The organism is Pseudomonas sp. BN607 (assembly GCF_029871175.1).
In the GTDB taxonomy this organism is placed as follows: domain Bacteria; phylum Pseudomonadota; class Gammaproteobacteria; order Pseudomonadales; family Pseudomonadaceae; genus Aquipseudomonas.
Genome location: NZ_SSOE01000055.1, coordinates 56,851 through 100,716, shown reverse-complemented (window position 1 = coordinate 100,716; position 43,866 = coordinate 56,851). Strand labels below are relative to the sequence as shown.

The 43,866-nt window shown below is 63.2% G+C and carries 38 protein-coding genes (1 of these 38 only partly in view); 19 read left to right on the top strand and 19 right to left on the bottom strand.

Annotation, left to right across the window (positions count from 1 at the left end):
* Nucleotides 1-199, top strand: a 199-nt coding sequence (locus E8E68_RS13925; RefSeq protein WP_280342250.1) for a hypothetical protein, incomplete at its 5' end; no start/stop codon positions are given.
* Between the two features lie 103 nt (nucleotides 200-302).
* Here E8E68_RS13925 and E8E68_RS13920 read toward each other — a convergent pair.
* The 6 genes from E8E68_RS13920 to E8E68_RS13895 are packed head-to-tail and all read right to left on the bottom strand — an operon-like array spanning nucleotide 303 to nucleotide 7,114.
* Nucleotides 303-1,934: a BatD family protein gene (locus E8E68_RS13920; RefSeq protein WP_280342247.1), complete on the bottom strand. Its 1,632-nt coding sequence runs from the start codon at nucleotides 1,932-1,934 to the stop codon at nucleotides 303-305.
* A complete protein-coding gene (locus E8E68_RS13915; RefSeq protein ID WP_280342244.1) occupies nucleotides 1,931-3,649 on the bottom strand; it encodes a tetratricopeptide repeat protein in 1,719 nt (572 codons plus the stop codon). Before E8E68_RS13915 ends, E8E68_RS13920 begins: the two co-directional genes overlap by 4 nt.
* Entirely contained in the window at nucleotides 3,646-4,722 is a 1,077-nt protein-coding gene (locus E8E68_RS13910) for a VWA domain-containing protein (protein WP_110748439.1), read from the bottom strand. The genes E8E68_RS13915 and E8E68_RS13910 overlap by 4 nt, the downstream gene beginning before the upstream one ends.
* On the bottom strand, nucleotides 4,715-5,209 hold the full coding sequence (locus tag E8E68_RS13905) for a DUF4381 domain-containing protein (RefSeq protein ID WP_110748434.1): 495 nt from the start codon (nucleotides 5,207-5,209) through the stop codon (nucleotides 4,715-4,717). Before E8E68_RS13905 ends, E8E68_RS13910 begins: the two co-directional genes overlap by 8 nt.
* The gene (locus E8E68_RS13900) at nucleotides 5,206-6,150 is read right to left on the bottom strand and encodes a DUF58 domain-containing protein (RefSeq protein ID WP_110748449.1); all 945 of its coding nucleotides are present in this window, start codon (nucleotides 6,148-6,150) and stop codon (nucleotides 5,206-5,208) included. Before E8E68_RS13900 ends, E8E68_RS13905 begins: the two co-directional genes overlap by 4 nt.
* Nucleotides 6,151-6,154: 4 nt before the next feature.
* A complete protein-coding gene (locus E8E68_RS13895) occupies nucleotides 6,155-7,114 on the bottom strand; it encodes a MoxR family ATPase (protein WP_110748431.1) in 960 nt (319 codons plus the stop codon).
* A gap of 230 nt (nucleotides 7,115-7,344) precedes the next feature.
* On the opposite strand from E8E68_RS13895, the gene E8E68_RS13890 reads away from it, so the two are divergent.
* Nucleotides 7,345-8,640, top strand: a complete 1,296-nt coding sequence (locus tag E8E68_RS13890) for a DUF2235 domain-containing protein (RefSeq protein WP_280342237.1) — start codon at nucleotides 7,345-7,347, stop codon at nucleotides 8,638-8,640.
* Between the two features lie 3 nt (nucleotides 8,641-8,643).
* Nucleotides 8,644-9,237 (top strand): hypothetical protein, encoded by a 594-nt coding sequence (locus E8E68_RS13885; protein WP_280342234.1) that lies wholly within the window; start codon nucleotides 8,644-8,646, stop codon nucleotides 9,235-9,237.
* On the opposite strand, the gene E8E68_RS13880 is transcribed toward E8E68_RS13885, so the two are convergent.
* Complete coding sequence (locus E8E68_RS13880; protein ID WP_280342232.1) at nucleotides 9,234-11,378, bottom strand: HAD-IA family hydrolase; 2,145 nt, start codon at nucleotides 11,376-11,378, stop codon at nucleotides 9,234-9,236. The two genes, E8E68_RS13885 and E8E68_RS13880, sit on opposite strands and share 4 nt — an antisense overlap.
* Nucleotides 11,379-11,763: 385 nt before the next feature.
* Here E8E68_RS13880 and E8E68_RS13875 point away from each other — a divergent pair, with 385 nt between their 5' ends.
* Nucleotides 11,764-12,060 (top strand): DUF3144 domain-containing protein, encoded by a 297-nt coding sequence (locus tag E8E68_RS13875; RefSeq protein ID WP_110748479.1) that lies wholly within the window; start codon nucleotides 11,764-11,766, stop codon nucleotides 12,058-12,060.
* 25 nt (nucleotides 12,061-12,085) lie between these two features.
* Here E8E68_RS13875 and E8E68_RS13870 read toward each other — a convergent pair whose 3' ends face one another.
* Nucleotides 12,086-12,979 (bottom strand): LysR family transcriptional regulator, encoded by an 894-nt coding sequence (locus E8E68_RS13870; RefSeq protein WP_110748476.1) that lies wholly within the window; start codon nucleotides 12,977-12,979, stop codon nucleotides 12,086-12,088.
* A gap of 146 nt (nucleotides 12,980-13,125) precedes the next feature.
* On the opposite strand from E8E68_RS13870, the gene E8E68_RS13865 reads away from it, so the two are divergent.
* The 4 genes from E8E68_RS13865 (at nucleotide 13,126) to E8E68_RS13850 (ending at nucleotide 18,319) form a co-directional block, all read left to right on the top strand.
* Nucleotides 13,126-14,205, top strand: a complete 1,080-nt coding sequence (locus tag E8E68_RS13865; RefSeq protein WP_280342227.1) for a 4-oxalomesaconate tautomerase — start codon at nucleotides 13,126-13,128, stop codon at nucleotides 14,203-14,205.
* 73 nt (nucleotides 14,206-14,278) lie between these two features.
* Nucleotides 14,279-15,586, top strand: a complete 1,308-nt coding sequence (locus E8E68_RS13860; RefSeq protein WP_280342225.1) for a dicarboxylate/amino acid:cation symporter — start codon at nucleotides 14,279-14,281, stop codon at nucleotides 15,584-15,586.
* 111 nt (nucleotides 15,587-15,697) lie between these two features.
* A complete protein-coding gene (locus tag E8E68_RS13855) occupies nucleotides 15,698-17,002 on the top strand; it encodes a citrate:proton symporter (RefSeq protein ID WP_280342222.1) in 1,305 nt (434 codons plus the stop codon).
* A 63-nt stretch (nucleotides 17,003-17,065) separates the two neighbouring features.
* Nucleotides 17,066-18,319, top strand: coding sequence for an OprD family porin (locus tag E8E68_RS13850; RefSeq protein WP_280342220.1), 1,254 nt, complete (start codon nucleotides 17,066-17,068; stop codon nucleotides 18,317-18,319).
* A gap of 52 nt (nucleotides 18,320-18,371) precedes the next feature.
* Here E8E68_RS13850 and E8E68_RS13845 read toward each other — a convergent pair whose 3' ends face one another.
* From E8E68_RS13845 to lysA, 4 genes are all read right to left on the bottom strand, one after another.
* Complete coding sequence (locus E8E68_RS13845) at nucleotides 18,372-18,620, bottom strand: CsbD family protein (protein ID WP_110748459.1); 249 nt, start codon at nucleotides 18,618-18,620, stop codon at nucleotides 18,372-18,374.
* 193 nt (nucleotides 18,621-18,813) lie between these two features.
* Complete coding sequence (gene soxR, locus E8E68_RS13840; RefSeq protein ID WP_346648904.1) at nucleotides 18,814-19,248, bottom strand: redox-sensitive transcriptional activator SoxR; 435 nt, start codon at nucleotides 19,246-19,248, stop codon at nucleotides 18,814-18,816.
* A 156-nt stretch (nucleotides 19,249-19,404) separates the two neighbouring features.
* Nucleotides 19,405-20,142, bottom strand: a complete 738-nt coding sequence (locus E8E68_RS13835; RefSeq protein WP_280342215.1) for a GntR family transcriptional regulator — start codon at nucleotides 20,140-20,142, stop codon at nucleotides 19,405-19,407.
* Between the two features lie 109 nt (nucleotides 20,143-20,251).
* On the bottom strand, nucleotides 20,252-21,484 hold the full coding sequence (gene lysA / locus E8E68_RS13830; RefSeq protein ID WP_266030953.1) for a diaminopimelate decarboxylase: 1,233 nt from the start codon (nucleotides 21,482-21,484) through the stop codon (nucleotides 20,252-20,254).
* Nucleotides 21,485-21,607: 123 nt separating this feature from the next.
* On the opposite strand from lysA, the gene E8E68_RS13825 reads away from it, so the two are divergent.
* Nucleotides 21,608-22,513, top strand: a complete 906-nt coding sequence (locus E8E68_RS13825) for a LysR family transcriptional regulator (protein ID WP_014591822.1) — start codon at nucleotides 21,608-21,610, stop codon at nucleotides 22,511-22,513.
* 199 nt (nucleotides 22,514-22,712) lie between these two features.
* Here E8E68_RS13825 and E8E68_RS13820 read toward each other — a convergent pair whose 3' ends face one another.
* Nucleotides 22,713-23,066: a hypothetical protein gene (locus E8E68_RS13820; protein WP_280342212.1), complete on the bottom strand. Its 354-nt coding sequence runs from the start codon at nucleotides 23,064-23,066 to the stop codon at nucleotides 22,713-22,715.
* Between the two features lie 273 nt (nucleotides 23,067-23,339).
* Between E8E68_RS13820 and E8E68_RS13815 the strand changes: the two genes are divergently transcribed.
* Nucleotides 23,340-28,205 carry an NAD-glutamate dehydrogenase gene (locus E8E68_RS13815; protein ID WP_266030948.1) on the top strand — a complete coding sequence of 1,622 codons (4,866 nt, stop codon included), beginning with the start codon at nucleotides 23,340-23,342 and terminating at the stop codon, nucleotides 28,203-28,205.
* A gap of 168 nt (nucleotides 28,206-28,373) precedes the next feature.
* Here the strand turns inward: E8E68_RS13815 and E8E68_RS13810 are convergent, their stop codons facing one another.
* Nucleotides 28,374-29,192, bottom strand: coding sequence for a pyruvate, water dikinase regulatory protein (locus E8E68_RS13810; RefSeq protein ID WP_012271263.1), 819 nt, complete (start codon nucleotides 29,190-29,192; stop codon nucleotides 28,374-28,376).
* 192 nt (nucleotides 29,193-29,384) lie between these two features.
* On the opposite strand from E8E68_RS13810, the gene ppsA reads away from it, so the two are divergent.
* The 8 genes from ppsA to E8E68_RS13770 all read left to right on the top strand — a co-directional run bounded on the left by ppsA (nucleotide 29,385) and on the right by E8E68_RS13770 (nucleotide 37,601).
* Nucleotides 29,385-31,760, top strand: a complete 2,376-nt coding sequence (gene ppsA, locus E8E68_RS13805; RefSeq protein ID WP_110745839.1) for a phosphoenolpyruvate synthase — start codon at nucleotides 29,385-29,387, stop codon at nucleotides 31,758-31,760.
* A 102-nt stretch (nucleotides 31,761-31,862) separates the two neighbouring features.
* On the top strand, nucleotides 31,863-32,855 hold the full coding sequence (locus E8E68_RS13800; RefSeq protein ID WP_266030942.1) for an alpha/beta fold hydrolase: 993 nt from the start codon (nucleotides 31,863-31,865) through the stop codon (nucleotides 32,853-32,855).
* Between the two features lie 219 nt (nucleotides 32,856-33,074).
* Nucleotides 33,075-33,566 carry a ribonuclease E activity regulator RraA gene (gene rraA / locus E8E68_RS13795; protein ID WP_266030939.1) on the top strand — a complete coding sequence of 164 codons (492 nt, stop codon included), beginning with the start codon at nucleotides 33,075-33,077 and terminating at the stop codon, nucleotides 33,564-33,566.
* A 27-nt stretch (nucleotides 33,567-33,593) separates the two neighbouring features.
* Nucleotides 33,594-34,589, top strand: coding sequence for a zinc transporter ZntB (locus E8E68_RS13790; RefSeq protein WP_266030937.1), 996 nt, complete (start codon nucleotides 33,594-33,596; stop codon nucleotides 34,587-34,589).
* 87 nt (nucleotides 34,590-34,676) lie between these two features.
* A complete protein-coding gene (locus E8E68_RS13785; RefSeq protein ID WP_010953087.1) occupies nucleotides 34,677-34,949 on the top strand; it encodes a hypothetical protein in 273 nt (90 codons plus the stop codon).
* A gap of 2 nt (nucleotides 34,950-34,951) precedes the next feature.
* Nucleotides 34,952-35,776 carry a mechanosensitive ion channel domain-containing protein gene (locus E8E68_RS13780; protein ID WP_110745835.1) on the top strand — a complete coding sequence of 275 codons (825 nt, stop codon included), beginning with the start codon at nucleotides 34,952-34,954 and terminating at the stop codon, nucleotides 35,774-35,776.
* A gap of 112 nt (nucleotides 35,777-35,888) precedes the next feature.
* Nucleotides 35,889-36,455 (top strand): RNA polymerase sigma factor SigX, encoded by a 567-nt coding sequence (sigX, locus tag E8E68_RS13775; protein ID WP_003248665.1) that lies wholly within the window; start codon nucleotides 35,889-35,891, stop codon nucleotides 36,453-36,455.
* A 111-nt stretch (nucleotides 36,456-36,566) separates the two neighbouring features.
* Nucleotides 36,567-37,601, top strand: a complete 1,035-nt coding sequence (locus tag E8E68_RS13770) for an OmpA family protein (protein WP_110745834.1) — start codon at nucleotides 36,567-36,569, stop codon at nucleotides 37,599-37,601.
* Nucleotides 37,602-37,716: 115 nt separating this feature from the next.
* On the opposite strand, the gene cobA is transcribed toward E8E68_RS13770, so the two are convergent.
* The 5 genes from cobA to E8E68_RS13745 all read right to left on the bottom strand — a co-directional run bounded on the left by cobA (nucleotide 37,717) and on the right by E8E68_RS13745 (nucleotide 43,462).
* Nucleotides 37,717-38,490, bottom strand: a complete 774-nt coding sequence (gene cobA, locus E8E68_RS13765) for a uroporphyrinogen-III C-methyltransferase (protein ID WP_266030931.1) — start codon at nucleotides 38,488-38,490, stop codon at nucleotides 37,717-37,719.
* 27 nt (nucleotides 38,491-38,517) lie between these two features.
* Entirely contained in the window at nucleotides 38,518-40,188 is a 1,671-nt protein-coding gene (locus E8E68_RS13760; RefSeq protein WP_266030928.1) for a bifunctional protein-serine/threonine kinase/phosphatase, read from the bottom strand.
* A 9-nt stretch (nucleotides 40,189-40,197) separates the two neighbouring features.
* Nucleotides 40,198-41,409 (bottom strand): nitrate/nitrite transporter, encoded by a 1,212-nt coding sequence (locus tag E8E68_RS13755; protein WP_110745832.1) that lies wholly within the window; start codon nucleotides 41,407-41,409, stop codon nucleotides 40,198-40,200.
* Between the two features lie 251 nt (nucleotides 41,410-41,660).
* A complete protein-coding gene (locus tag E8E68_RS13750; RefSeq protein WP_110745831.1) occupies nucleotides 41,661-42,236 on the bottom strand; it encodes an ANTAR domain-containing protein in 576 nt (191 codons plus the stop codon).
* An 11-nt stretch (nucleotides 42,237-42,247) separates the two neighbouring features.
* Nucleotides 42,248-43,462, bottom strand: coding sequence for a CmpA/NrtA family ABC transporter substrate-binding protein (locus E8E68_RS13745; RefSeq protein ID WP_266030924.1), 1,215 nt, complete (start codon nucleotides 43,460-43,462; stop codon nucleotides 42,248-42,250).
* Nucleotides 43,463-43,599: 137 nt separating this feature from the next.
* Here E8E68_RS13745 and E8E68_RS13740 point away from each other — a divergent pair, with 137 nt between their 5' ends.
* On the top strand, nucleotides 43,600-43,866 hold the start of the coding sequence (locus E8E68_RS13740) for a quinone-dependent dihydroorotate dehydrogenase (protein ID WP_280342189.1). 756 nt of this gene lie beyond the right edge of the window; 267 of the gene's 1,023 nt are visible here — the first part of the coding sequence; its start codon is at nucleotides 43,600-43,602; its stop codon lies beyond the right edge, outside the window.

Below are 43,866 nucleotides of genomic sequence, written 5' to 3'. Positions count from 1 at the left end.
TGCATGCGTGGCGATGAGCCCTTTGATACGGCCAAGCTGTTCAGCGCTGAGCACCTCAAAAAAACTTGACCTCCAACAGAGTATCTACGTTTGTTTCGGGCCAATCACGCCTGTGATGGCGGCGCGCGACCGCCTTGTTTGTACCCTTCAATATCGAGTCATGCGCCAAGGCGTTCGCGCGCAAATCCGCCAGGAATAATTGGTCCGAAACAAACGTAGGAGCGAGCGCAGCTCGCGATGCGCCGCGCGGGCGGCGCTCGATCCCACAGGCGCTGAAACCCTTACGACGAACCCCCGTCGGCCTACTTGGGATAGAGCGGCGGCAAGCTGCCATTCTCACCCGTCGGCAGCAGCACCTGCTCAGCCGGCGGAATGGTACCAATCGCCCGCCATAAATCCTCCCCCTGCCAATACTGCCCACTCTCGCTGTACAACGCCCCGTTCAACCCATCCAGCGCATCCGACAACGGCACGAAGCGCGCCGCCATCTCGGCCAGGGTTTCCGGTTGCTGCCGGGCCCAGGCATCCAGCGCCTGGCGCGTAGCCTGGGGGTCGTTTGCCTGGCATGCCCGCTTGAGGTCGTCCAGCAAGGTGCGTGGGCTTGGCCCGTTCTGCGCGGCGCGCAGCACCGCCGGCCGCGAACGGGCGCGCCACCACAGGGCAAAGCCCAGCACGGTGGTCAGGGCGAACACCAGTGTGGCCAGTTGCCAGGGCCACAGCAGGGTGCTGGCGCTGCTGTTGTCACCCACCGGGGTGTCGGCGCTCAGCGCCGGGTTGTCCTGCACGTTCAGCGTGCGCGCCGGCAGGCTGCTGTGCTCCAGGTGGTCCTCGCGGGTGTTCCACCAGGCCACTTCCAGGGCCGGCAGGGCCAGGGTCCCGGCGTGGGTCGGTACCAGGGCTTCGCGCTCTTCGCGGTTGGCGGTCATGCCGCGTTCGTTGATTTCGTTGCGCAGCAGCGGCTGGTCGGGGTAGCGGCGCAGGCCGGTGATCTCAGTGGCCGGCAGTGGTGGCAACTGGGTGCTGGACAAGCCTTCTGCGCGCAGGGTGATATTGCGCGTCAGCGAGTCGCCAATCTGCACCGGCTGGCTGCCGGGGTCGGGGTTCCAATGTTCTTCCAGGGTCAGGCTGCGGGCTGGCAGCCACGGTACGCCGGCAGGCCAGGCTGCCGGAATTGGCCGCACGCTGAGGCGCAACGGCAGCGAACTGACCTGCACCTGGCGACCGGCGCGGGCCGTGCCGTTGGCCTGCGCGGCTTCGTCGTTGCTGGCCGCAGCGGTAGCGGTGAAGGTCAGCGGTGGGATTTCAAGGGTGCCGCTTTGCTGGGCGTAAACGGCATAGCGCGTTTCAATCACGCCGTGGCGTACGCCGTTGATTTCCTTCTCATAGGTGCGCGATTCGCCCAGTGGCTCGACTTTGGCGTTTTCCAGCTGCAGCGGGCTCAGGCTGCTGTCGTCATACAGCGCTACCGAGTGGTAGATGCGCAAGGTCAGCACGGCCTGGGCCTGGACGTAGACGTCGCTGCTGTCGAGGGCTGCCTCGATGAATACTTGAGAGGTGTCTTGCCGGCTGGCATCGGCCTGCAGCACTTGCAGTTCGATGGCCTGGCTGTGTGACTGGCCCAGTTGCAGTTCGGGAATACGCAGGCTGCCGCTGCGCCTTGGTAGCAGGGTGATGATCCAGCGAGTGCTGGCACGGGTTTCACCATCGAGGGTGTGCAGGCTGTTCAGCTGGCGCGTGCCGCGCACTTCGAAGTCTCCTTCCAGGGCCCGCAGGTCGGGTTTGCCGAACTGGGTGACGTCCTGGCTTTCCAGGGTCAGTTCCAGGCTTTCGCCGGCTTCCAGGCGGGTACGGTCGACGCTGGCCTGCAGGAGCGGTTCGGCGTGGGCCAGAACAGCCCATAGCAGGGTGAGGAGAAAGACGCCGAGGCGACTCATTGTGGGTTTTCCTGATGCAATTGCTGTTCATACCAGAATTTGCGCCGCAGCAGCTCCGCCGGGTTGTCGGGGATCTCCCGCAGCCATTGTTCCAGGGCCTGGCGCTGTTCTGCGTCGAGGCTGGTCGATACCGGGCGCTGTGGCGGCTGGATGACGCTGTCGTCCCCCCCGGCCTGGTTACCGGGCGTGGCCTGGCTGTTGCTGCTGCTTTCGCCAGGCTGTTCGGCGCTGGCTTGTTCTTCGTTGCCGGGTGTGCCTTGGGCAGGGCTGCTGGCCGAACTGCTGTTGCCTTCGGTTTCGCTACCGGGCGTGCCTTGGGCATCGTTGCCGGGCGGTTGCTCCTCGGCCTTGGCCTCACGCTGTTGCAGCATTTGCTGCACCAGGGCCTGGTTCTCCAGTGCCGCTTGCAGGTCGGGCTGGCGCTCCAGCGCTTGTTCGTAGGCGTCCAGAGCGGCTTCCAGTTCGCCGCTGTGGGCCAGGGCATTGCCTCGATTGTAGTGGGCTGCGGCCGTGTCGCCTTGGGAAAAGGCCTCGGCGGCACCGGCGTAGTCGCCAGCCTGGTACAGCGCCATGCCGCGCCACTGCGGGTCGTGGAAGTGCCGCGCCGCGCTGGCCGGGCGGTTTTGTTGCAGCAAGCGCTGGCCTTGCTGGTCGGGGCGTAGCCACAGGTCGTTGAACTCGAAGGCCTGGCTGGGCTGCGGCAGGGCCACAAGCAGCGGCAGGCAGAACAGCCAGCCGCGCCGTCCGCCACAGGCGGCCAGCAGCAACAGGGGAAGCAGCAGCCAGTAGCCTTGGTCGGCCCAGCTGTCCAGTTGCAGGGTTTGGCCGTCGTTGCGCCCGTGCCGCGGGTTGTCGAACAGGCCCAGGCCACGCAGGTCGAGGTCGTCAATGCGGGCATGCCGGTAGCGCCCGCCAGTGCCGCTGATGAAAGCTTTCAGGCTGGCGCTGTCCAGGCGAGGCAAGAGGATGCCGCCCTGGTCGTCTTTAAGGTATTCGCCATTGGCCTGGCGCACCGGGGCGCCTTCGCGGCTGCCGATGCCCAGCATCAACAGGCTTGGGCCCTGGCGGCCGAGGGCCTGGACGATGCCCTGGCGCTCGGCGGGGCTGAGCGCCGAGCCTATCAGGAGCAGGCGGCCTTGGCCGAGGCCGCTCTGGGCCAGAAGCGCCAGGCCTTTTTGCACGGCCAGATCGGCACGCTGGCCGGGCTTTGGCATGATCGACGGGTCGATGGCCTCGAGCAAGTTGCGGGTGGTGGCCAGGTCGTCAGACAGCGGCACCACCGTGTGCGCGGAGCCGGCATACACCACCAGCGCCGTCTGGCTGTCGCGGCGGTGTTCCAGCAGGTCGAGTATTTTGCGCCGGGCCTGTTCCAGGCGGTTGGGCGGGCTGTCCTCGGCAAGCATCTGCGGGGTCAGTTCCAGCAGGATCACCAGCGGGTCGGCCGGGCGCTGGCGGCTTTCTGCCACGCGCTGCCAGCTGGGCCCGAGCAGCGCCAGGATCACCAGAAGCCAGGCCAGGCCCAGCGCCACCCACGGCAGCTTGCTGGTGCTGCCGCTACCGCCGCCCAGCAGCACGCCATGGAACGCCGGTGGCAGGATCATCTGCCAGCGCCCGGCGCGTTTGCGCCGGTGCCACAGCTTGTACAGCAGCCAGCCGAGCAGGGGCACGGCGAGCAGCCACAGCGGGCGCAGCCATTGTGGCCACAGGTCGATCATCGCCGCCTCCTCAACCGCAGGCGCTTCAGGCGCTGGCGCCATTCCGGGTGCGGCTGCAGGAAGCGCGGTTTGCGCATCAGGCGCTGCAGCAGGTTGTCGGGCCATTGCACGGCCACCACCAGCAGCACGCTGAGCAGCAGCGCCAGGGCCAGTGGCCAGGCGTACAGGGCCCGGGCCGTGCGGGCCTGGGTTGGTTGCTGGGCCACCGGTTCGAGCTGGTCGAGGGTGTCGCCGATGGTGTCCAGTTCGGCGCCGTCATGGGCGCGGAAGTAGGCACCGTGGGTGATGTCGGCAATTTCCTTGAGCGCGGCTTCGTCCAGGTCCAGGCTTGGGTTGAGACCGAGCAGCCCGGGGGTGCCACTGGCTTCGGGGTTGGCCCCGATGCCGATGGTGTAGATGCGCACGCCTTCCTGGGCTGCCAGGCGGGCGGCGGTCAGCGGGTGGATCTGCCCGCCGTTGTTGGCGCCGTCAGTGATCAGTACCAGCACCCGGCTCTGTGCCGGGCGTTGGCGCAGGCGCTTGACGGCCAGGCCAATGGCGTCGCCGATAGCGGTGTTCTTGCCGGCGATGCCGATTTGCGCCTCGTCGAGGAACGTGCGCACGGTGCGCCGATCGAAGGTGAGCGGCGCCTGCAGGTAGGCCTGGCTGCCGAACAGGATCAGGCCTACGCGGTCGCCTTCACGGTCCTGCAGAAAGTCGCCAAGCAGCGCCTTGACCAAGTCCAGGCGGCTGATGTCCTCGTTCTGCCACTGCATGTCGGGGAAGTCCATCGACCCGGACACATCCACTGCCACCAGCAGGTCGCGGCCGCTGGCAGCGATCGGCACCGGTTCGCCCAGCCATTGGGGACGGGCAGCGGCGCACAGCAGCAACAGCCAGATGATCACGAACGGCGCCTGCTGGCGCCAGGTGGGCAGGTTGAGCCGCGCCCGGCGCCCGGCCAGGCCTTCCAGTTCGTTGAGGAAACCCACCTTGAGCACCGGCTCGCCGCTGTCGGCGGCGGGCAGCAGCAGGCGTGCCAGCCACGGCAGCGGCAGCAGGGCGAAGACCCACGGCCAGGCCAGTTCAAACATGCTTGCGGATCCAGGTTTCGACGGCTTGGCTGAGGCCGGCAATGGCTTTGTCGTCGAGCTTGCACTCGGGTTTATAGGCGCCTTCGACCAGCACCATCCAGCGGGTCAGTCCGGCGGCCGGGCAGCGGTTGTCGAGAAACGCCAGCCACTGGCGGCCGTTAAGGGTGTGGCTGTTGGCGCCCGGGTAGTGGTTGCGGCACAGGCGCTTGAGCAGGGCGTTGATCTGTTGCAGCCAGGCACCGGCAGGCGCGCCATCGTACGGGCGTGGCAGGCGGGCCAGCTCGGCCAAGGCCTCGACACGCACAGGGTCCAGCGGTTGCTCGGCGCGTACGACACGGCGTTTGCCCGGGCGCCAGCGCCGCAGCCGCCACAGGCCCCAGCCCAGCACTGGCAAGATGGCCAGCAGTGCCCACCAGCCGGGTGCCGGTGGCCACAGGCCGATCGGTGCCGGGTCGAGCAGCGGGTGCAGCTGGTCGAGTGGGTTCATGACGCGCTCCGTGGCCGCTGGGCGTTCAGGTACTCGCGCAGTTGCTCGATCATTTCGCTTTGCGTGCTCAGCGGCATCAGCACGACGCGCAGCTTCTGGGCCATCAGCTCCCAGCGTTCGACGCGTGCCTCGGCTTGCTTGCGATAGGCATGGCGCAGGTTGGCGTCCAGGGTGTCGAGTTCCAGCTGTGCGCTGCGCTGGGCAAAGCGTAACAGGCCGGCGGCGGGCAGGGCGTGGTCGAGCGGGTCGGATACAGGCAACAGCAGCAAGTCGCAATGGCGCGAGAGCATGGCGAGATGCTGTTCGCACTGTGCGGTCAACGAGCGCTCGTCACAGATGACAATGGCCAGGCTGCCCGGGCGCAGTACTTCACGCGCCCGCCGCAGGGCCAGGCCAAGGCTGTCGGCCTGGGGGACGGCTTCGGTGTGCAGCGACTGGTTGACCTTGGCCAGGCGGTTGAGCAGTTGCAGCAGGCTTTGCTTGCTGCGCCGGGGCTTGATTTCGTGGGGGTCGTTGTCGCCGAACACCAGCCCGCCGATGCGATCGTTGTGGCCCAGCGCCGCCCAGCCGAACAGGGCCGCGGCCTGGGCCGCCAGCACCGACTTGAACATCTGCCCCGAACCGAAGAACAGGCGCTGGCTTTGCTCGACAAGTATGAAGATTGGCCGCTCGCGCTCCTCGTGGAACAACTTGGTGTGCGGTTCCTGGGTGCGCGCGGTGACGCGCCAGTCGATGTTGCGCACATCGTCGCCGGCCTGGTAGACGCGCACCTGGTCGAAGTCCACGCCGCGCCCGCGCAGCTTGGAGTGGTGCAGGCCGACCAGCGGGCTGCGCTGGCCAGGCTTGGAAAACAGCTGGATTTCGCGCACGCGGTGGCGCATGTCGATCAGCTCGGCAAGGCCGATGCGGATGCCGGGTTCGGCCAGCTGCGCAGTGGGCATGGGGTCAGGCAACGGCGACGACGTCGAGGATGCGCTGGACCACGCGGTCCTGGTCTATCCCCGCAGCCTCGGCCTCGAACGAGAGGATGATGCGGTGGCGCAGTACGTCGAACAGCACGGCCTGGATGTCTTCGGGGCTGACGAAGTCGCGCCCGGCCAGCCAGGCGTGGGCACGTGCGCAGCGGTCCAGTGAAATGGAACCGCGCGGGCTGGCACCGTAGGCGATCCAGTCGGCCAGTTCGGCGTCGAACTTGGCTGGGGTGCGGGTAGCCATCACCAGTTGGACCAGGTATTCCTCCACCGCGTCGGCCATGTACAGGCCAAGGATTTCCTTGCGCGCGGCAAAGATGGCCTGCTGGCTGACCCGGCGCTCGGGCTTCACTTCGCCCCCCAGCGCCTCGCCGCGGGCCTGGGCCAGGATGCGTCGCTCCACGGCGGCGTCGGGGAAGCCGATTTTGACGTGCATCAGGAAGCGGTCGAGCTGGGCTTCGGGCAATGGATAGGTGCCTTCCTGCTCGATCGGGTTCTGCGTGGCCATGACCAGAAACAGTGGCGACAGGTCGTAGGTACTGCGGCCCACGCTGACCTGGCGCTCGGCCATGGCTTCGAGCAGCGCCGACTGGACCTTGGCCGGGGCCCGGTTGATTTCGTCGGCCAGCACCAGGTTGTGGAAGATTGGCCCCTGCTGGAACACGAAGCTGCCGGTTTCCGGGCGGTAGATTTCGGTGCCGGTGATGTCTGCCGGGAGCAGGTCGGGGGTGAACTGTATGCGATGGAACTGCGCTTCGATGCCTTCTGCGAGTTCTTTGATGGCTTTGGTCTTGGCCAGGCCCGGTGCCCCTTCGACCAGCATGTGGCCGTCGGCCAGCAGCACGATCAACAGCCGTTCGACCAGTTTTTCCTGGCCTAGGATCTGGGAAGAAAGAAAGGTGCGCAGCGCTGTCAGCGCTTCACGGTGTTCCATCGGTGACGGTTCCTGGTATGGGGCCTGCGGCGGCTGAAGGCAGCGGCCCGGGCGAGGGTTGATACTTTAATGCATCCGGGGGGGCGCCGACCAATGGCAGCGGGTAAATTTATCCACCCATCGGGGCATGCCGGTCCGAAATGTCCCACCGCTGCCTGGCCCTTGCCTGATGTTACCTGGCGGCGTGCTGGCGCTTGCTTGTGCTTTTTCGGCAAGCAGAAGGCACGAAGATGAAATCGAGCAGCGACAGCAGGGCAAACCCTGCGCCCGTGACCTTGCGGTTTGGGCTATTTTTCGACGGCACCGGTAACAACCAGCACAATGCCATGGCGATGGCCGAACAGGGCGGCAGCAACCCTGACGCGTTGAGCAACGTGGCCCTGTTGCACGCACTGTATCCGGCGGATTCGCCCGATGCTGGCGGGCCGTTGCGCTTCCTGAAACGTTATGTGGAGGGCGTGGGCACCTTGGCCGGTGAGGCCGATCATGTCTATGCCTCGGCCACCGGGCGCGGGCGCACCGGCGCTGAAGCCCGGGTTGGCGAGGCGCTGCAGGGGATCGCCGGGCAACTGCGGGGCTGGTGCCGGGCGCACCCGCAGGCATCGCTGGCCCGGGTCGAGTTCGACCTGTTCGGGTTCAGCCGCGGCGCGGCCGCAGCGCGGCACCTGGCCAACCTGCTGCACGACGACGCAGGCGGGCTGTTACCAGTGGTGTGTGACATCACGATCAACTTCATCGGGCTGTTCGATACCGTGGCAGCGATCATCGCGCCGTTACAGGGTGACTTCGACCCCGCCGACAACCGCCATGGCGGCCTGCGCGTGGGCCTGGGTGCCGGCATTGCCCGGCACATGGTGCAACTGGTCGCGGGCGATGAGCAGCGGCACAACTTCCCGCTGGTGGGCAGTGGCCACGACATTGTCGTGCCGGGTGTGCATTCGAATATTGGTGGGGGGTACCCGGAGGTCACGCTGGAACAGGTGCTGCTGTGCAAGCCACAGTCCCAGCGGGTGCCGGCGGGGCTGCCTGCGGGTAAGAGTCGGGTGCATGCCACGATGAGCACCTTGCTGGCTTCGGCGTATACCGCAATGGGTGAGCCCAGGCCGCGGGTGTTGACCTGGGAGGAGCCGATTGCCGGCGGCCGGCCAAGTGAGGCGCAAAAGCAGGTGTATGCGGCGCTGTACCGCGAGCGAGAAGTGGCAGGGCAGCTTTCGCGAGTGTACCTGAGCGTGATGCGCGAGCTGGCGATACGGGCGGGCGTGCCGTTTGCGCCGTTGGGTGGGCAGGCTGAACACCGGTTACCAGATGAGTTGCTGCCGATCAGCCGCAAATTGCATGCGTTTGCCTTGGGCGAAACCCGGCAGCCGGGGTTGAGTGAGGACGAACAGCAGTTGTTGCGCGACAAGTATGTGCATGCGTCGGCAAACTGGAATGCGGTGAAGGGTTTACGTAACAGTGTGCTGGACGTGCTGTTCGTCAATCGGCCGGCGGCCGGGGGGCGAGTGATGCATGCGAACCCGGCTTGATGAATGATCCGGTCGCTCTACGCGAAATCAAGCGCCGCTCGCGCGGTGCATCGCGAGCAAGCTCGCTCCATTTGTTATGGGCCAGTCATTCCTGTGGCCTTTGCCTTGGCGTACACCTTGATATCGCGTCATACAAACAAGGCGGTCGCGCGCGTCTGTCACAGGCATAACTGGCCAGAAACAAATGTGGGAGATTTTATGGTTTCTGGCAATGGCATCAGTGCTCGCCATGGCATCTTCAGCGTCTGTGAGATCGAGCGCCGCCCGCGCGGCGCTTCGCGGGGCAAGCCCGCTCCCACATTTGTTTCGGGCCAGTATTACCTGTGCCTGACGCGCGCGACCGCCTTGTTTGTACGACGCGATATCGAGGTGTACGCCAAGGCGTTCGCGCGAAAATCCCACAGAATTAATTGGCCCGAAACAAATGTGGGAGCGGGCTTGCCCCGCGAAGCGCCGCGCGGGCGGCGCTCGATCTCACAGGCGCTGAAATTGTTGCGGCGAACACATGGCGGCGCTTTCCTCAACAACGGCAAAGGTGCCTGGTCATGTCTACACCTGCAATTCGCGGCATTGGTTTCAGGCCTATGGAGACCTTAAGCGCCTATGCAAAGGTCGTCCCGCCGGGTCGCCATATGCCTTTGCAGGTATTGCCGGAATGCATCTGAAATGGCGGTAATCAGTTGCGTATCCCTGATCGGGTCCAGCCCTGGAAAACGCTTCCCATTACAGTCACTGTCATGGGTAAGCACGGCCTCGACGCTGTCGCGGTTATCCCGATAAACCTGTCGGATCGCCTGGGCTTCCTGGTCTTTGCTGTCTTTGCAGCGCAACGCATGGTGAATGGCCAGGGCCGCGCCAAACGCCAGCGCTGGGGTTTCGATACCATGCTTGCGGGCAAGGTCGATACTGCTGAGGATGCGCTCGTTGCGCTGAAGCTTGCGCAAGGGGTCGCGCCCCACCCGGGCACAAGGGTCTTTGAACGAGGTTGCACAGCGTTCCAGGAAGGTGTCGCCAAAACGGCTGACCACCTCCGCCATCTGTGGGTGCTCCGCCACCAGGGTGGGCCCGACTTCCTGGCGAATCAGGCGTTCGGCCAGTTCGCTGACGCGTGCATCACCCATACCCTGGCCCACCGAGTCATGGCCCAGCAGGCTGGCATACCAGGCAACGATGGCATGTGGGCCGTTCCACAGGCGGTTCTTGATGACCTGGATCTGGTTGATGTCAGGCACCGTCTTTACCTGGCGCAGGCGTTCGAGCAGTTCGCTGCCGTGCTCGGCATACAGCGGCATGTCGGGTTCGCTGTTGAACAGGATCAAGTGCAGCTGGCTCATCGCGCTGCTGGGCTGGGCGAAGGGCCTGAAGCGGCCGATCAGTCGTTCATACTCAGGCACTGGCGTGGATGCCTTGGTGGCGATTGCCGGCTCGTCTTCCAGACTGTTCTGGAACATCTGCGACTTGATGCGCAACTGGCGCACCAACGCGTCGCTGCTGAGCTTGGAGACGATACGGCTGACCACCGTTTCGGCGAAATGGGTCTTTTCCAGCACTTGCTTGCCAATCGCGGGCGGGCACAGCAATGCCAGCTCCGCTTGCACATGCCGGCGCACGAACGCGGCGCCGCCTACCTTGTTCAGCACGATCAGCAGCGTCAGCTCACGGCCACGTCGTTCGAAACGTTGCAGCAGCCCCTTGGCAATAACCTTCGCCTGGTTGCGGATGGCCTGCTCGGGCAGGCTCAGGCCGATGATTTCGGCAGTGGTGTACATGCCAATGACGGCGTCGTCATCGTCCATGTCGATCATGCGTACATTGTCGATGGTCTGGTCGAACGAAGTGGCCCCGTAGCGCACGCTGTAGCGGCCGAAGGCATTGACGCTTTCACGCAGCATGCGCGAGCGGGTCGCAGCGATGATTTCACGGGGCCGGGTGTAGCCATCCCAATGGGAGAATACCTGTGTCAGGTAACCACCGCCGATGGCGCCGAAACCATGGATACCCACGCTGAACTGGTTCAACGAAGCCGGAAACGGCTCGCTCAACGCAGGCATGCCCAGGTCGGGTACGCACTCGCTCAGGTCGGCGAGAAACTCATGCATGCTGCGATAGGCCTTGAGCGCACCTGCCTTGATCTCGGCAGCGGGCGGTTTGATGTCTTCGATCAGGATCGCCTGGCCTTCGGCACGGATGGCTGAAAGCATGCCGTTCTCGGAATCCTCGACCATGAAGCACTGATCAGGTTCGCAATTGAGCGCGCGGGCGGCTTTGAGGAAAATCTCGGGATGAGGTTTGCCTTGGCTGACTTCATCGCCACAAACGGTGATGTCGAAGTACTTCAACACGTTGGCGTTGATCAGGTATTCCTCGGCAATGGCACGGCGGCTGGACGTGGCGACAGCCATGGTCAAACCCGACTTGCGCAGGCGTTCCAGTACCTCCAGCAGGCCGGCCTTGATCGGTACGCCGTTATTGCGCACGTACTCCAGCTCAAGCTCATCCGCGCGTTTGCGGATTTCGGCGTAGGGGAAATCTTCACCGTTATGTGCCTTGGCCAGGGCTTCGGCCTTGGTCGCGCTCAGACCCAGCGAGCCGATCAATGTGTCCTCGCTCAACGCCTTGCCGAAGATTTCCAGCGAGGCTTGCTTCAGTGTCTTGAAGCGCAGGCGCTCGGTGTCGAAGAGGGTGCCATCCATATCGAAGATGGCGCTGAAAATTCGTTTACCGTGAAAGAAAAGCATCAGGTGTTGCCCCTTGTGGTTGCGTCAGACCTTCCGCCTGTTACAGGCGAGTACGGTGTGTGAGCTGCAGCGATGGCAGTCAGGTAGGGGGCACACGGTCGACAGGGGGGCGCTCAGGGGTGATGCAGAGGTAAGGCGGAGCGGAGCGGGGGGTGCAGAGCAGGTTGGCAAGCTTCGTGGTGAGGCGGGCGGCACGTTTGGCCTTGAGGTCACGCCCACTGGCTGCAGTCGGTTTTGCAGGCAGTGGGCGCAAATAGCGATGGATACGTGTGATTCCAAGCATAAGGTGCTTCGTTTCCTTTTCGTCATGGGTAGTCCTTTTTCAGCCTTGCACGTAAGCGCGCCGCCATGCAAGGCTTGGGCTTCCGTTACAAGGTGAACCGCAATGACTCAAGCTACCGATCAGGCCTTCTATGACCGTGCCGATGCGCACATCGACCTGGCCAACCAGCAGATTGAAAAATTCGAAGACCTGGGCAAGGTAAGTGCCTCGCTGACCTTCGGCGCCACGCGCTTCAGTGCCTGGATGAGCGCCCGCAGCTTCAAGTCGGGCGCGGAGCTGGCGGCAGCCAGGGAGGAGATTCTGAAGTACTTCTGCGAGCAGTACCGGATGATGCTCGAAGACAACCTGGATGAGCACATCGAGCATTTTGACCGCTTCGTACTGGGCAAGAACGCCTGACCTCACCTGCCTGCGCAGCGGCGACTCAACGGTTGGGCCACTGTTGCAGCAAAATCGAAACGAATTTCTCCGCGGCAGGCGACAGCGATGCGCCGCGTCGGTACACCAACCCCAGCGTACGGCTAACCTGCGGTTCGATCAGCGGCACGCTGACCAACGTCGGGTGGTCCGCGTCGGGCATGGCCAGGCTGGGCATGGCCGACACACCCAGCCCGGCCTCGACCATGCCCAGCGACGTGGACAGGTGTTGCACTTCGTAGAACCATTTTGGCCGCAGGTTGAGCCCGGACAACGCATGGTCCAGCAGCATGCGGTTGCCACTCAGGCGGCCGACGCCGATCAGGCGGTAATCAGCCAGCTCTGTCCAGGTAACGGAGGCGCGGTTCGCCAGAGGGTGGTCGCGCCTGCAGGCCAGCACGAAGTGCTCTTGCACCAGCGAGACAAACTCGATGTCCGGGTGCTGGCCGCTCATCATGTTGATGCCGAAGTCGGCCTCGCCACGCAGCACGGCTTCGAGCCCGTCGTTGGCGCTTAGGTCCAGCAGGCGAATGCGGATTTTCGGGTATTGCTCGTTGTAGTCGCGGATCACCGACGGCAGGAAGTAGAACGCTGCGGTAGGGATGCAGGCGAGGGTAACCTGACCGGTCTGGCGCTCGGCCAGTTCGCGAATGCTGAGGATCGAGTCTTCAAAATCATCCAGCAGGCGCCTGGCCTTGGGCAGGAAGTCGCGGCCCACGCTGGTCAGGCTGACCCGGCGAGTGGTGCGTTCCAGAAGCGACGTGCCCAGGCCTTCCTCCAGTTTCTTGATCCGCCGGCTCAGGGCTGGCTGGGACAGGTGAAGCGCTTCGGCGGCCTCATGAAAACTGCCAAGTTCGGCGATTTTCACGAAAGATCTGATGTCTTGCAGCTCATATTCCATAAGAAACCTTCGACTGGCCTGGCGCTTTATTTATGTTTGAATCGCAATAATAGCTACGATATTTGCATTGGATTGATTTATCCATCCCTGTCACTCTTTTGCTCACAGCATCAATGATGTCCATTGATCAACAAGAGTGCGAAATCATGCAACGAATTCCTTGCGTACTCATGCGCGGCGGTACCTCCAAAGGGCCGTTTTTCCACGCCTGGGACCTGCCTGCCAATGTGGTCGAGCGCGACGAATTGCTGATCAACCTGATGGGCTCTGGCCATGAGCTGGAAATCGACGGCATCGGTGGCGGCAGCCCACAGACCAGCAAGGTGGCGATCATCAGCCCGTCATTGCACGCCGATGCCGACGTCGACTACCTGTTCGTGCAGGTCATGGTCGCTCAGCGCCGGGTCGACACCGCCCCCAACTGCGGCAACATGCTCTGTGCTGTTGGGCCGTTCGCCATCGAACAGGGGTTGGTAAAAGGTCAGGACGGCAAGACCTTGGTGCGCATTCGCAACCTGAACACCGGAACCTTCGTCAATTCGCTGGTCGAGACGCCCGGCGGTATCGTGCGCTACGAAGGCCGCACGGCGATCGATGGGGTTCCGGGTACTGCCGCCCCGGTGCACCTGACCTTCCTCGACGCGGTCGGCAGCAAGACTGGCAAGCTGTTCCCCACTGGCAAGGCCAAGGACATGATCGATGGCGTTGCGCTGACCTGCATCGATATGGCCATGCCGATGATGCTGGTAGAGGCTAGCCAGCTGGGGGTCAGTGGCTCGGAAACCCCTGCTCAGCTGGACGCCAACAGCGCGCTGCTCAAACGGCTGGAAACGTTGCGCCTGAAGGCCGGAAAGGCCATGGGCCTGGGCGATGTCAGTGGCATGGTCATCCCCAAGCCAGTGCTGGTGTCCAAGCCTCGCTACGACGGCACGCTGCAGGTTCGCTATTTCATGCCGCACAACTGCCATCGTGCCTTGGCGATCACTGGCGCCGTGGGGCTGGCGACTGCCTGCGTCAGCCCTGGCACCGTGATTGCCGACCTGTTGGGCGAAGGCGCGCAGCAATTGGCCGAGGTCCGCCTGGAGCATCCAAGTGGCGGCATCGATATCGCGTTGACCCGCAGCGGTGTCGATGGCAACACGATCCAGGCGTCGGTGGTACGAACCGCCCGGCGGCTCTTCTCAGGGTTCGTCTACGTCCCTACATTCCGCAGGTTGGCCGGGTAGCTCCAGGGCCTGATCCAGACCTGCACATTCACCACAAGCGCATCCGCACAATTTCAACAATGGGTGATGCCTCATGAGACTCGCCAAATCGCTGTATTTCCAGATTCTCTGCGCCGTCCTGCTGGGCGTGGTGGTCGGACATTTCTGGGCGCAACAGGCCGTGGCCCTCAAGCCGCTGGGTGATGCGTTCATCAAGCTGATCAAGATGATGATCGCGCCGGTGGTGTTCTGCACCATCGTCACCGGCATCGCCGGCATGACCGACAAGCGGTCCCTGGGGCGCTTGATGAGCAAGACCCTGCTGCTGTTCCTGGGCCTGACGGTGGTCAGCCTGGTGATCGGGCTGGCGGCGGTTTACCTGTTCAAGCCAGGTGCCGGCATGAACATCGATCCCGCCACCCTGAGCACGGCAGGCCTGAGCCAGTACACCGCGTCGGCTGCCAAGCTGAGTGTGGTGGAGTTCTTCATGCACATCATCCCGGACACCTTCGTAGGGGCCTTCAACAAGGGTGAGGTCTTGCCGGTCCTGTTCATCGCCGTACTCAGCGGTTTCGCCCTCTCGTCGATGGGCGAAAAGGGCAAGCCGGTACTGGACGTGCTGGACTCGGCCTCGACCATGGTGTTCCGCATCTTCGGCTACCTGATGCGCTTTGCCCCGGTCGGTGCTTTCGGCGCGCTGGCATTCACCGTGGGCCAGTACGGCATTACTTCTCTTGGCTCACTGGCCAAGCTGGTAGGCACGTTGTACATCGCCTGCGCGTTCTTCGTACTGGTGGTGCTCGGTGGCATCTGCCGGGCCCATGGCTTCAGCCTATGGAAGCTGCTGCGCTATTTCCGCGAAGAGTTCCTCGTGGTGCTGGGCACGTCTTCAACCGAGCCGGTGCTGCCGCGAATGCTCGAGAAGCTCGAGAAGCTTGGGTGCCAGAAAGGCGTGGTTGGCCTGGTGCTGCCCACTGGCTACTCGTTCAACCTCGACGGTACTGCCATCTACTTGTCGTTGGCAGCGGTGTTCATCGCACAGGCCTGCAACATCGACCTGAGCCTGGGCCAGGTGGTCACCATGCTGGCGATCATGCTGCTGTCCTCCAAAGGCGCGGCAGGGGTCACCGGCAGCGGCTTCGTGGCCCTGGCCTCGACCCTTACCGTGATCCATGACATTCCCCTGGCCGGCCTGGCCCTGTTGATCGGGGTCGACCGCTTCATGTCGGAAGCCCGTGCGCTGACGAGTCTTGCCAGCAACGCAGTGGCGACGGTGGTGGTTTCGCTGTCGGAAAACGCCTGTGACCGCCAGACGCTGCATCGCCGCCTGAATGGCGAACCGGTGCTCAGCCCCGGCGCTGAAACCGCCGACTGGGTCGCCGAACCATACCGCCACGGCTGAGCCCTGACACCCTCAAGCGTTTCACAGCCCCCGCCAGGCGTTGCCGGGTGGGGTAGGGGGCCGTCTGTGCTGCAGGTGGCCACATAGACAATAAAAACAAGAGAACAAACCATGCTCGCACTTCTGGGCCTGATCATGGTGGTGACCTTCACCTACCTGATCATGAGTAAACGCCTGTCCCCTATCGTCGCGCTGACGATCGTGCCGATTGTTTTCGCGGTTATCGGCGGTTTCGCGCCAGACTTGGGCAAGATGATGCTCGATGGGCTGAAAATGGTCGCCCCGTCTGCCGCGCTGCTGCTGTTCGCCATCCTGTTCTTCGGCCTGATGATCGACGCCGGCCTGTTCGACCCGCTGATCCGCAAGATTCTCAAGCGGGTGAATGGCGACCCGATAAAGATCGCTATCGGCACCGCCCTGCTGTCGCTGCTGGTGGCGCTGGACGGTGATGGCACCACGACTTACATGATTACCTGCGCTGCCATGCTGCCGCTGTACAAGCGCATCGGCATGAACCCGATGATCCTGGCGACCGTATCGATGCTGTCTTTGAGCATCATGAGTGGCATGAGCCCGTGGGGTGGCCCGGCCACCCGCGCCATTGCCGCGCTCGGCCTGGATGCGACCGAGTACTTCATTCCCATGTTGCCCACCGTCATTGGTGGGGCGGCGTGGGTCGTGTTCACCGCCTACCTGTTGGGCCGTGCCGAGCGCCGGCGTATCGGCAATATTGCCCTGGAGTCCGGTGGCGGCAACTGCTACATCCAGGAAATCCTTGGCGACAACCCGCACCAGCGCCCGCGCCTGGCCTATGTGAATCTGGTGCTGGTGATCGCGGTGATGACCGCGCTGGTGCTGGGGCTGATGCACGCAGCCATCCTGTTCATGATCGGTTTCGTCGCCGCGCTGATGATCAACTACCCGCAGCTGAATGTGCAGAAAGAACGCATTCTCGCCCATTCGGGCAACGCCATGACCGTGGTGCTGCTGGTGTTCGCCGCTGGCATCTTTGCCGGCATTTTCTCGGGCACCAAGATGGTCGATGCATTGGCCCAGACGCTGGTGGACTGGATTCCGGAAGCATGGAGCCACTGGTTCCCGCTGGTGGTGGCGCTGACCAGCATGCCGCTGACCTTCGTGCTGTCCAACGACGCTTATTATTTTGGCGTGGTACCTATCCTGGCCAATGCGGCGGCCGCCTACGGCATCGACCCTGTAGAGATCGCCCGCGCCTCGGTGCTTGGCCAGCCGGTTCACCTCATGAGCCCGCTGGTTGCTTCGACGCTGCTGCTGGTGGGAATGGTCGACAGGGATATCGGTGATTTCCAGAAAGCCACCTTCAAATGGGCGGTGCTCACCTCGCTGGTGATCACGGCGTTGGCCCTGCTGACGGGCGCCTTGTCCTTCTTCGTCTGACCGCTTCTGGCGCTGGCAGGCGCAACGCCTGCTGATCTCGAAAACAACAATAGAGTATCGATCATGTCCCGAGCTGTGTTCCGTGGGGCCACCTGTGGCCTGCTTTGCGGCTGGCTGCCTGTTGCCGGCGCTTCCGGTTTTGTCGATGACAGCAAGCTCAAGCTGCAGTTGCGCAACGTGTATTTCAACGAGAATTTCCGTGACGAGCAGGGTATGAGCCCCCGCGCTGCCGCCACAGCCAAAAGCGAACGGGTGGAATGGGCCCAGGGCTTTCTGCTCGATTACCAGTCCGGCTTCACCCAAGGCACTCTCGGTCTGGGTCTCGACGCCTTGGGCCTGGTCGGCTTCAAGCTCGACTCTGGCCGTGGGCGCAGCGGCACCGGGCTGCTGCCGGTGCATGACGATGGCCGCGCGGCGGATGAGTTCGCCAGTGCCGGGGTCACGGCCAAAGCCCGCCTGGCCGGCACCGTGGTCAGGCACGGCACCTTGCTGCCAAAGACGCCGATACTGGTGTACAACGATGCACGCCTGCTGCCGCAGACTTATCAGGGAACCCAGCTGACCAGCACCGACATCGACAACCTCACCCTTACCGCCGGCCACCTGGACCGCTTCAAACAGCGCGACTCATCCAATAGCACCGGGTTGTACCTGGACGGGTATGGCGGCCCAGCGTCTGGCGACTTCAGCTTCGCCGGTGCTGACTATGCCGTCAGCAAGCAACTGCGCCTGAGTTATTTTCATGGCGAGCTCGAGCATTTCTACCGCCAGGACTTCGCCGGGCTGGTGCACGACCTGCCGCTGGGCGGCGGCGTGCTGACCACCGACCTGCGTTACTTCAAAAGCCGCGACAGCGGTACGGCGTATGGCGGTGGCATCGACAACGACATGTTCAGTGGCCAACTGTCGTACGCCCACTCCGGGCACACCGTCGGCGCAGGTTACCAGGTGCTCGATGGTGAAGCGGGGCTGCCGTATATCAGTGGGGCAACGGTCTATTCGTTCAGCAACGTCGGCATCGGCAAGTTCATCGAAGAGGAAGAGAAGACCTGGATGGCCAGCTACGCCTACAACTTCGCTGCCGCCGGGGTACCGGGTTTGACCTTCATGGCGCGATACCTCAGTGGCGACAATGGCCGGTCAGGCGCCGAGGGCCTCAAGGAGTGGGAGCGTGACGCCGAGCTGGCCTACGTGGTGCAGGGCGGGCCGCTGAAAGGTCTGGGCGTGAAATGGCGAAACTATGTCTATCGTTCGGATTTCGCCCGTGGGCGCGATAGCAATCGTCTGTACCTTACCTACGATATCGCCATCTGGTGATGGCGCGGGCCGGATCCCACACCCGGCCCAGGCCCTGCTTGCGCAGCCCTGTTCAGCGGCGCAGCAGGCGAGAGACTATCAGCGTGACGGCGGCGGTGATGGCCAGTGCGGCGACGGGCTTTTCCTTGACGAATGAGGACACGGTGTCCAGCGCGTCACCATATGTCTTGGTCAGCTGGCCTGCGGCCTGACGCCCATCGCCTTCGGCCTCCAGCGCCGGATCTTCGACCAGTCGGCCTACAGCGCTCTGCGCCTTGCCTGCGAGGTTTTCAGCAACGCCTTCGATCTGTTCACGTTTCATGATGACTTTGTTCCTTCCTGTGATCGGCTTTGGGTTAACAGCACAGGGTTAGGGCGATGAAGGGCGGTGATGGTTCCAAACCCTTTCTGCCATCAGTACGGCGGACAAACGGGGTGGCGCATGCGGCCTTTGTAAATGCAACTGTCTGTCTCAAAACTGCAAGGTTTGCACGGCCCGCGTGGAACTCTGCAGGCTAACGGGATTTCTTCTCGAGGATCCGCGCCCCGGGGCCTTCCTTGGCCAGCACATCCTCGGGGTTGCGCAGGGGGCAGTCCTCCAGCGACAGGCAACCACAGCCGATGCAGTTGTCCAGGCTGTCGCGCAGTGCTTCCAGTGTGCGAATGCGGGCATTCAGGTCTTCGCGCCAGGCCGTGGACATCTCACCCCATTGCGCTGCCGTGAGTTTGCTGTTGGGCGCATAGCGGCTGAAGGCCTGTTTGATTTCCTCCAGCGCAATACCCGTGCGCTGAGCCACCTTGATGATCGCCAGCGTACGCAGCACCAGCGACGGAAAGCGGCGCTGGTTGCCTGCCGTACGGACGCTGGCGATCAGCCCCTTGGATTCGTAGAAGTGCAGCGCCGACACCGCCACGCCGCTGCGTCTGGCCACTTCACCTACTGTGAGCATCCGCGTGTTGTCCGCCATGCCTGTTGACCTCATGTTCAGTTGAGCGCTTATAGACCTGGCAGATCCTCCCTGCAACCGCTTTCCCCAGTTGGCGCTCTGGCAGCAACTGCCTTGTTCATACGTTGAAAGTTACACGACCTGTGCATGCCTGACTGATCAGGCGGGGGAGCGGTCGCGGCGCATCTGGGTGACAAAGGTAAAGCGGTCATCCGGGTGCACGGTCTCTGAGACCGCCATCAAATCACCATTTTCCTCGCGGTATTGGCGGATGATCTTCAGCCCCGGTGAGCCTGCCTCGGCCTTCAGCGCCCGAGCCATTTCCGCTGTCAGCAACACCGCGCGCACCTGCTGGTCGACCACTGAAATCGCCCTGCCATAGTGTTGTTCGATCAACTCGGCAATCAGTTGGTCAGGGTGCTCGCGGGCCACCTCGATGACCTTGGTGTAGTCGCGTTGTGCATACACGTCGGTCCAGCACAGCGGCGCGCCATTGTGCTGCCGGTCGACGCGGATGCTCGAAACACAAAAGTACTGCTCCCCCGGCACCAACCCCAGCCTCGCCGCCTCGCTCTGGTCGGCGACAAAATGGCGCACGTTCTGGATTTCACGCTGCTGAGTGTCTGCCAGGTGCGCCAGGTCGGCCACGCAGGCCAACGATTGCGAATAGCCGCCGCGCGGGCTGCTGGCCTCTACCCGCGTGCCCACGCGCTTGCGCCGCGACACCAGCCCTTGGCTGAGCAACTGGTCGATAGCGGCACGCACTGTGTGTCGGCTCACACCGTAAAGGTCGCACAGCTCGAACTCGGTCGGCAGCAGGCTGCCCACGGGGTACCGGCCGCTGGCAATCGCTTGCATCAAGTCCTTTGCCACGGTGGAGTAGCGCGTCGGATTCATACCCTTGCTCTGGCTTGCCAATTTCATCGATTGACAGTGTAACAGCGGCCAAATGTTGAATGCTCCAGCCCGCATGGCATGAGGTTGCGCAATCGCCGGGTGTGTTTGGCTAGAAACCCGCCTCCAGGCCTAGCAGGTCCTGCACCGTCTGCCGTCGGCGAATCATCCGCAGTGCGCCGTTCTCGATCAGAAACTCCGGCAGCAGCGGCCGACTGTTGTAGTTCGACGACATCGACGCGCCGTAGGCCCCGGCATCGTGAATCACCAGCAGGTCGCCCACCTGTGCCCGGGGCAGGTCCTGCGGGGTCAGCTCCTGGTCATCCTGCGTGAACACGTCACCCGATTCACACAACGGCCCTGCCACCACGGTCGGCTGCCGTGGGCGGTCCACCGGCTGGCCGTTGGCATCGAGCAGGGTCATGCCGTGGTAGGCACCGTACATCGCCGGGCGCATCAGGTCGTTGAAGCCGGCGTCGATCATGACGAAGGTATTGCGGCCCACTTGCTTCACGGCGCGCACTTCCGCCACGAGGTAGCCCGACTCGGCCACCAGGAAGCGCCCTGGCTCGATTTCCATACGCACGGGGTGGCCCAGCATCGCTTCGATTTCCTTGCGTGCCACCGCCCAGGTCTGGGCATAGCGCTGCAGGTCGACGGGCTTGTCGGTGTGGCGATAGGGAGTCGAAAGCCCACCGCCGATGGAAAACGCCTCGATGTCCACGCCCAGGCGGCCGATCAGCTCGATCATCGAGCGGGCGACCTGTTCCAGGTGCTGGTAATCGACCCCGGAGCCAATGTGCATGTGCACGCCCACCAGGTGCAGGCCGTGGGCCTTGATGCACGCCAGCGCGTCGTCCAGCTCTTCGTGCCAGATGCCGTGCTTGCTGTTTTCGCCCCCGGTGTTGGTCTTGCGGCTGTGGCCATGGCCGAAGCCCGGATTGATGCGAATCCACACGCGGTGGCCAGGGGAGCGTTCACCGAGCTGGCGCAGCATGTCAATGGAGCCGGCGTTGACTTCTATCTTCTCTGCCACCACCCGCTCCAGTGTGGAACGGTCCAGGGCGTCGCAGGTCAGCACCACGCCGGCCGGATCACCCTCAACGCTGGCACCGGCCGCGAACGCCCGCTCCATCTCACCCAGCGAGACCGCGTCCAGCACCAGGCCGTGGGCGCGCATCAGCCGCAGGACGTGCAGGTTGGGGTTGGCTTTCTGGGCGAAGCGCACGGTGTCGAACACCTTCAGCTGCGCGACGCGCGCGGCGATGGTGCTGGCATCGTAGGCCCACAGCGGCGAGCCGTGCTGGCGAACCGCCTCGGCCAGGAGGGTGAAGGGTGCAGTCATGGTGGCGCTACTCGTTAAAGGAATACCACGAGAATGAGCTAAAAGCAGTGATTCAGAAAAATAGCTTTTTTTCAGTGTGCCATTCATATCTGATATGGGGTGTGTTGATCTGGGGGTGTTGCCGTGAAACTGTCTGTCCGCCATATCGAAGTATTCCGCGCCATCATGGCAGCCGGTAGCGTCACAGGGGCGGCGCGTCTGTTGTTCACCTCGCAGCCCACCGTCAGCCGTGAGTTGGCCCGGTTGGAGCAAGTCACCGGGCTGAACCTGTTCGAACGCGAGGGCGGCCGCCTGGTGGCCACGGCCCAGGCGTTGCTGTTGATCGAGGAGGTTGAGCGGGCCTATGTCGGGCTGGAGCGGATCGACCGTTTTGCCCAGGCCATTCGCAACTTCGAGCAGGGCCGGCTGGCCATTACTTGCCTGCCGCTGTTCTCGCAAACCCTGTTGCCCAAGGCTTGCCAGCGTTTTCACCAGCAGCACAGCGGCGTCAGTGTGAGCATTCTGGCGCAGGAGTCGCCTTTGCTGGAGGAGTCACTGGTTGCCCAGCAGCATGACCTTGGCCTGACTGAAGTCGAACAGATACCGCGCGGCGCGTATGGTGAATTGCTGTTCAGTGCCAACATGGTGTGCGTGTTGCCCGAGCATCACCCGCTGCAGGTGAAGGCTGAACTGGAGCTGAGTGATTTCCATGAGGTCGATTTCATCAACCTGGCCAGCCTGGATACCTACCGCCAGCGTCTGGATCAGCACTTTCGTGCGGCTGGGGTTAACCGCCGCACGGTCATCGAAACCACCAGTGCCGCTTCGGTGTGCGCCATGGTCAGGCAAGGCCTGGGGGTGGCGATCATCAACCCGCTGAGCGGGCTGGAGGCGGCACAAGGCGGGCTGCCGATCCGCAGGTTACGGGTTTCGGTGCCCTATCAGGTAATGCTGATACGCCCGGACCATCGGCCGGCATCGGCAGCGGTGGAGCCGTTTTGCGAGGCGTTGCGGGTGCAGGCCAAAGAGATGCAGCAGGCGCTGGACTGATCATTGTGGGGGCAACTGTCTTGCTCAATTTCTAAAAGCTGGCGCGATCCCTGTGGGAGCGGCCTTGCGTCGCGAAAGGGCCGCGCAGCGGCCCCAGGATCTCGACATTATGCATAGATTGCTGGGGCCGCTGCGCGGCCCTATCGCGACACTAGGCCGCTCCCACAGGGACCGCGTTCCCACTAGTCAGGGGCACGGTTCAAAGCTCGCAGACCAAGGTTCCAGTACCGGCCAGGATGTTCTCCAGGGTTTCCCTCACCTCATCCATGTCACTCAGATCGCTGGTCAGGTTGATCTCCAGCACGTCATCGCCCTTTAGCGCATCGCGGTCGCCGGCCGCCACTTCGATCAGCAGGCGCTTGGCGCTCAGGGTCACTTTCAGCCCGTCCAGCGTCGACGGCTCGTCATCCAGGGTCAGGTCGACGGTGTCTTCGTCCGGGTAGCGGGTAAGCAGAAACATCTGACCCTTGTCGCTGTGGCAGCACAGGGTCGCCATGTTGTCTTCCTCATCGTCGCAAGGGGTGGCGAACAGCAGGGCGGTGTCGATTTGCATGAGCAGGCTCGGATCAAAGGAAACGGAAGGGAATTCTGACAGTCTTGGCTACATGCATAAACGTAAAGTTACCCCCCCTTGACCGAAATTGTCGCAGCGCTGCAAGCCTTGATGACCGCTCAGTCGTTAAGCTTCGGCGAGCCCTGGGCGTGCCTGCGCACGTCAACGTCTGGTTTTTACCGTCCGCCTTGCCACGGGTTGGCTATTGTTGACCCGTAGATGGCGCACGCAGCGACGCTTCAACTATTACAAAGCCCAAGCGGAGTACCACAGATGGCGTTCTTCACCGCAGCCAGCAAAGCCGACTTCCAGCACCAACTGCAAGCGGCCCTGGCGCAGCACATCAGCGAACAGTCCCTGCCACAAGTGGCGCTGTTCGCCGAACAGTTCTTCGGCATCATCTCTCTGGACGAACTCACCCAGCGCAGGCTTTCCGACCTGGCCGGCTGCACCCTGTCAGCCTGGCGCATCATCGAACGCTTCGACCCCGAATACCCGCAAGTACGGGTGTACAACCCCGATTACGAACGCAACGGCTGGCAATCGACCCACACCGTGGTCGAAGTGCTGCACCATGACCTGCCGTTCCTGGTCGACTCGGTACGCACCGAGCTCAACCGCCGTGGCTACAGCATCCATACCCTGCAGACCACCGTGCTCAGTGTGCGCCGTGGTGCCAAGGGGGAGCTGCTGGAACTGCTGCCCAAGGGCAGCCAGGGCGAGGGGGTACAGCACGAGTCGCTGATGTACCTGGAGATCGACCGCTGCGCCAACGCCGCGGAACTTACCGTGCTGACCCGCGAGATCGAGCAGGTGCTGGCCGAGGTGCGCGTGGCGGTCGCCGACTTCGAACCGATGAAGGCCAAGCTGCGCGAAGTGGTGGCGCAAGTGGAACAGACAGCCTTCGGCCCGGCGCAACACGAAAAGGGTGAGGTGAAGGCCTTCCTCGAGTGGCTGCTGGACAACCATTTCACCTTCCTGGGCTATGAAGAATTCACCGTCAAGGGCGACGCCGGTGGCGGCCAGATGGTCTACGACGAGCAGTCGTTCCTCGGCCTGCCGCGCCGTCTGCGCGTGGGCCTGACCGCAGAAGAGCTGCGCATCGAAGACTACGCCGTGGCCTACCTCAACGAGCCGCTTCTGCTGTCGTTCGCCAAGGCTGCGTTACCGAGCCGTGTGCACCGCCCGGCCTACCCGGACTACGTGTCGATCCGCCAGCTGGACGCCGACGGCAAGGTCATCAAGGAACATCGCTTCATGGGCTTGTACACCTCGTCGGTGTACGGCGAAAGCGTGCATGCCATTCCGTATATCCGCGTGAAGGTGGCCGAAGTCGAGCGCCGCTCGGGCTTCGACCCCAAGGCCCACTTGGGCAAAGAGCTGGCCCAGGTGCTGGAAGTCCTGCCACGTGACGACCTGTTCCAGACCCCGATCGACGAGCTGTTCACCACGGTCATGGCGATTGTGCAGATCCAGGAACGCAACAAGATCCGCGTGTTCCTGCGCAAGGACCCGTACGGCCGCTTCTGCTACTGCCTGGCGTACGTGCCGCGGGAAATCTACTCCACCGAAGTGCGGCAGAAGATCCAGCACGTACTGATGGAGCGCCTGAAGGCCAGCGACTGCGAGTTCTGGACTTTCTTCTCTGAGTCGGTGCTGGCCCGTGTGCAGCTGATTTTGCGGGTCGACCCGAAAAACCGCATCGACATCGACCCGCAGCAGCTGGAACGTGAAGTGATCCAGGCCTGCCGCTCGTGGCAAGACGATTACTCGACGCTGGTGGTCGAGAACTTCGGTGAAGCGCAGGGCACCAACATCCTCGCCGATTTCCCCAAGGGCTTCCCGGCCGGCTACCGCGAGCGCTTTGCCGCCCACTCGGCGGTGGTCGACCTGCAGCACGTGGTGAACCTGTCGGAAAGCAAACCGCTGGCGATGAGCTTCTACCAGCCGCTGACCCAGGTGGGCGAGCGCATCCTGCACTGCAAGCTGTACCACGCCGACACTCCGCTGGCGTTGTCTGACGTGCTGCCGATCCTGGAAAACCTCGGCCTGCGTGTGCTGGGCGAGTTCCCGTACCGCCTGCGCCATGCCAATGGCCGCGAGTACTGGATCCACGACTTTGCGTTCACCTACAGCGAAGGCCTGAGCCTGGATATCCAGCAGCTCAACGACACCCTGCAGGACGCCTTCATCCACATTGTCCGTGGGGATGCCGAGAACGACGCTTTCAACCGCCTGGTGCTCACCGCCGGCCTGCCGTGGCGCGACGTGGCCCTGCTGCGTGCCTACGCGCGCTACCTGAAACAGATCCGTCTGGGCTTCGACCTGGGCTATATCGCCAGCACCCTGAACAACCACACCGGCATTGCCCGTGAGCTGACCCGGTTGTTCAAGACCCGCTTCTACCTGGCGCGCAAGCTTACCCAGGACGACCTGGACGACAAGCAACTGCGCCTGGAACAGGCCATCCTCAGCGCCCTGGACGACGTGCAGGTGCTCAACGAAGACCGCATCCTGCGCCGCTACCTGGACCTGATCAAGGCCACCCTGCGCACCAACTTCTACCAGCCGGATGCCAATGGCCAGAACAAGTCGTACTTCAGCTTCAAGTTCAACCCCAAGCTGATCCCCGAGCTGCCCAAGCCGGTTCCCAAGTTCGAGATTTTCGTCTATTCGCCACGGGTCGAAGGCGTGCACCTGCGCTTTGGCAACGTTGCCCGTGGTGGCCTGCGCTGGTCCGACCGCGAAGAGGACTTCCGTACCGAAGTGCTGGGACTGGTGAAAGCCCAGCAGGTGAAGAACTCGGTCATCGTGCCGGTCGGCGCCAAGGGTGGTTTCCTGCCGCGTCGTCTGCCGTTGGGTGGCAGCCGTGACGAGATCGCCGCTGAAGGCGTGGCGTGCTATCGCATCTTCATTTCCGGCCTGCTCGATATCACCGACAACCTGAAAGACGGTGGCGTGGTGCCGCCAGCCAACGTGGTGCGCCATGACGATGACGACCCGTACCTGGTGGTAGCGGCCGACAAAGGTACTGCGACCTTCTCCGACATCGCCAACGGCATCGCCATCGACTACGGTTTCTGGCTGGGCGATGCTTTTGCCTCCGGCGGTTCGGCCGGTTACGACCACAAGAAGATGGGCATTACCGCGCGCGGCGCCTGGGTCGGCGTGCAACGCCACTTCCGCGAACGCGGCATCAACGTGCAGGAGGACCCGATCACCGTCATTGGCGTGGGCGACATGGCGGGCGACGTGTTCGGCAACGGCCTGCTGATGTCCGACAAGCTGCAACTGGTGGCAGCGTTCAACCACCTGCATATCTTCATCGACCCCAACCCGGAGCCCGCTTCCAGCTTCGCTGAACGCAAGCGCCTGTTCGACTTGCCGCGCTCGGCCTGGAGCGACTACGACACCAGCATCATGTCCGAAGGCGGCGGGATCTTCCCGCGCAGTGCCAAGAGCATCGCCATCAGCCCGCAGATGAAAGAGCGCTTCGCCATCGAAGCCGACCGTTTGACCCCGACCGAGCTGCTCAATGCGCTGCTCAAGGCCCCGGTAGACCTGCTGTGGAACGGTGGCATCGGGACCTATGTCAAGGCCAGTACGGAGAGCCACGCCGATGTCGGCGACAAGGCCAACGATGCGTTGCGGGTCAACGGCAACGAACTGCGCTGCAAGGTGGTGGGTGAGGGCGGCAACCTGGGCATGACCCAGCTCGGTCGGGTCGAGTTCGGCCTGAACGGCGGCGCCACCAACACCGACTTCATCGACAACGCCGGGGGCGTGGACTGCTCCGACCACGAGGTCAATATCAAAATCCTGCTCAACGAAGTGGTGCAGGGTGGCGACATGACCGAGAAGCAGCGCAACCAGCTGCTCGGCAGCATGACCGACGAAGTGGGCGCCCTGGTGCTGGGCAACAACTACAAGCAGACCCAGGCGCTGTCACTGGCCGCCCGCCGCGCCCGTGAGCGGATTGCCGAGTACAAGCGCCTGATGGCCGACCTTGAAGCGCGTGGCAAGCTCGACCGCGCCATCGAGTTCCTGCCGTCGGAAGAGCAGCTTGCCGAACGCCTGGCTGCCGGCCAGGGGCTGACCCGCGCCGAGCTGTCGGTGCTGATCTCGTACAGCAAGATCGACCTCAAGGAGCAATTGCTGAAGTCGCTGGTACCGGACGACGACTACCTGACCCGCGACATGGAAACCGCCTTCCCGCCGTCGCTGGTCAACAAGTTTGCCGAGGCCATGCGCCGTCACCGCCTGAAGCGCGAAATCGTCAGCACCCAGATCGCCAACGACCTGGTCAACAACATGGGTATCACCTTTGTCCAGCGCCTGAAGGAGTCGACTGGCATGAGCCCGGCCAATGTGGCCGGGGCCTACGTGATCGTGCGTGACATCTTCCACCTGCCGCACTGGTTCCGTCAGATCGAGGCGCTCGACTACCAGGTGCCGGCGGAAATCCAGCTGACCCTGATGGACGAGCTGATGCGCCTGGGCCGGCGGGCGACCCGTTGGTTCCTGCGCAGCCGCCGTAATGAGCAGGACGCTGGCCGTGACACGGCGCACTTCGGGCCGAAGATCGCGCAGCTGGGGCTCAAGCTCGACGAGCTGCTCGAAGGCCCAACCCGCGAACGCTGGATGGTGCGCTACCAAGGCTTCGTCGAGGCTGGTGTACCGGAGTTGCTGGCGCGCATGGTGGCCGGCACCAGTCACCTGTATACCCTGCTGCCGATCATCGAGGCGGCCGACGTCACCGGGCATGACCCGGCGCAGGTGGCCAAGGCGTTCTTCGCCGTGGGCAGCGCGCTGGACCTGACCTGGTACTTGCAGGAAATCAGTAACCTGCCGGTGGAAAACAACTGGCAGGCACTGGCTCGCGAAGCGTTCCGTGATGATATCGACCTGCAGCAGCGGGCCATCACCATCTCGGTACTGCAGATGGCCGATGCCCCGGAGGACATGGACGCCCGTGTGGCCCTTTGGGCCGAGCAGCATCGGGTGATGGTAGAGCGCTGGCGCGCCATGCTGGACGACCTGCGCAATGCCACCGGTACCGACTACGCGATGTACGCGGTCGCCAACCGCGAGCTGGTCGACCTGGCGATGAGCGGGCAGGCAGCGGTGGTACCGTCCTGAGCCTTGTGGTGCGTTAAAACAAAGCCCCGGCAGTGATGCCGGGGCTTTTCTTTTGTCTGTAGTGGCCTCTTCGCGGGGCAAGCCCGCTCCCACAGGTGCTCTACTGAACCTGAAGGCAATGGAGCACCTGTGGGAGCGGGCTTGCCCCGCGAAGCGGCCGGTACAGGCTTACTTGAACCGCCGCTCCACACCTTTCTCGACCAGGATCTTGGCGGAAATTTCTTCCACCGAAAAATGTGTGGAGTTGATGTTGGGGATGTTCTCCCGGCGGAACAGGCTCTCCACCTCGCGCACTTCGAACTCGCACTGGGCAAAGCTGGAATAACGGCTGTTGGGCTTGCGCTCGTGGCGAATGGCGGTCAGTCGGTCGGGGTCGATGGTCAGCCCGAACAGTTTGTTGTGGTGCTTTTTCAGCACTGCCGGCAACTGCAGGCGCTCCATGTCGTCTTCGGTCAGCGGGTAGTTGGCAGCACGGATGCCGAACTGCATGGCCATGTACAGGCAGGTAGGGGTCTTGCCGCAGCGCGACACGCCCACCAGGATCAGGTCGGCCTTGTCGTAGTAGTGGGTACGTGCGCCGTCATCGTTATCGAGGGCAAAGTTGACCGCCTCAATGCGTTCCATGTAGTTGGAATTGCCGCCGATCGAGTGCGATTTGCCCACGGAATACGACGAATGGGCGGTCAATTCTTGCTCGAGCGGGGATAAAAACGAAGAAAAGATGTCGATCATGAAGCCGTTCGACGTCGCCAGGATTTCGCGGATGTCCTGGTTGACGATGGTGTCGAAGATGATCGGGCGCACCCCGTCACGCTCGGCCGCGGCGTTGATTTGCTGGACCATGGTCCGCGCCTTGTCTGGCGAATCGATGTAGGGGCGAGTGAATTTGTTGAACGGTATGCTCTCGAATTGCGCGAGCAGACTCTGGCCCAGGGTTTCGGCAGTGATACCGGTGCCGTCGGAGATGAAGAACGCGGTTCGTTTCATTTGCGATCTGGGCCTTAAGCTGATGACGATTCTTGGATATGATAGGTTCGGTTTGCCGAATGCGGCTGTTCGGCATTCTGCCACAATTGCAGACCCTATTTTCCAGGTACAGGCCACAAACGCCCGGCCAAGTCACCGAAGACAGGCGGGCGCCTTTTGAGCTTTTCCAACACAGTTAGTGGAGAGATCACCTTGGTAGAGTACGTAGTTTCCCTCGATAAGCTCGGCGTCCATGATGTGGAGCATGTGGGGGGCAAGAACGCATCCCTGGGCGAGATGATCAGCAACCTTGCCGGTGCTGGTGTATCGGTGCCGGGCGGCTTTGCCACTACGGCGCAGGCGTACCGCGATTTTCTCGAACAGAGTGGTCTGAATGACAAGATTCATGCCGCGCTCGATGCCCTCGACGTGGATGACATCAATGCCCTGACCAAGACTGGCGCGCAAATCCGCCAGTGGGTCATGGAAGCCGAATTCCCGCCACGCCTGGATTCGGAAATCCGAACCGCGTTCGCTGCGATGGCTGCCGGCAACGATAATATGGCCGTGGCCGTGCGTTCCTCGGCGACCGCCGAAGACCTGCCGGACGCCTCGTTCGCCGGCCAGCAGGAAACCTTCCTCAACATCCGTGGCGTCGACAACGTGATCCGCGCGGCCAAGGAAGTGTTCGCCTCGCTGTTCAACGACCGCGCCATCGCCTACCGCGTGCACCAGGGCTTCGACCACAAGCTGGTCGCCCTGTCCGCCGGCGTGCAGCGCATGGTCCGCTCCGAAACCGGCACCGCCGGCGTCATGTTCACCCTCGACACCGAGTCGGGCTTCCGTGACGTGGTATTCATCACCGGCGCCTATGGCCTGGGCGAAACCGTGGTACAGGGTGCGGTCAACCCTGACGAATTCTATGTGCACAAGAACACCTTGCAGGCCGGTCGCCCGGCCATCCTGCGCCGCAACCTGGGCAGCAAGGCGATCAAGATGGTCTATGGCGACGAAGCCAAGGCCGGTCGCTCGGTCAAGACCGTCGAAGTCGACCGCGCCGAGCGCGCACGCTTCTGCCTGACCGATGCCGAGGTCAGCGAACTGGCCAAGCAGGCCATGATCATCGAGCAGCACTACCAGCGCCCGATGGACATCGAGTGGGCCAAGGACGGCGACGACGGCAAGCTGTACATCGTCCAGGCCCGCCCTGAGACGGTGAAGAGCCGTTCCAGCGCCAATGTCATGGAACGCTACCTGCTGAAGGAAAAGGGCACCGTACTGGTCGAAGGCCGTGCCATCGGCCAGCGCATCGGCGCCGGCAAGGTTCGCGTCATCAACGACGTATCGGAAATGGACAAGGTCCAGCCGGGCGACGTACTGGTTTCCGACATGACCGACCCGGACTGGGAGCCGGTGATGAAGCGCGCCAGCGCCATCGTCACCAACCGCGGCGGGCGTACCTGCCACGCGGCGATCATTGCCCGTGAGCTGGGCATCCCGGCCGTGGTCGGTTGCGGCAACGCTACCCAGGTGCTGAAAGACGGCCAGGGCGTGACCGTTTCCTGCGCCGAAGGCGATACCGGCTTCATCTTCGAAGGTGAGCTGGGCTTCGACATCAAGCAGAACTCGGTCGATGCCATGCCCGAGCTGCCGTTCAAGATCATGATGAACGTCGGCAACCCGGACCGTGCCTTTGATTTCGCCCAGCTGCCGAACGCCGGTGTGGGCCTGGCGCGCCTGGAATTCATCATCAACCGCATGATCGGCGTGCACCCCAAGGCACTGCTGAACTACGCGGGCCTGCCAGCCGACCTGAAAGACAGCGTCGACAAGCGCATTGCCGGCTACAACGACCCGGTTGGCTTCTATGTCGAGAAGCTGGTCGAGGGTATCAGCACCCTGGCGGCGGCCTTCTACCCGAAAAAGGTCATCGTGCGCCTGTCGGACTTCAAGTCCAACGAGTACGCCAACCTGATCGGCGGCAAGCTGTACGAGCCAGAAGAAGAAAACCCGATGCTGGGCTTCCGCGGTGCATCGCGCTACATCAGCGAATCGTTCCGTGACTGCTTCGAGCTGGAATGCCGTGCGCTCAAGCGTGTGCGCAACGAGATGGGCCTGACCAACGTCGAGATCATGGTGCCGTTCGTGCGCACCCTGGGCGAAGCCAGCCAGGTCGTCGACCTGCTTGCCGAAAACGGCCTGGCGCGTGGCGACAACGGTCTGCGCGTGATCATGATGTGCGAACTGCCGTCCAACGCCATTCTGGCCGAAGAGTTCCTTGAGTACTTCGACGGCTTCTCGATCGGCTCCAACGACCTGACCCAGCTGACCCTGGGCCTGGACCGTGACTCCGGGATCATCGCCCACCTGTTCGACGAGCGTAACCCTGCGGTGAAGAAGCTGCTGGCCAACGCCATTGCCGCGTGCAACAAGGCCGGCAAGTACATCGGCATCTGCGGCCAGGGCCCGTCGGACCACCCGGACCTGGCCAAGTGGCTGATGGAACAAGGCATCGAAAGCGTGTCGCTGAACCCGGACTCGGTGCTCGAAACCTGGTTCTTCCTGGCCGAAGGCCAAGGCGCGGCCTGACGCAATACAACGCGGGGGGACGTCTGGCGTACCCCCGCCTGGTTTTTTCCAGGGCGAGCTCCAGCAATGGATCCCGCCCTTTTTTGTGCACCAAGCAACCTTATGCAAAGCAGCAGCACTCTATTTCCCGTGGCCTTGCTCAGTGCCGAGCGCCGCGGCGACCTCAGCGAAGACGTGTACCGGATCAAGGCCGGCAACGGCCCTGACCCCAGCGTCGAGCTGGCCGTGACCCGACTGGGGCTGGCCGACCAGGGCGAGGCCCAGGGCGTGCCGGTCATTCTTCTGCACGGCAGCTTTTCCAACCGGCGCTTCTGGTATTCGCCCAAAGGCGTAGGCCTGGGTGCCTATTTGGCGCGCGCCGGTTTCGATGTATGGATCCCGGAAATGCGTGGCCACGGTCTGTCGCCGCGCAACCTTGCCTGGAAGCACAACAGTGTCGCTGCCTACGCCCGTGATGACTTGCCGCTGATCAACGCCTTCGTGCGCGAGCAATCGGGCCAGGCGCCGCACTGGGTGGGCCATTCGTTGGGTGGGACGACATTGGCGGCAGCGCTGGGTGGCGGTTTCCTGGAGCCGGGGCAAGTCGCCAGTGTGGCGCTGTTCGGCACCCAGATCAGCCGTGTGTACTGGCCGTTGAAAGTGCCGCCGCTGGCCTGGGGCGCGAAGCTGGTACTCAAGCGGTGGGGGCAGATTTCGGGCCCGCGCTTCAAGCGTGGGCCCGAGGACGAACCGATTGGGCTGGCCCTGGAAAGCATGCGCTGGCATGGCCTGTTCGGGCGCTTTGGCGACAAGCAGAACGATTGGTGGGCAGGGCTGGCTGAAGTGGACGTACCGCTGTTGGCAGTGGCCGGTGCAGGGGACTTCCAGGACCCAGTGTGGGCTTGTCGAAAGCTGTTCGAGCAGTTGGGTGGCGCGCGCAAGCAATTCCTGCGGCTGGGTCGTGAAGAAGGTTTCGACGCCTTTGGGCACGTCGACATGCTGGTGAGCAAGGCCGCGCAGGTGCAGGTGTGGCCGCTGGTGGAGCGCTGGCTGCGCAACCCGCTGCTGCCGGTGCATGCGTCCACTGTGGCTGCGGAGCCTTTGCCAGCCAGTTGACCTTGTTTTGTCTGCACGGGCCTCTTCGCGGGTACGCCCGCTCCCACAGGGATCTCGAAGCACTCAAATCGTGCGATATCCCTGTGGGTGCGGGCGTGCCCGCGAAACGGCCGGTACAGGATGAAGACAAATGACTGCCCGGTCCCGGATGACTAGGACAGGCTCCAAGGTGTAGCCTTGGCCGATATCCGCTTTCGTTGTGACTGACAGGAGCTTCCTATGCAGCATTACGTAACGCCCGACCTGTGCGACGCCTACCCGGACCTGGTACAAGTGCTGGAGCCGATGTTCAGCAATTTCGGCGGCCGTGATTCGTTCGGCGGCCAGATCGTCACCATCAAGTGCTTTGAAGACAACTCGCTGGTCAAGGAGCAGGTCGAACGCGATGGCAAGGGCAAGGTGCTGGTGGTCGATGGTGGTGGTTCGCTGCGCCGCGCGCTGCTCGGTGACATGCTCGCCGAAAAGGCCGCCAAAAATGGCTGGGAAGGCCTGGTGATCTACGGCTGCGTACGTGATGTCGATGTGCTGATCCAGACCGACGTTGGCGTGCAGGCGTTGGCCAGCCACCCGATGAAGACCGACAAGCGCGGCATCGGCGACCTCAATGTGGCAGTGACCTTCGCTGGCGTGACCTTCCGCCCGGGCGAGTATGTCTATGCCGACAACAATGGCGTGCTGGTCTCGCCAAGCCCGCTGAAAATGCCGGAGTGATGCGCCACACGCGCTGATGGAGCTTTGATGTTCGAGGAAGACAACGCGCAGTGGGGGCTGGTGCATGCCCTGGTGCTCGATGGCAAAGGTGGCGCGCGCTCGATTGCCCGTACCGAACTGGACGACCTGCAGCTGCAACCGGAGCAAAGCCTGTGGCTGCACTGGGATCGCAGCCATCCGCAAACCCGCACCTGGCTGTTGCATGACAGCGGCCTGAGCGAGTTCGCCTGCGAACTGCTGCTGGAAGAGAACACCCGGCCGCGCCTGCTACCCATGGCGGACGAACAGCTGCTGCTGTTTTTGCGTGGGGTCAACCTCAATCCGGGCGCCGAGCCCGAAGACATGGTTTCGGTGCGAATCTTCGCCGAGGCACAGCGGGTTATCTCTTTGCGGCTGCGGCCGCTGCGCGCCAGTGATGAAGTGCTGCAGCAGCTGGAGCAGGGCAGGGGGCCAAAATCGGCATCCGAATTGTTGCTGTTGATGGGCGAGCTGCTGACCGAAAAGGTTCAGGGACTGGTCAGTGACTTGGCCGAACTGGTCGACCTGGAGGAAGAAAAGGTCGAATCCGACGAACGGTACACTCCGGAGCATGGCAGCCTGCAGCAGATCCGCCGCCGCGCCGCCGGCTTGCGCCGGTTCCTGGCGCCGCAACGGGAAATCTATGCCCAGTTGTCCCGCAGCAAATGGAGCTGGTTCGCCAATGCCGATGCCGATTACTGGAACGAGCTCAACAACAGCCTGATCCGCTACCTCGAGGAGCTGGAACTGACCCGGGAGCGCGCCGCGCTGGTGCTGGAAAGCGAAGACCGCCGCCGTAGCGAGCGCATGAACCGCACCATGTACCGCTTCGGCATCATCACCTGCATCTTTTTGCCCATGAGCTTCATCACCGGGCTGCTGGGTATCAATGTCGGCGGCATCCCGGGGGCCGAAAACCCCTTGGGCTTCCTGTTTGCCTGCATTGTGGTACTGGGGTTGGCGGTGGGGCAGTGGTGGTTGTTCCGGCGGTTGCGATGGGTGTAGGTGTGCATTTTGAAACATTCGTCCCAACCCGGTGTGTGACCCATCGCCCGGCCATCTCGTCTCTCACTGACATTGCGCGAGGTGCCCATGCACGATCCGTTTGAAGAATCCCTGCGCGACCTGCTCAAGGCATCACCCTCCGGCAACGACCGGGACGACCGGGACGACGCCGCTTGCCTGGGTCGCGTACTGAAAACCGCCAACCGCCAGGTGGGTGCGGGCGATCTGTTCAGCCTGCTTGGCCGTTGGAGCCAGGCGCTGCTGATTGCCGTGAACAATGGCTCGGCGCATGTCGCGCCGGTGCGCCGACACTCTTCCCGCAACGCTGCCAACGGCAGCAAAGCAGATAAGGCCGATTGAATATGGAACTCGATCTCTGGACCCAGAGCCTGGTCACCGCGATGACCGCCCTTTGGACCAAGGTAGCGAACTTCATCCCCAACCTGTTCGGCGCGCTGGTCGTGGTGCTGCTCGGTTTCGTGGTGGCCAAGCTACTCGACACGCTGCTGTCCAAACTGCTGGCCAAGTTCGGCCTGGACCGCCTGATGGCCGGCACGGGCCTGACCAAAATGCTCGGCCGGGTTGGCATCCAGGTGCCGATCTCGACCTTGATCGGCAAGATCGTCTACTGGTTCGTGCTGCTCATCTTCCTCGTTTCGGCCGCTGAATCGCTCGGCCTGGAGCGGGTTTCGGCAACCCTCGACATGCTCGCCCTGTACCTGCCCAAGGTGTTCGGCGCAGCGCTGGTGTTGCTGGCCGGCGTGCTGCTGGCGCAGGTGGCCAACGGCCTGGTGCGCGGTGCTGCCGAAGGCATCGGCCTGGAATATTCAGCGGGCCTTGGGCGGATCACCCAGGGTCTGGTGATCATCATCAGCATCTCGGTGGCCATCAGCCAGCTGGAGGTGAAAACCGACCTGTTGAACCACGTGATCGTGATCGGGCTGATTACCGTTGGTCTGGCCGTTGCCCTCGCCATGGGCCTTGGCAGCCGCGAGATCGCCGGGCAGATACTGGCCGGCATCTACGTGCGCGAGCTGTTTCAGGTGGGCCAGCAAGTGCGGATTGGAGAGGTCGAAGGGCTGATCGAGGAAATCGGCACGGTAAAAACCACGCTGCTGACCGATGATGGCGAACTGGTGTCGCTGTCCAACCGCGAGTTGCTCGAGCAGCGTGTCAATAGCCGCTAACCGCTCAAAAGCTGTTAATGTATGCCGCCGCGAATTCGACCCACGGGGTCGCGCGGCGACATTGACCTGACTGTCGGCCAGATCCGTTTTGAATAAAGTTCATTCGCCGCCCATGCGTTATGACCCCCGCGAGCTCACCGATGAAGAGTTGGTGGCGCGTTCGCATGAGGAGCTGTACCACGTTACCCGCGCCTATGAGGAGCTCATGCGGCGCTACCAGCGGACCCTGTTCAACGTCTGTGCGCGTTATCTGGGGAACGACCGTGACGCGGACGATGTCTGTCAGGAAGTGATGCTGAAAGTGCTGTACGGGCTGAAGAACTTCGAGGGTAAATCCAAGTTCAAGACCTGGCTCTACAGCATCACCTACAACGAGTGCATTACCCAGTACCGCAAGGAGCGCCGTAAACGCCGGTTGATGGATGCCTTGAGTCTGGACCCTGTTGAAGAGGCGTCCGAAGACAAGGCCCCGAAGCCGGAAGAAAAAGGCGGGCTGGACAAGTGGCTGGTGCATGTGAACCCGATTGACCGGGAAATTCTGGTGCTGCGTTTTGTCGCAGAACTGGAATTTCAGGAAATTGCCGACATCATGCACATGGGCCTGAGCGCGACGAAAATGCGTTACAAGCGCGCGCTAGACAAGCTTCGGGAGAAATTTGCTGGCCTCGATGAAACTTAGTGGCGTGCAAATATCTCTAACGAATCGGCGAGTTCTGCTAGACTTGCCGTCGAGTTGTCCCCCTTGTTTGTGGTGGGACTGCTTAACTATCACCAGATGGGGATTTAACGGATGAAATTGAAAAACACCTTGGGCTTGGCCATTGGTTCGCTTGTAGCCGCCACTTCGATTGGCGCTATGGCACAAGGTCAAGGCGCCGTCGAGACTGAAATCTTCTACAAGAAGGAATTCTTCGACAGCCAGCGCGACTTCAAGAACGACGGCAACCTGTTCGGCGGTTCGATCGGTTACTTCCTGACCGACGACGTTGAACTGCGTCTGGGCTACGACGAAGTTCACAACGCTCGTGGCGAAGACGGCAAAAACATCAAGGGCTCGAACACCGCCCTGGACGCCGTTTACCACTTCAACAACCCGTACGACGCCATCCGTCCGTACGTTTCCGCTGGTTTCTCGCACCAGTCGCTGGGCCAGACCGGCCGTGGCGGTCGTGACCACTCCACCTTCGCCAACGTTGGCGCTGGCGCCAAGTGGTACATCACCGACATGTTCTACGCCCGTGCCGGCGTAGAAGCTCAGTACAACATCGACCAGGGCGACACCGAGTGGGCCCCAAGCGTTGGTGTTGGCCTGAACTTCGGCGGTAGCCCGAAGCAAGCCGAAGCCGCTCCAGCTCCAGTTGCTGAAGTCTGCTCCGACTCCGACAACGACGGTGTTTGCGACAACGTCGACAAGTGCCCTGACACCCCGGCCAACGTTACCGTTGACGCCGACGGCTGCCCGGCTGTTGCCGAAGTCGTTCGCGTTGAGCTGGACGTCAAGTTCGACTTCGACAAGTCGGTCGTCAAGCCAAACAGCTACGGCGACATCAAGAACCTGGCTGACTTCATGAAGCAGTACCCACAAACCACCACCGTGGTTGAAGGTCACACTGACTCCGTGGGCCCAGACGCTTACAACCAGAAGCTGTCCGAGCGTCGTGCCAACGCTGTCAAGCAGGTACTGACCCAGCAGTACGGCGTAGAATCCAGCCGTGTTGATTCGGTTGGCTACGGCGAAACCCGTCCGGTTGCTGACAACGCCACCGAAGAAGGTCGCGCTGTTAACCGTCGCGTTGAAGCGCAGGTTGAAGCTCAGTCCAAGTAATTGGCCTGATGTTTCACGAAAAACCCGGCCTCGGCCGGGTTTTTCTTTGCCTGGAATTTTCCGGCCTGCCCGCACCCTGCGGGTCGCGAAAGGGCAGCAACGCGGCCCCCCGGTTTCAGCGTTGTTGCAACAGTTGCAGGGGTTGCTGCGCGGCCATTTCGCGATACAAGGCCGCTCCCACAGGCGTTGCGGCTACCTCGCCAATCACCAGAATTGCGGGGCTACGCAACCCAAACCCTCGCGCATCCTCGACCATCCCCCACACATCGCTCCTGCACTCGCGCTGTTGCGGCAACGAGGCATTCTCGATCATCGCCACCGGCGTCCCAGCCGCCATCCCGCCATCCAGCAACCCCTGGCGCACTTGCTCCAGTCGCGCCACCCCCATGTACACCACCAACGTCGTGCCAGCCTGGGCCAATGCTGCCCAGTTCAGCTCGCTGTCATCCTGGGTATGCGCCGTCACCAAGGTGACTCCTCGGCTCACACCCCGCGAGGTGAGGGAGATGCCGCACTGCGTCGCCCCAGCCAGGCCTGCGGTGATGCCGTTGACCACTTCCACGTCGATACCATGCCCCTGCAACCACAGCGCTTCTTCACCGCCACGGCCAAAAATGCACGGGTCACCGCCCTTGAGCCTTACCACGCAACGGCCCTGCCGCGCATGGCGTAACATCAGGCGCTGAATGAACGCCTGCGGCGTCGAGCGGCAGCCACCGCGCTTGCCCACGGCAATCACTCGGGCCTGCGGGCAATGGCCCAGCACCGCCGGGTTGACCAAGTCGTCGATCATCACCACGGCAGCTTGCTGCAAAGCGCGCACGGCCTTGAGGGTGAGCAGTTCAGGGTCACCAGGGCCAGCACCGACCAGCCACACTTTTGCATTCATCAGGTTTTCCTCATCGGCAAGCTGTATTCAGCCCTTGAGCAGGGTGAGTAGCAAAATCAGGTTTATCAGCAACGACAGCAGGGCCAGGGTGCGCCACACCTTCAGCGGTTCGCGCTCCAGCAATGGTCGTGGCCGGCTGGTCAGTTCCTGGCGGTCGCCGCGTTCAAGCAGGAGCAACCAGTGTTCGGCAGTTTCGAAGCGCTGCGCCGGATCGGCGGCCACCGCCTGCTGCAGGTTGTGCTGCAACCATTCCGGCAGGTCTGGGCGGTAACGTGAGGGGTTGATCGGCTGGCTGAAGCGCGGGCGCTGGAAGGCTTCCACTTCGCCATACGGGTAGTGCCCGGTCAGCAGCTGGTACAGCGTCACGCCCACGGCATACAAGTCCTGACGCGGGCTGGGTGGCTGGCCGTCGAATGCTTCCGGAGCGAGGTACGAGGGCGTACCGGGCAGATCGTGAAGCGGGTCCTCGGACAGGCCTGGACAATAGGCGAGGCCGAAGTCCAGCAGGCGCAGCTGACCATCGCGGCCAAGGTGCAGGTTGTCCGGCTTGATGTCGCGATGCAGCAGGTTGCGCCGATGCAGTACGCCGACTGCCTGCAGCAATTGCCGGGCGATCTCCAGCCACTGGGTGAGGGGCAACGGGCCGTTTTCGCCCAGCAGTGTGGCCAGGTCTTGCCCGGGGTATTGGCGCATCACGTAGTACAGGTGCTGGCGCTGACTGGCGGCGTGCACTTCTGGAAAGTGCCGGCCGGCAACGCGGCGCAGGAACCACTCTTCCAGCAACAGCCCCTGTGCAGCACCCGGCTCCTGCTCGCGCACGGTGGGCAAGGTCTTCAGCAACCAGGCCTGGTTCTGGCTGTCGCGCACCTGGTAGAGCAGGGACTGGCGGCTGTGGGCATGGCGTTTTTCAACCTGCCAACCGTCGATTAGCTGGCCCGGCCTTAGCGGGCCGGGTATCGGCCATTGCTGCAGCTGCGCGAGGGTATCGCCCAGGTTGGCGGTGCCCAGTTGCTCGACCTGCACCAGCAAGGCGCTGGCGTTGTCCTGGCTGCCATTGAGGTGGGCGCTGGCAACCAGCGTGTCGGCGGCCAATTGCAGGTCGGGCTGGTCGCGCAGCACGGCCTGGATGTGCTGGTCACCCAAGCTGGCCCAGACACCGTCGCTAAGCAGCAGGAAGCACTCGCCCGGCTGCAACTCGCCTTCCAGGTAATCCACCAGCAGGTGCTGGTCCAGGCCCAGCGCGCGCTTCAGCACATGCTGCATGCCTGGCTGGTCCCACACATGGTCCTCGCTCAGGCATTGCAGATGGCCGTCGTGCCAGCGGTACACGCGGCAGTCGCCGACATGGGCGAGGGTAAAGCGCCGGCCGCGCAGAACTAGCGCGCTGAGGGTGGTCAGCAACGGCTGGCCGCTGCCTTGGGCGCGCAGCCAGCGGTTTTGCGCCAGCAACAGCCGGTCAAGGGCCTGGGCCACGCTCCAGGTGGCTGGGGTGGCGTAGTAGTCCAGGGCCAGGGCCTGCAGACTGGCCCGGGCCGCCAAGCCACCGTCGGCGCACTGGCTGACGCCATCGGCCAAGGCGAACAAGTAGCCCTTGCTGGCGGCCAGCTCCGGCGCCGGAGTCACCAGGCGCAAGGCATCCTGGTTTTCCGTGCGCGGCCCGGTAGCGCTGGCCTGGGCAAAGCTCAGTTGCAGGCTCATCAGCGTGCCTCAGACCCGTGCCGCAGTAACGGCAGCCGAGCCCCAGGTGGTGCGCCAGCGTTGTTTCACGCCGTGCAGTCCGAACCAGGCCAGCAGGCCCAGGCTGGCGAACAGCCACAGCCCCAGCTGGTAATCGCCGGTATGCTGCTTGATGGTGCCAAGCCCGGCTGCCAGCAGAAAGCCGCCGATGCCGCCGGCCATGCCGATCAGCCCGGTCATCACGCCGATCTCCTGGCGGAAGCGCTGCGGCACCAACTGGAAGACCGCGCCATTGCCTGCGCCCAGGCCGAGCATGGCGCTGACGAACAGTGCCAAGGCGGCAGCGGCGGACGGCAGGTTGAAGCCCACTGCAGCAATGCAGATGGCCGCCACGCTGTACATGCCCAGCAGGGTACGGATGCCACCGAAGCGGTCGGCCAGGGCGCCGCCGAGTGGGCGCATCAGGCTGCCGGCGAACACACAGGCTGCGGTGTAGTAGCCAGCGGTGACCGGGCTCAGGCCGTACTGGTCGCTGAAGTAGCCGGGCAAGGCGCTGGCCAGGCCGATGAAGCCGCCGAAGGTGACGCTGTAGAAGAACATGAACCACCAGCTGTCGCGGTCGCCCAAGGCCTTTAGGTAGTCGGCCATGGCTTTTGGCTTGGGCCGTTGCGGGGCATTGCGCGCCAGCAGGGCGAATACCACCAGCGCCAGCGACAGCGGGATCAGCGCAAAGCCGAACACGTTGTTCCAGCCAAAGCCCGCTGCCAATGCGGGCGCCAGCAGGGCGGCGAACACCGTACCGGAGTTGCCGGCGCCAGCGATACCCATCGCCTTGCCCTGGTGTTGCGGTGGGTACCACTGCGAGGCCAGTGGCAGCGACACGGCGAACGAGGCGCCGGCAAAGCCGAGGAATACCCCCAGCAGCAGCGCCTGTTCGTAGCTGTGCACGCCCAGGTGCCATGCAGCGGCCAAGGCAACGATAACGATCACCTGGCCAATCAGGCCGGCGGTTTTGGGTGACAGGCGGTCCACCAGTACGCCCATGGCGAAGCGCAGGATCGCCCCGGCGAGGATCGGCATCGCCACCATCAGGCCCCGTTGTTGTGCACTCAGTTGCAGGTCGGCGGCAATCTGCACCGCCAACGGGCCCAGCAGGTACCAGACCATGAAGCTGAGGTCGAAGTACAGGAACGCGGCGAACAGCGTGGGCACATGCCCGGATTTCCAGAAGCTGGTACTCATCGAACACCTCACTCGGCAATGCAACGGAACGAAAAAGACGCCGCCACCCGCTCCATGGTTGTGGAGGGGAGAGCGACGTCTTTGTCGGGATTAAGTGGGGCAACCGCCGTTGGCTACCGGTGAGATTTGTTCAGCAAGAGACGGGCCAACTGTTGGGAGGGTTTGTCTCGAGGTGCTCGGTGCCTGTTGAATCGAGCGCCGCGCGGGCGGCGCTCGATCTGCCAGGCGCCAAGATTCTCAGGCCCAGCGTATCAGCCGAGCATCTCGTGCATGGCAATGATCTGCTCGGCCACCTGGATGAGTTTCTGCTGCCGGCTCATGGCCTGGCGGCGCATCAGGGTGTAGGCCTGCTCTTCATTGCAGTCCTTCATTTTCATCAGCAAACCCTTGGCCTGCTCGATGCGTTTGCGTTCGGCCAGTTGCTGGTCGCGCGCCAGCAGTTGGGCTTTCAATGCCTGGTCGCTTTCAAAGCGGGCCATGGCCACATCCAGAATCGGCTGCAGCCGGGCAGCATGGATGCCTTCGACGATATAGGCGCTGACCCCGGCCTGGATCGCCTGGCGCATCACCCCCGGGTCGTGCTCGTCGGTGAACAGCACAATGGGCCGCGGCTGGTCACGGCTGACCAGTACCACTTGCTCCATCACATCGCGGTCCGGGGAATCGGTATCGATCAGCACCACGTCCGGACGCACCGTTTCGACACACGCGGGCAGGTCGATGGTCAGGCCTGGGGCTTCGGTGACCTCGAAGCCGGCCTCGATCAAGGCTGCCTTGAGGCGGCCGAGTTTGCTCTGGGTGTCGTCGATCAACAGTATGCGCAGCATGTTCGTCCCTCTCACAGGCCAACACGTGCATCGGGCAGCTCGCCCAGCGCATGCAGGCTGAAGCTACGGGCATAATCGTAGGGGGCGCTGCCGTCCCAGCGGGTACCGTCGATCAGCAGGCTGCTGCGCATCGGCTGGTCGGGGCAGGTGACGCCCAGGCTGTTCGCCGCCTCGGTGTACAGCGCCAGTTGCTGGACCTGGCGCGCTACGCCAAGGTAGTCGGGGTCTTCGCGCAGCAGGCCCCAGCGGCGGAACTGGGTCATGAACCACATGCCGTCGGACAAGTACGGCAGGTTGACCCGGCCATGGTCGAACAGGCGCAGGGCATGCGGGTCTTGCCACTGGTTGCCGAGGCCATCGTGATAGTCGCCGAGCAGGCGCGGCGCGATGCTGCCCAGCGGGGTGTCCAGGTAGGCGCTGCCGCTCAGCAGCTGTGCAGTGCCGCGGCGGTTTTCCGGGCTTTGTTCGATGAAGCGGCTGGCGGCGAGGACTGCCTTGATCAACGCGCGGGCGCTGTTGGGGTATTGCTCTGCAAAGGCTCGGGCACAGGCCAGGACCTTTTCCGGGTGGTCCGGCCAGATCGACTGGCTGGTGGCCAAGGTGAAACCTTGGCCTTTGGCCACCGCGTCGGCAGCCCAGGGCTCGCCGACGCAGAAACCGTCGATACGCCCGGCCTGGATGTGCGCGGCCATCTGGGCAGGCGGTACCACTACACTGTCGACATCGCGCAGCGGGTGGATGCCCTGGCTGGCCAGCCAGTAATACAACCACATGGCGTGTGTGCCAGTGGGGAACGTCTGGGCGAATGTCAGTCGTGCGCCATGCTGGTGCACCAGCCGGGCCAGTGCTTCAGGGTTGGTCACGCCTTTGCGTTGCAAGGCCGGGGACAGGTTGATGGCCTGGGCGTTCTGGTTAAGGCCCATGAGTACTGCCATGTCGCTGGCGGCTACACCGCCGATGCCCAGGTGCACGGCGTAGACCAGGCCATACAAGCAGTGCGCGGCATCCAGTTCGCCACTGACCAGCTTGTCGCGCAGCCCGGCCCACGAGCCCTGGCGCTTGAGGTTTAGGGTAAGGCCGTGCTGCTGGGCGAAGCCCTGGGTGGCGGCAACCACCACTGAGGCGCAGTCGGTCAGGGCCATGTAGCCGATGTTCAGGCTGGGTTTTTCCGGCGCGTCGCTGCCGTTGACCCAGGCCAGGGGCGTTGCTCGGGGTGCAGTGTTCACAAGGTTCCTCGCCCGTACTGATAAGGCTGTGGGCATGACTGGTGCAACCGATGTGCCAGGCGTACCACGATTTGCTGTCCTGCCAGCCCCGCGCTGGCTATAATCGCCCCCTCACTCACCCTGAGCCTTGCCCGCCCATGTATACCCTGGCCCGCCAGCTGCTGTTCAAGCTTTCCCCGGAAACGTCCCATGACCTGTCCCTGGACCTGATCGGCGCCGGTGGCCGTCTTGGCCTCAATGGCATGCTGTGCAAGCAACCGGCCGCCTTGCCGGTTTCGGTCATGGGCTTGAACTTCGCCAACCCGGTGGGCCTGGCCGCTGGCCTGGACAAGAACGGCGCGGCCATCGACGGGTTCGCCCAGCTGGGCTTCGGTTTTGTCGAAATCGGCACCGTCACCCCGCGT

What these genes read in the sequence shown, in the direction of transcription:
- E8E68_RS13920 (WP_280342247.1), bottom strand. Translation starts at nt 1,934, where the DNA reads ATGAGTCGCCTCGGCGTCTTTCTCCTCACCCTGCTATGGGCTGTTCTG.
- E8E68_RS13915 (WP_280342244.1), bottom strand. Translation starts at nt 3,649, where the DNA reads ATGATCGACCTGTGGCCACAATGGCTGCGCCCGCTGTGGCTGCTCGCC.
- E8E68_RS13910 (WP_110748439.1), bottom strand. Translation starts at nt 4,722, where the DNA reads ATGTTTGAACTGGCCTGGCCGTGGGTCTTCGCCCTGCTGCCGCTGCCG.
- E8E68_RS13905 (WP_110748434.1), bottom strand. Translation starts at nt 5,209, where the DNA reads ATGAACCCACTCGACCAGCTGCACCCGCTGCTCGACCCGGCACCGATC.
- E8E68_RS13900 (WP_110748449.1), bottom strand. Translation starts at nt 6,150, where the DNA reads ATGCCCACTGCGCAGCTGGCCGAACCCGGCATCCGCATCGGCCTTGCC.
- E8E68_RS13895 (WP_110748431.1), bottom strand. Translation starts at nt 7,114, where the DNA reads ATGGAACACCGTGAAGCGCTGACAGCGCTGCGCACCTTTCTTTCTTCC.
- E8E68_RS13890 (WP_280342237.1), top strand. Translation starts at nt 7,345, where the DNA reads ATGAAATCGAGCAGCGACAGCAGGGCAAACCCTGCGCCCGTGACCTTG.
- E8E68_RS13885 (WP_280342234.1), top strand. Translation starts at nt 8,644, where the DNA reads ATGATCCGGTCGCTCTACGCGAAATCAAGCGCCGCTCGCGCGGTGCAT.
- E8E68_RS13880 (WP_280342232.1), bottom strand. Translation starts at nt 11,378, where the DNA reads ATGCTTTTCTTTCACGGTAAACGAATTTTCAGCGCCATCTTCGATATG.
- E8E68_RS13875 (WP_110748479.1), top strand. Translation starts at nt 11,764, where the DNA reads ATGACTCAAGCTACCGATCAGGCCTTCTATGACCGTGCCGATGCGCAC.
- E8E68_RS13870 (WP_110748476.1), bottom strand. Translation starts at nt 12,979, where the DNA reads ATGGAATATGAGCTGCAAGACATCAGATCTTTCGTGAAAATCGCCGAA.
- E8E68_RS13865 (WP_280342227.1), top strand. Translation starts at nt 13,126, where the DNA reads ATGCAACGAATTCCTTGCGTACTCATGCGCGGCGGTACCTCCAAAGGG.
- E8E68_RS13860 (WP_280342225.1), top strand. Translation starts at nt 14,279, where the DNA reads ATGAGACTCGCCAAATCGCTGTATTTCCAGATTCTCTGCGCCGTCCTG.
- E8E68_RS13855 (WP_280342222.1), top strand. Translation starts at nt 15,698, where the DNA reads ATGCTCGCACTTCTGGGCCTGATCATGGTGGTGACCTTCACCTACCTG.
- E8E68_RS13850 (WP_280342220.1), top strand. Translation starts at nt 17,066, where the DNA reads ATGTCCCGAGCTGTGTTCCGTGGGGCCACCTGTGGCCTGCTTTGCGGC.
- E8E68_RS13845 (WP_110748459.1), bottom strand. Translation starts at nt 18,620, where the DNA reads ATGAAACGTGAACAGATCGAAGGCGTTGCTGAAAACCTCGCAGGCAAG.
- soxR (WP_346648904.1), bottom strand. Translation starts at nt 19,248, where the DNA reads ATGCTCACAGTAGGTGAAGTGGCCAGACGCAGCGGCGTGGCGGTGTCG.
- E8E68_RS13835 (WP_280342215.1), bottom strand. Translation starts at nt 20,142, where the DNA reads ATGAATCCGACGCGCTACTCCACCGTGGCAAAGGACTTGATGCAAGCG.
- lysA (WP_266030953.1), bottom strand. Translation starts at nt 21,484, where the DNA reads ATGACTGCACCCTTCACCCTCCTGGCCGAGGCGGTTCGCCAGCACGGC.
- E8E68_RS13820 (WP_280342212.1), bottom strand. Translation starts at nt 23,066, where the DNA reads ATGCAAATCGACACCGCCCTGCTGTTCGCCACCCCTTGCGACGATGAG.
- E8E68_RS13815 (WP_266030948.1), top strand. Translation starts at nt 23,340, where the DNA reads ATGGCGTTCTTCACCGCAGCCAGCAAAGCCGACTTCCAGCACCAACTG.
- E8E68_RS13810 (WP_012271263.1), bottom strand. Translation starts at nt 29,192, where the DNA reads ATGAAACGAACCGCGTTCTTCATCTCCGACGGCACCGGTATCACTGCC.
- E8E68_RS13800 (WP_266030942.1), top strand. Translation starts at nt 31,863, where the DNA reads ATGCAAAGCAGCAGCACTCTATTTCCCGTGGCCTTGCTCAGTGCCGAG.
- rraA (WP_266030939.1), top strand. Translation starts at nt 33,075, where the DNA reads ATGCAGCATTACGTAACGCCCGACCTGTGCGACGCCTACCCGGACCTG.
- E8E68_RS13790 (WP_266030937.1), top strand. Translation starts at nt 33,594, where the DNA reads ATGTTCGAGGAAGACAACGCGCAGTGGGGGCTGGTGCATGCCCTGGTG.
- E8E68_RS13785 (WP_010953087.1), top strand. Translation starts at nt 34,677, where the DNA reads ATGCACGATCCGTTTGAAGAATCCCTGCGCGACCTGCTCAAGGCATCA.
- E8E68_RS13780 (WP_110745835.1), top strand. Translation starts at nt 34,952, where the DNA reads ATGGAACTCGATCTCTGGACCCAGAGCCTGGTCACCGCGATGACCGCC.
- sigX (WP_003248665.1), top strand. Translation starts at nt 35,889, where the DNA reads ATGCGTTATGACCCCCGCGAGCTCACCGATGAAGAGTTGGTGGCGCGT.
- E8E68_RS13770 (WP_110745834.1), top strand. Translation starts at nt 36,567, where the DNA reads ATGAAATTGAAAAACACCTTGGGCTTGGCCATTGGTTCGCTTGTAGCC.
- cobA (WP_266030931.1), bottom strand. Translation starts at nt 38,490, where the DNA reads ATGAATGCAAAAGTGTGGCTGGTCGGTGCTGGCCCTGGTGACCCTGAA.
- E8E68_RS13760 (WP_266030928.1), bottom strand. Translation starts at nt 40,188, where the DNA reads ATGAGCCTGCAACTGAGCTTTGCCCAGGCCAGCGCTACCGGGCCGCGC.
- E8E68_RS13755 (WP_110745832.1), bottom strand. Translation starts at nt 41,409, where the DNA reads ATGAGTACCAGCTTCTGGAAATCCGGGCATGTGCCCACGCTGTTCGCC.
- E8E68_RS13750 (WP_110745831.1), bottom strand. Translation starts at nt 42,236, where the DNA reads ATGCTGCGCATACTGTTGATCGACGACACCCAGAGCAAACTCGGCCGC.